This is a genomic window from Cognaticolwellia aestuarii (genome assembly GCF_002000025.1).
Classification (GTDB): domain Bacteria; phylum Pseudomonadota; class Gammaproteobacteria; order Enterobacterales; family Alteromonadaceae; genus Cognaticolwellia; species Cognaticolwellia aestuarii.
Genome location: NZ_MUZV01000003.1, coordinates 288,357 through 346,027 on the forward strand (window position 1 = coordinate 288,357; position 57,671 = coordinate 346,027).

The following is a 57,671-nucleotide window of genomic DNA, read 5'->3' on the forward strand; positions in this document are numbered from 1 at the left end:
TGAGTTTATTATCTGAACTTGGGCTATTAAATTGCCAAGCAATAAACACTAATACACACATTACAAAAGCAAAGCGCTTTACCCATGATACTTTTTTAACTTGAGTATTTTTCTTTATATCCATGACTATCCTTAAACAACATTAATCGTTACTTAATGTTGATATAGCCAATCACATGCCAAAATGTAAGTCATTAATTTAATTGAATTTAAATTTAAACTCATCTGTATTTGACAATAGACTATACCGAAATGGGGAAAGGTTTCTGCAAAAGGTGAAAGTAAATAGGTAACCTGAGGAATAAATAATCAGCGAAAATTTTTGAGTAGCGCAGCACTGCTCATTCACTTAAATGATGGGTTATAATCAAACTAAAAAGATAAGACTTAGCGCACTTTTCGATAAATAAAAGCCTGCATCAACAGGCTTTCATGACAAAAGATATGACCGTTAATACTAAATAGATGGCTTAGCACATTTAGCTGGCGTAGACTTTGTAAAAAAAGGTATTGATTTAGGCAAATGCTCAGTTAACTGCTTAATACGAGTGGTATTTGATGGATGAGTCGACATAAACTCAGGCGGTGCATCGTTAGATAATTTAGCCATGTTTTGCCAAAGTTTGATGCTTGCTGCCGGATCAAAGCCTGACTTAGCCATTAAATCTTGACCAACAATATCAGCTTCACTTTCATGGCTGCGACCATAAGGCATTAATACGCCATATTGCATCCCCAAACCTAGGCCTGCCATAACAGTATTACGGCTTTCAACATTTTGACTTTCGAGTAAAACATTCACCAAAGATAAGCCCATTTGACTAGCTTGATTTGATGACAAACGCTCGTTCGAATGGCCTTCTATCACATGACCGACTTCGTGACCAATAATAGCTCCCAGCTGGTCTTGGTCTTCAGCCACTTTTAATATACCGGTATAAACGCCTATTTTGCCACCAGGTAACGCAAAAGCATTCACTTGTTCAGAGTCAAAAACAACCACTTCCCAGGCGCCATCATGAGCAGATTTAGAAACATTTTTAGTAATGGCACTGGCAACACATTGCACGTAACGGTTAACCTCGGGAGATTGGCTGATTTTTTCTTTTGTTTTCATTTCTTCAAATGAGGCAGCACCCATTTTATTAAGCTCATCGCTAGACATCATCATTAACTGCGATCGGCCTGTTGAAGAAGTTGTACAGCCGGCTAATGTCATAACAGCAAAACAAAGCGCTAATTTAAATTTCATTTAATTTCCTAAAATAATATCCTTGTTAGCTTATTTTAAGTAATGAAAATATAAATATCTATGCTTATTAAATAAAAACCAACAGTAATTATTTTAATGACTTACCCGCCTTAAATTAAACGAAAACGAACTTCCCTCACCTAAAGTACTTTGCACTTTGATATCAGATTTCAATAATTCTAGTAGCTTCTTAGTAATAGCTAAACCTAAACCAGTATGCTTGTTTTTGTCCTGTATCGCATTACTGGCTCGGTAGCGAGTATCGAAAATGTAAGAGAGTTCTTCTGCTTTTATCCCGGTGCCATTATCTGTAATGCTCAATCGACATTGGTTGTTATCAAGCTCGTCAATCGCAAAAACAATTTTACCGTTTTCACTGGTATGGCGAATCGCATTCTCGAGTAAGTTACTGATCACACGTTCAAGTTTAGCAATATCACTATGAACTTGTGTGTACGAACATTTAGGCTCTACCGATATTTCAATATTTTTTTCACTTGCCTCTAAAGTAAACTTTGCCAGCACATCGTAAAGTAATTCGGCAAGGTTAAATGTTTCAAAATTTAGTGATACTTGCCCGCCTTCAAGGTGTGCTAACTCAAATATTTGGTCAATAAGTAACTTCAGCTGTAAGGTGTTTTTTAATACGATATGAATATATTTTTCTCGTGCAGATACTGTTAACTCATCGCCTTTATGCGCGATCATTTCAATATAGCCCTGTAAAGACGACAACGGCGTGCGTAAATCATGAGAAATATCCGCCAAAAGCTCTCTGCGTTGCACATCACTTTGCTGTAATAAATTTAACTGACCATTAATTTGATTAACCATTTCTTCAAATGCCACACCCAGTTGGTGTACTTCATTGCTACTATTAGTCATCCAAGGAGTTAAAGTTACCTTAGATTTATCAAACCCCGCCTCTTTTAGTTGTTGTATGTCACTGTTTAATCGGCGAAGTGGTCGAGTGAAGTAATAAAAAATACCGAGCATAACAATAAAAAGAAACAATAATGCTCCTACCAACATCACCATCGAAAGTTCAGCTTGACGGTCTGAGTCTAAGCGACTGTACGCTGACTCATATCGCTCACCAGCAACAATCACATAGAGGTAGCCTCTTAACTCACTACCATTAAACACCGGGGCAGCAGAGAATATTTTTTGTCTGCTTTCATGTTGAGGATCATCACCATAAATAGGTAAACTGACTTGGTTTTGTGTTAATTGAATTAACGGGGTTAAGTCAATTCGATCTCGTTTTATCAACGAGGGGGTGATTGAATGGGTAAGAATAACGCCATTTGGGTCAACAAAATAAAACTCAAATGCGGGTCCTAACACCATTAAGGTATGAAACAAATTTTTCAGCGCTTGATGATCATAGGCCCCTTCTTGTAGCAGCGGATTATCGCGCGCTAAACTGGCGGCAAGTGAAAGGTGTAAATGTTGCTCAGACTCATAGCGTGTTGTTTGCTCTAAATGCTCGGCCCAAACAAAAAATACCGTGATAATAACTAAAAATACCGCTAATAACGATAAAGATAGTCGGTGGTAAAGCGATAGCTTCACGCTAAAACCCCTTGACGACAAAGCTTGTAGCCCACGCCCCAAACAGTTTGTACAATTTCAGGCTTAGTGGCATTACGTTCAATTTTATTACGTAAACGATTAATGTGTGAGTTAACAGTATGTTCATAACCACTATGATGATATCCCCAGACTGAACTTAACAATTGTTCACGGGAAAAAACTTGTTCTGGGTGAGAGGCTAAATAGAATAACAAATCAAATTCGGTTGAAGTTAAGTCAATATGCTTGCCATTAAGCGTAGCACTGTGAGTAATGTTATCAATTTGTAAGGTCCCTAAAGTTAAGTAATGCTCAGGCGACTGCTGCGCTAACTGTTGCTGGCTTATTTTTGATAATAAATGCACACGTCTAAGCTGGCTGCGCACTCTAGCTTGTAACTCTCGCACACTAAATGGCTTAGTCATATAATCATCAGCGCCGAGTTCAAGGCCTAATACACGATCGATTTCGCTATTTCTTGAGGTTACCATTAAAATCACCTGCTCCGGCTTTTGTTCGCGTAACTGTCGACAGACATCTAAACCCGATATACCTGGCAACATGACATCAAGCATCACTAAGTCGTATTGATTAATTTTTAACTTTTCTAAGGCGACTTCACCAGATAAACAATGATCAACTGTTAAGCCAATTTCTTGTAGGTTTAAGGTCACCAAATCCGCAATGTCTTGCTCATCTTCAACCACCAGTATGGTATCCATGCTTTGCTCCATTATTATTATCTTTTATTGACAAGAACGAAGCACAGATACAAAAATAGCGGCTAAACCATCATGTAAACATCATGATTTAGCGTTAATGATCACTCTACACGAGTAACCGATATCGCTAAGGTAGGGTTATCAAAACGATGCGCTTGGGTTAATACTGACTGCATTAAGCCGTCGTCACTAGTGATCACACCCGCGTGCATACCGATAAAGTCGACATCATCACGTTCAGCATTAAAACCTTCACCGCCAGCAGCTGGACCCGGTATTGTTGCCATTGTTTCGCTATTTTTCTCTGTGCCTGAATCATAAGAACTTGTTCGCAACGAAATACTTTCGCCAACAGCCATATTTTCCAGCGACATAGCGCTGATGCCACTAAAAGCATCATTGGTATTTACTAACATGGTCGCCGCAGATAGCATCATAGGTTTTGTATCAACCAGACTGACAGATACCGTTTCGCTCATCCCTGGCATAATAACACCCGCTCCACTTGCGCCCGCTAACACCATGTCTTGTGCCAGAACTTGCGAGTTATCACCGCTTTCAGCTAAATTTTCCAATGCCACTGTCGCGCTAGCGCCGAGTTCAAATAAAGCTCCTTCATTATGTAAAACAACAGCCACAGGTGATAAAGGCTGTGCATGCGTTAAGTTAGTTACACTAACTTCATAAGTGTAGGTTACCGGTGTTGGCGGTGTAGGCGTTACTGGCTCAGGTGTTGAATTATTATCACTACCACCACAGGCTGACAGCAAAACCGTAAAACCTAATGCCGACCAGATACCTTTACGGGCAAACTGATTTTTATAAAAAATAGTCATAATAGTCCCCTATTTTACTGTAACAGTGACACGTGCAACCGGATTTAACCAACGATGAACGGTATTATCTAAATCACTTTTACCTGCTGTTAAATCGTCGTCACCTAAACTACCACGATGAATATGCACAGTTTTATTCGCTTCTTCAGTCGTTACACCTGTACCGCCTGTACCCGCATCCATACCCGGAGCCGCTGGAATACCTAAAGCACCTGGAGCACCACCACCATTAACAACTTCGTTGTTTGCTTCAGTACCGGCATCGTATGCATTAACATTAAACGTGTAACTACCAGCTTCAGTCGGTATTTTCCAACTACTTACACCAGCAAAACCATCATTGGTTGGTAGTAACATGGTTACAATCGACAAATAAGTATTACTGTCATCAGTACTTAGCATCGCAGTTGTTGATTGGCCTGGTGCAAGTAAACCGCCAGCTGGGTTGGTCGCATTATTTGCATTTGCACCGTCAAGTAAGGTAACAAGGCCAGAGATGTCTCCACCTTCAGCCATCATTTGTAATTCAGGTGTTGCGGCAGTACCAGCACTAAAAAGTGACATAGTGTCATCATGAGCTGACATTAAAATAGGCGTGTAGTAAATACCTTGAGTGAGGTTAGTAAACTTTATTTCTAATTCTTGTGCCATTAACGCTGAACTTGAAAGCGCTAATGCGATCGCTGATGCTGTTTTAAAGTATTTCATATGTTTCCCTTGATAACTAAATGATTTCGCATTCAGTATGCAAAGCAAACATGGCTAAACTTTCACAGAGTTATCACAAATCTATCACAAGTTTATCAATGAAAAGTAATGAAATTTATTTCTTGATTAGCGTGTCTCGGCCCTTACTAACACCAAAAACATCTGTTGGAGAAAAACCCAATGTTATGTGGAAGTCTTTGTTTTTTAATAAGAGTTTTTGGCGAATAAATTGTCCGTCAGCAGACGATGCAACAACAAAATAACTGCGTTTGCCTGCTTTTTCTGCAGTACCTAGGCCATGTAAGGTAACGCTAAAGTTTTGTGATAAGTTAAGTTTTTCTTTATCAATAGTTTGATATTCGTAAGGATTAATTAAAGTAACATGAAAAGATTGATGATCACGCGCCGCTTGCAGCTGCCTAAAAGTCGCATATTGCTCTTCACCTAGTTCGTTTTTCAACGCTGATAAATAATGACTCAGCTCGGCCTCTGACACTTTTCCGCCAAAATACACTAAACCACTACTATCTTTAAGCTCACTGATTGCTAATCGTAAGGTTTTATCCGTATGACTTTCATCAACCGATGATTCAATGGCTGACTGTGACATCATTCTCGCTAAAGGTGTTGCTTTATGCTCCTTGGTAACGGTTAGATTTTGTTGAATTGTATCAACTTTAGCACCTATACTCGTTGCCATTACAGCGTGTGTCATAAACGTTGTCATTGCTATGGTGACACTAAAAAAATGGCTAATTTTATTATTCATTCGGTTTCCTAATTTCGGTTTCCTAATTATGGGTACTTCAAGGTGAATATTTCACCTTAGCTGACAACAAGTGCCGGCAAGTTTGATGATAATGAATACCTTGGCGACGCTAGCTATAATTTTCGTTAACGAGTCGCCTTGATACTGGCAGATAAAAGCATTTAATGTCATGCTATTACTGACATTTACTCACATAAATCGCTATACTTGATACGTTTTAATTTAACGCTTTTAAACACAGTGTAATAGTAATAGTTGCTTTATTTTAGTTAACACCTTCGTCATTCAATCATCTATTGGAGTTATTTTTCACTTAATGAAATTCTCAATTAGCCCTGAACTTTTTAATTATATTGCTATTACTTTCGCTCGTTTTAAATGGCAACTTTTAGCCTGGTGTTTGTTCTTTTTTGTACTTTTTATTGGCTTGCAATCACAAATAAAGATGCAAACCCCCAGCGTATTAGTCTGGTTAGCTATACTTATTTTATTTATTGCCATTGAAAGTTTGGTGATTTCGGCATTTATGTTTTTCTTTCAGGTGTTACCGTCAACCCGTGAAGAAAACGCCTCTTGGTATCGCTTTTATCGCACAATTGAATGGTGCGAAACTATCCTCTTTGCCATACTACTGCCCTTACCCATAGTATTATTTTGCTATGCCTTTATTCGGCTATAAAGGGCAGATAAAAATAAATTATCTCCCCTAGCACTTAAATATGTCGACGCTTTTGTGCATAAACACCCAAAACACTAAAAATCGCCACGATCAAAGGTAGTACATAACTATTAGGTACTTGTGATAATTGCTGCGATAACAGTCGAGTTAACCAAACCGTTAACAAGCCATAGCCAAACGCACAAACCACAATAAAAGTGAAACAACGAATAATAAAATGCTGCTTAGCAACCAGCTTACGCACAGCATTGTTAATATCATTACCAAAAATCACTAATACCGTGGCCACAATCGCCATAGCCGTTTGATATTGATATCCGCGAAACCACTGGCCAATATCAATCAGTAACTCAGTCATACTACCTCAACAGTTTATTTACATGACAAAAGCCTTTTAAAGACTAAAATCAGATCCTATTTAGTTATTTAGCTATTTAGCTATTTAGCTATTTAGTAAAGCAATCATTTCATCTTCAGTTAATACGCTGATGCCTAAGTCTTGTGCTTTAACCAATTTAGACCCCGCTTTTTCGCCTGCGACTAAATAATGCGTTTTTGCTGAAACACTACCAGACACCTTTGCTCCTAAAGCTTGTAAGGCGGCTTTTGCTTCATTTCGCCCCATTTTACTCAAGGTACCTGTTAAGACAAAGGTTTGATCTTTAAGCGGTAATTCATCGTCACTTTTCACTTCAATATCAGGCCAAGACATTATCGCTTCTAACTCTTCAACCACTTCTACGTTATGGTCTTGCGCGAAAAAATTGACAATATTTTTTGCCACAATGACACCGACATCAGGCACTTGCTGTAATTGCTCTTCATTGGCCGACTTAATTGCTGAAAAAGTATGAAAATACTGCGCTAAATTCGACGCAGTCGTTTCGCCAACTTCTCGAATACCTAAAGCATAAACAAACTTTGCCAAGGTAGTATTTTTTGCCGACTCAAGGCCCTTAATTAAGTTGTCTGCAGACTTTGCTCCCATTCTCGCCATCGTACTGACATCAAGCGTGGTTAACTTAAATAAATCGGCTGGGGTTTTTATCAAGCCTTCATCAACCAATTGTTCAACTAATTTATCGCCTAAACCATCAACATCAAGTGCTTTACGCGAGGCAAAATGTTTAATCGCCTCTTTACGCTGCGCCTGACAATATAAACCGCCAGTACAACGCAGTACAGCTTCACCCTCAGCTTTCATTACCGCAGATTCACACACTGGACATACCGATGGAAAGGTAATCACTTCAGCATCTGCAGGTCTTCGTTCAACGACAACACTGACGATCTGAGGAATTACGTCACCGGCACGGCGAATAATCACCGTATCTTTAATTTTTATGCCTAGGCGGTCAATCTCGTCTTGATTGTGTAAAGTGGCATTACTCACCGTAACACCGCCAACAAATATCGGTTTAAGGCGAGCCACCGGTGTTATTGCCCCTGTTCGTCCAACTTGAAAATCAACGGCTTCTAATACCGTTAATTCTTCTTGCGCAGGGAATTTATAGGCAGTAGCCCAGCGAGGTGCTCGGGCAACAAAGCCAAGTTTTTGCTGTAAAGCAATATCATCAACTTTAAAGACCGTGCCATCTATCTCATAACTCAAGTTTTCACGCTGTTGTAAAATATCTTGATAAAATGCTTCAACTTCAGTGGCATTTTCCAGTAACTTAACTTCCGGGCACATAGGTAAACCAAGGCTTTTTATTTGGCAAAGACGCTGATAATGTGAGTCTGCTAGCCAGTTTTCATCAATACCATTGCCATCCTGGCTTGCGCCGACAAAACCAATACCATAGGCATAAAAAGCAAGATTTCGTTTAGCGGTAATTTTAGAGTCTAGTTGCCTTAGGCTACCAGCGGCGGCATTGCGTGGGTTAGCAAAGCCTTTTTCACCTTTTTTAATCGCTTGTTGGTTTAATGCTTCAAAGCTCGATTTTGGCATAAATACCTCACCACGAACCTCTAACACATCGGGAAAATTAGTGCCTTGTAAACGCAAAGGGATCGACTTTATCGTACGGACATTCTCAGTAATATTTTCACCTACTGTACCATCACCGCGTGTAGCGGCTTGAACAAAAACACCATTTTCGTAACGTAAACTTACCGCCAAACCGTCAAGCTTAGGCTCGGCACAAATGGCAAAGTCTAACGATGATTTTAAGCGGTCTTTTAATCGCTTAACAAAGGCTTGCCATTCTTGTGCAGAAAAAACATTATCTAACGACAACATAGGTAGTTGATGTACAACTTGGCTAAATGCTTTAAGCGCCTCACCACCAACCTTCTGACTAGGTGAGTCAAGCGTTTTAAATTGCGGATACTCAGTTTCTAAAGCTGTTAATTCGCGCATTAATCGATCGTATTCAACATCAGGTACAGTCGGTTCATCAAGCACATAATATTGATGATTATAATGGCTAATTAACTGACATATTTCAGCGATACGATTAATAATATTTTCTTCAGACATAGGTTTTAGTTACTTTGAAAGTGAGTGTACTAGCGTCAATAAAGTGCAACAAATACTGATTAGCTTAGTTGTTGCTGCAATTTATTGACAGAGGTTCATGATTACTGGAGGTGTAGGTTTAAAGCGAGCCGATGCGACTCTTACGCTCAAACTCTCGAATAATACCCATATAATGTTGTTCAGTTTGCTTGGTCATGACGCTGCGTTTGTCGTCTAACAATTGCCCTTTAAATTCAACTGCAAGCTGTTTAGCTGCATTAAGCATTTGTTCAAATACTTCAAAGGCATCTCCGGCATTAGGTAAGGTCATAAATAGCGTAATGCCTTGGGTAGTAAAGTTCTCGATATCATCCAAATTAAAGGTTCCTGGGTTTAGCATATTGGCCAAGCTAAACGTGACTTTACCGTTACCTGCATTGTCTTGATGACGGTGGAATATATTCATTTCACCGTATTTCATGCCTAAAGTAAGCAATATAGGTAAAAGCGCTGCACCAGACATCGTTTGCCCTTCAGGCATGACAACAGAAAGCACAATAACTTGCGGTTCAATGTCATTCGCAGGTTTTTTAGAGGATTCAGTCGCCGACATGCTTGGCATATCTTTTACGGCTTCATCACCAAAATTGATCTCCATTTGGTTTCGTTTCGCTTTAGGCTCACGCACATTTTTTTTACGTGCAAGTGGCTTATTTCGAATAACCTCTGGTTTTGCTTGAGTAACAGGCTGTTGGTAAACCGGTTGATATTGAACAGTTTCTTTCTCAATAATGTCGTTCTCAACTGACGCATTAACCGTAGTTTCAGCATAGCCATTGTCTTGATAGTTTTGTCTATCAGCATAACGCTCAACATCTGATAACGCTTGTTGCTTTAAATGCGCAGGAACTTCTTCTGTATCATTAAGTAAAGCACCAAAATTCAAACTTTGATCTAACGGCTTATCTTCAAAGTCAGCATGAGGAACGTCATTTGGCATTGGCACATCACTATGAAATTCGTCATTATCTTCAAGTGTATGCGACTTTACTGCGACATCATCTAATATTGGGTTGGCACCAACAACTTTCGGCTTACTAACACCGTCTTGGTCAAAACCCGAACCATCAAAGCCACGCGGTTGTGGCGCTATAGGCTCTTCTTTGGTTTTTAATTTGTACGGATTTTTTTGTTTCCTGATGGTCCAATAACCATGAATGAAAATAGCTGCTATTACGAGAGCACTGATAATAATTAATGTATTTCTGAAATTATCTTCCATTACCTAGCCTATTCTTATACTTCTGCCATAGCGATTGCTTCGTCAATATCAACCGCTACCATACGTGAAACACCTGGTTCAAACATAGTAACACCGGTTAAATGTGACGCCATCTCCATAGCGATTTTATTATGACTTATATATATAAATTGCACTGTTTGCGACATTTCTCGCACTAGATTACAAAAACGACTGACATTTGCATCATCCAAAGGTGCATCCACTTCATCAAGTAAACAAAATGGTGCTGGGTTCAATCGAAAAATAGCGAATACCAATGATAATGCGGTCAGCGCTTTTTCTCCACCAGATAATAGATGAATTGTGCTATTTTTTTTACCTGGGGGTCTTGCCATGATAGTAACCCCTGTTTCTAAAAGATCTTCACCTGTTAGTGACAAGTATGCTTGCCCACCACCAAAAACCTTAGGAAATAGCCGTTGCAAATCTTTATTTACTTGATCAAAAGTTAACTTAAACTTATGTCGACTTTCTTTATCTATTTTTGCAATGGCTGCTTCTAAAGTTGTTATGGCATTATTAAGGTCTTGATCTTGTTGGTCAAGATAACTTTTACGCTCAAACTGAGTTTCATATTCTTCAATCGCGGCTAGGTTGATCGCCCCTAACAGCTGAATATCTTTAGCCAGCTTAACTAAATGGGCTTGCCAAAACGCTTCTTTGGCATTGTCTGGCATAGCCGCAATAACATCATTAATACTTTGCTTTAACTCAGCTAACACTTCTAATGCACTTTCAGCTCTTAATTTAAAACCTTCACTGTCTAACTGCAAACGCGCTAACTGTTCATTCAGTACAGCTATTTTATTTTGACTGGTTTTCTGGCTTAATTCTACCTCTGCCAAACGTGTTTGGCTGTCATTCAAGGTTTTTTGATTAACATGTAGCTTTTCATTAATCGCGGATAGGTTATCAAGCCACTGTGGCAATTGCTGTTCAAACGCTTGCAACGGTTTACTGTTATCACTAAAAACTTGGCTGTTATTACTTAGCCTTTGCGTCAATAAATTAATATTTTCTTGATTCGCTCGAATACTTTGCTCGTGCTGTAATCGTTGGCTTTTTAGCTGCTCAACAACCAAACTCAACTGATGACGCTGTTGATGTAAGTCTTGACTGCGACTTTGTATTTCTTCTATTGACTGTTGTAATAGCGTTTGTTGTTTAGAAAACCCATCAAGATCATATTCACTATCGTCAAGCAATGGCGTTAATTGACTTTCAAACGCCGTTAATTTTTCTTTGGCAAGCTGCTCGCTTTCAAGCAACTCTGCAATCTCTGCGGTTAATTTTTTGTGCTGAGCTTGTTGATAAAGTTTGTCTTGCTCACCCGAGGAAATCGTTTTCTCCAGTGTATTGAGTTTATCTTGCTGTAATGCTAAACGTTCACTTTGAGCTTTTTTCTCTATGGCAATAGACTTAAGTTGTTGATTATAAATATCTTGCTGCTGCTCGAGCTTTTGTTGTTGCTGTTGTAACTGCAGTAGTGCAGCTTGTTCGTTTTCAAGCTCTCGCTGTAAACTTATATAATCATAGCCTTGCTCAAGTTTTCCTTTGATAAGCCTATGATGACTCAACCAAGTACCATCTGGGCAAATAATACTTTCACCGTCAGCTAATGTTGCTAACTGACGTTTTGCTTGCTGATATGTTTCAGCGATCAATATACGATTAAAATAGCTATTTAACGTGGCAATCCCTGTGACTTTGCTCGCTAATGTCTTTGCTTTAGTGGCTACTATATTATCGTGAGCAGCTGTAGACTCTGCCGTTTGATATACAAAGCATAAGTTATCTGCACTTAAACTACCGTCGGTATCAGCTTCAGGTAACGTTGACAAAACATGACCCGCAAGCCAATGTGATAAAGCAACTTCAACGGCCAGTTCCCAACCATTAGCCACCGTTAATTGGCTTTGCAGCGAAACGATATCATTGATACCTAGAGTGCTCAGCCATTTCGCTTGTTTTTCACTCCAAGGAGATTTATCAGCTAGCTTTTTTTGTCGCTCTTCAATCACTTGTATTTTCACGGTTGACTGCCCCGTAACTACCGCTAATTGTTGGTGAAGCTCTTGGCTCTGCAGCTGTAAATGACTTTCTTGACTGGCCAGTAAAGTCAACTGCGCTTGTATTTGTTTTAACGCACTTAACTCAGTAGCTTTTTGTTGTTGCAGTTGCTGCTCAACGAGCACATCCGTTAAAGGTAACAGGCTAACTTGTTCACGTAGTTTTATGACTTGCTGCTTAACCTGTTCAATAATGGTTTGTTGCTGCGTGATATTTGCCTGCACGGTCTGTTTTTTCTGCTGCAGATCTGTACGCTGTTGCTGTTGTTGCTGCCAATGGCTCTGCAATTGCTTTTGCGCAATTTGCTGCTGTTTCAGCTCAGCTTGGCAACGTGCTAATTCTGCTTCTACTTTTTGCAGTTGTGGTTGTTGCTCATTTAATTGCTGATCACCCAATTGCAACTGCTCTTGCTCAGCTAAAATTAACTGCTGGGCATTAAGCAATTGTTGTTGAGTTAATTCATTATCACTCTGTGTTTTTTCGGTCTGCTCTTTTAAATGTTTTACTTGTTGCTCAGCACGGGCAATATCTTGCGTTAAATTGAGTTTTTCTTGTTGCCAAGTTTGGTTATTATCATTGCAACGCAGCAACGTCTCTTTTAATTCGATAATCACCAAATCATTTTGACTGAGCTGAGTATTTTGACTCTCAATTTTATTTTCTAGCGCTAAGATACGCGTTTGATGCTGCTGGCGTTGCTGATCAAATTTTTGCCAACGTAATACCGCTAATTCAGCCTTATACTTTCGTTCTTGCTGTTTTAAAGCACGAAAGCGCTTGGCGGCTTCAGCCTGTTGATGAAGCTTATCAATTTGCACATCAAGTTCGAGACGAATATCACTTAATCGCGCTAAGTTTTCTCTGGTATGGCGTATTCTGTTTTCAGTTTCTTTGCGACGCTCTTTATACTTTGAAATACCTGCAGCTTCTTCAATAAAAACGCGTAGCTCTTGCGGTTTTGATTCAATTAATCGTGAAATGGTGCCTTGTTCAATAATGGCATAACTGCGAGGCCCTAAACCGGTACCAAGAAAAATGTCAGTAATATCTCTACGTCGGCATTTTGTGCCATTTAAAAAGTAGCTGTTTATGCCTTCGCGGTTCACCACTCGACGCACAGACACTTGGCTTCTGTCCGCCATATTCCCTTGAATACGCCCCTGAGTGTTATCAAACACTAATTCAACGCTGGCTTGGCCAATTGGTTTGCGCGTTGCTGCACCATTAAAAATGACATCGGTCATGGCATCGCCACGTAAATTTTTAGCCGAGCTTTCACCTAACACCCAGCGAACAGCGTCAATTATGTTTGATTTTCCACAGCCGTTAGGACCAACAATAGCGGTCATCTGCTGTTCGAATGGCACAGTTGTTGGATCGACAAATGATTTAAAACCTGCCAATTTTATATGCTTGAGTCGCATTAAATCGAATAACCTAATCGTTGCTATCTATTGCCAAAATTTTAGTAAATGTTTTACAAACTTCGTACAATGAGAAAAAATATATTAAAACCCGTGTAATTGCCGCCACTGTACCAGAGATTGATGTATTTTGTAACATCACAATACTGTTCATATCACGCGAAGGATCCTATAATCGAGCCATGAATATCAATTAGTTAGGTTAATAAATCAGCAATGAACAATAACAGACCCCAGCCTTTAGCAAACGGCGGTGCCGGATATTTTATCAAAGGCTTTGAGTTAATTCGCACACCGGGAATTCGCCGCTTTGTATTTATCCCACTAACGGTAAATTTAGTGCTTTTTAGCTGCGCTTTTTATTATATGTTTTTACAACTAGAGAGCTATATGTTGACGCTAGAAGATTGGCTTGGTGAGTCTTTTGCTTGGTTAAGTAACTTTATTTGGCCATTAGCGGTGTTGTTTATTTTAATTATTTTTTCATTTATTTTCAGCTCAGTTGCCAATTGGCTAGCAGCTCCGTTTAATGGCTTATTATCAGAAAAAATAGAAGCCTTGTTAACTAATCAGCCATTAGATAGTGGTGGCGCTCTTGATGTGGTCAAAGATATCCCAAGAACACTTTCACGTGAACTCAGTAAGCTGGGTTACTATCTGCCAAGAGCAATAGGCTTCTTTTTACTTTATTGGCTACTGCCAGTAATTGGCCAAGTGCTCTGGTTCTTATTTCTTGCTTGGATGATGGCCGTACAATATAAAGACTATCCATTTGATAATCATAAGATCAGTTTCGATCGTATGCGACAAGCACTAAAACAACGCCAAGGTTTAAGCTACAGTTTTGGTATAACCACGGCAATATTCTCAATGATCCCTATCGTCAACCTAGTCGTTATGCCAGTCGCTATTTGTGGTGCCACTGCACTATGGGTCGACCATTATCGTGATGATTTTGTTGACCGTTCATAAAAATCAATTAATAATCAACATATTATCAAGATTTAAACAAACCGAACAAGCATCAAACACAATTTGATGCTTGTTTACACAACCAACCAAATTACCCTCTTCGCAGCGCTTGCAACTTTTTGCCGACATTTGACAGAAAAATGATCAACGTGCACACTGATACCAATCTGTTTATATCAAAAAAAAGCACGCCCTTGAGCAAATTTAAAGGCGTAGCAACACAGATTTATAATGGCAAACCTCAATACCTACATGCATCTAGCAAGCTAAAGTTTCATTATCAATAAGGATCTATTCATGCGAGTTCGGTTTTTTATCACTAAGAGCCAATTTTTGCGCTGTACATTATTAGTCGCTTTAGCAGTCAGTGCCAACCTTAATGCCGCAACGACTGAGTTAGAAAGTCATAAAAGTGACAATAGAAAAGTGCATATTCCGGTGCTTGATAATGCACGTATATTTGCTCAATTTGATGATACTACGCCAGCAGTAATAAACTACTTCACCTCAAAAACCGAGACAGCAATAATAGCGTTTTACAATGATAATTATGGTCAAGCAAGTCATAGCGAACGTAAACGAGGTCGATTAACGTTACATTATCAACAAGGGTCTCAACAGATCCGCGTGGTTATTTCACCACAAGATAAATTACGACAAGTCGATGTCATCGTAAATTCAAACTAACTGGTATTAGCGATTTAAAGTCATAAACGACAACCAGATTTCAATATTTATAAACAAAAAAACATCGCTAATTGCGATGTTTTTTTATTATGACGAGCAAGTCTACATTAGTTTAACAAAATAGCATCTACTGTACCTTGCGCTAATGGGTGGTAGCCAGGTCGCGCTTTTTTATAAACCGCTTGTGCCCACTCTTTACCTTTAGCTGATGTAGCCAATTCTTTATACAATGGCACAATTAATTTGCGACGACCAATCGACTCTAAATAAGTTGCCATCGCCGGATACACAACGTCGTAACCTGAGCGTAATGCTAATAAATACCATGCATGTGCTACTTCAGCATTAGTGCTGTTCGTTAGATTAAACATTTCATCTAAATTGCTCATACGCTCGTTAGCAATGTTTAATGGCAAGTTATTAATAAAGTGCAACCATTCATGTAATGTCCAATTTTTAGTTGGAATTTGCGCTAGCTCAAGCTGTCCGCTAGTCCACTTAGCAATATAGTTATCAATTTTAACGAAAGCATCAGAACGTGGTTTAGGGGTATAGCTAGGTAAGCCTTGCTCATAAATCCATTCGTTAAGTTCTTTATCGCTAACAATATTAGGGTATTTGTGCGTTAAATTAGCTTTTAAATATTTAACAAAGTTTTTCGTACCTAAACTTTCAAAAGCATGATCGTCAAAGTATTGCATGATGAAAGTATCAAACTTTTCACGACCAAATTTTTGCTCTAAGTACAGTAAAAATAACTGCCCTTTTGTGTAAGGCACACCTGAAAACGCATCATCTGGATCACGGCCATTCAAATCGATATATAGCTGTGTATCACCTGGTGGTAACTCAGCAATTTCATAACTTAAGTTCTGTGCATCTAACGCACGTTCCATTAACGCTCTATCGGCACCAAATACCGCTTCCATAATGCGGTTTTCAACATAACTGGTAAAACCTTCGTTTAACCATAAATCTTGCCAGCTTTCATTAGTCACTAAATTACCAGACCAAGAATGCGCTAATTCATGAGCAATTAAATTTACTAAACTTTTATCACCAGCAACTACAGTTGGGGTGATAAATGATAATCTTGGGTTCTCCATACCGCCAAAAGGAAAGCTTGGTGGTAAAATCAGTAAATCGTAACGGCCCCAACGGTAAGCTCCAAATAGCTTTTCTGTTTCGTCGATCATCAACTGCGTGTCATCGAACTCAGCAACCGCTCGGTCTAAAATATACGCTTCAGCATAAATGCCCGTCTGTTTACTCATGGCTTTAAACTGTAAATCACCCACGCCTATGGCAATAAGGTAAGCAGGAATAGCTTGCGGCATTGAAAATGAATAATCGCCATCGCGTTCTGTGTTCGGCACGTTATTGGCGCTCATCACAGCAAGTAAATCATCAGCAGTAGTAATACGAGCATTGTATGTCATACGCACACTTGGCGTATCTTGAATTGGGATCCAAGAGCGTGCATGAATAGCCTGGCTTTGGCTAAACATAAACGGCTTGTCTTTACCGGCTGTTTGCTCAGGAGTTAGCCACTGTAGCCCTGACGCTTGCGGTAATGAGTTGTAATAAACTCGAATGGTTGGCGTTTGAAAAGGCGTTTTAATAGTCAGTTTTGACCCCATAACATCATCACGCTTAGCCAACTTATAATTTAATTTTACCCATTGGTTATTAGCATTTTTTGCCATCACACGATGAATTTCTAAATCACGTGTATCTAAATAAACATCGGCAACATCATCGTTAAGCCAATTAAGTGTTAATTCAGCAAAACCTTTTAATGATTTTTTATCAAAATCAACATCAAGATCTAAGTAAAGGTGACTCACTTTAACTTGATCATAATTGGCATAAGTTAATGCATCAGCAACTTGCGCTGAGGCTAATTGAGCCCAACTGAGCTGCACAGCACAGCACAATATGGCGACAAGGCGAATAAAAATTTTCATAAATGGTACCCCAAACTAAAAAGGCCTGTAGATTACAGTGAATCTACAGGCCTCTTCAAGTGCTATTTATAATATGCTGTTAAACGATGTCAAATATCACCTTGAAATCGTTTAATTAAAAGCCTTAAGGTTGCTCCATGCGGATAACAACGCGACGGTTTTTACTACGACCGATAATGGTGGCGTTAGAAGCAACATGGCGTTTTTCTCCGTAACCATTTGCTTCGATTCTACTCGCGTCAATACCGCGACTAACAATTAACTCTCTCACTTTATTCGCACGACGTTCTGACATTTTTAAGTTAGTATTTCGGCCACCATAACTATCTGAATAACCGTCAATTAATACCAGCTCAAGCTCAGAATCAAGTGACAAATACTCGACAATCATATCCATGCGTTTCTGTGATGATTTAGTTAATTTATCAGAGCCAAATTGATAATTTAATACCGTATAAGAAATATCATCGAAACTAAAATCAAGTAAGTTACCTACACAACTAACAAAGGCTTGATAAGCTTTCTGAAAACGCGCTGTCGACAAGCCCACAGTAATTTTATCATTATCACTGTACCAGTCATTGTAATAAAACGTTGGACTCATACCTTGATCCAATTCGTTGAGCATATTCCAAGCTATTTTTTTCGGTAAACTCGGTGAAAACTGTTTATGCAATTTCATATCAGCAAGTACGCGGCCAGCAACACCTGGTCGCCAGTTAGGCGCTTCTGAACGAACTTCAGCTAACGAGTAACTATCAGGCAGTCGCATCATCTGTAGTTCAAACTCCATATTCATCTTGCGGTTTGCTGAACTATAAAATTTAGCTTCGCCGTAACGAGGAATTTGATGTGACAATGTACATTGCAGCCGAGAATCATCAGTTAATTGCCAAGTTGAGTTTTCAATATCGGCACGATACTGTCGAATTCCAGCATGAGAATGCAAAGTAAATAATGATAAAATAGCTAAGGTAATAATTTTTTTCATAACAATAATTTTCATGTCAATTAATCTAAGTTTAATAGCGACATCTTTTACTATCGACAAAATCACTAATAACTTTAACAGTTAAATAAAATTTACCCAAAATTAATTTCACGGCATTTAATTTCGGTGATGTCTTATAGCCTGATTTCTGCGATAATCTCGAACATTATTTTTGTTAACTCATGCTCATCGCCTTTATGTCTGATAATTCCAAAGCTCTGCAGAACACTGCTGAAAAAAATTTACTCTCTCAACGCTTTCGAGGTTACTTCCCTGTTGTCATTGATGTTGAAACTGCCGGCTTTAATGCCCAAACCGATGCATTGTTAGAAATAGCAGCAACTACTTTAACCTTAGACGAACATACCGGACAATTTAGTTTAGACGAAACTATACATTTCAATGTTGAGCCATTTGAAGGCGCCAACCTTGAGCCAGCAGCTTTAGAATTTACCGGCATCGACCCAACAAACCCATTACGCGGCGCGGTTGATGAAAAAAAAGCGCTCACTGAAACATTTAAGCTTATTCGTAAAAAAATGAAAGCGGCAGGTTGCCAACGCGCGATTATGGTGGCGCATAATGCCGCTTTTGATTTAGGTTTTGTTAATGCGGCAACCGAGCGATGCTCAATTAAGCGTTCACCTTTTCACCCTTTTGTTAGTTTTGATACCACTACCTTGTCTGGCTTGGCGCTAGGTCAAACCGTTCTAGCGAAAGCCTGTGTCACCGCGCAAATAGACTTTAATAATAGCGAAGCCCATTCAGCATTATATGACACGGAAAAAACGGCTGAATTATTTTGTTATATTGTTAATAAATGGCAGCAATTAGGTGGTTGGCCTTTAGCTGATATTGCTGACGATAACGAAGCATGCAATAACGACATAAATTAAGCACACGTGAATAGCCTGTAAAATCTAATCAACAAAGCTAAGCGTCTAAAATAACGACTTAGCTTTGCGTCGGTTATTACGCCTAAAAAGTAAATTTCGTAAAGCAACAATCATCAAGCATAAAGCTAAAAACTGTAATATTGCCTGTTCAGTTTTCAGTAGTAAGATCATAGCAGTTGCAGCATACACGTAAGGTAAGTATTCATAAATCAGTACAGGAAGCGCTTGCTGAGAGTTTAGCGTACCTTTATAGCGATCAATTCGACGGTAGTTTGAGCGTTGAACTAACATAAAACACCCGACAAAATAAAATATCCCCACCGACGCATATACCATCCAAGTATCATAAAACGCCAATAGGTACGCACTGATCAAAAAACACAAATACGGAGAATTTTCATAGATACTCTTTGGATAAAACACCCTCGCTCCTTGTGGTATTTTTTCACTTTGTATTATCAGCATAGCTATAAAACACGAGTTTTCAACGCGAATTTCAACACAACAATTAACAGTGCAGTAAATTCAACAAACAAAAAAAGCCGCTTAAAGCGGCTTTTTTAAACAAACAATTTTACTTAATGATTAAAGCTTGTCTGCATTATCTGTAAGGTAAGCTGCAACACCTTCGGTAGTTGCTGTCATGCCTTTATCGCCTTTATTCCAACCCGCTGGACAAACTTCACCGTGCTCTTCGTGGAATTGTAAAGCGTCAACCATACGGATCATTTCATCAACGTTACGGCCTAATGGTAAGTCGTTAACGACTTGATGACGTACATTACCTTCTTCATCAATTAAGAATGAAGCACGAAAAGCAACACCAGCTTCTGGATGCTCAACATCATATGCTTGACAAATTTCATGTTTAACATCAGCAACTAAAGTGTATTGAACTGGGCCAATACCACCGTCGTTTACTGCTGTGTTACGCCATGCGTTATGAGAGAATTGTGAATCGATTGAAACACCAATAACTTCAACACCACGGCTTTTGAATTCTTCCATGCGGTGATCGAATGCTAACAACTCTGAAGGACAAACAAAAGTAAAGTCAAGTGGGTAGAAAAAAACTACGGCTTTTTTACCTTTAATTGCTTGTGCTAGGTTGAAGCTATCAACGATTTCGCCTGAACCTAAAACTGCTGCTGCTGTAAAATCTGGTGCTGCGCGACCGACTAATACACTCATTATATTCTCCAATTTTTAAAATAATTATTTAGGTTTATTGAACATCTAAGCTTATCAAAAACAAGCCTTAGATAATTCTAATAACCTGGGTTATTTAACGTTAACAACACCTAGTATGGTGATGTTAAGTGATAATTCAATAGTTATTCAGAACTTTCTTCTGAACTATGCTTAGCGGCAGTTTCAGTGATCAAGGTTTGTAATTCACCTTGCTGATACATTTCCATAATAATGTCACAACCGCCAACAAGCTCACCATCAACCCATAGTTGTGGGAATGTTGGCCAATCTGCGTATTTTGGTAATTCAGCACGAATATCTGGGTTTTGTAAGATATCAACATAAGCGAATTTTTCACCACACGCCATTAACGCTTGAGATGCTTGAGAAGAAAAACCACAACTTGGTAATTTTGGCGAACCTTTCATATAAAGGAGAATTGTGTTTTCACTGATTTGTTCTTTAATGCGTTCAATTGTGTCCATAATAACCTCGAAAATTAATACTTACTGTGCTCAATACTTAGAGTAAAACTGACAAAATAAACAGAACAATAAATACTAAAGCAAAAAATTTATATATTAAAACATAATAGCCTTGATAAAACCTATGGTAATACCTATATATTTGAGTAAACTATGTAAGCTTTAAATACCCGAGTAGTTTACTAGGTTTTAGAAAAAAACAAACTACTTCTTTAAATTTTGCATAAGAATAAATTTTTATAATCACTTCCTGGAGAATATAATGGCTATCGAGTTACCAGCACTACCATATGCAATGGATGCACTAGCACCACACATTTCACAAGAAACATTAGAGTTTCACTATGGTAAGCACCACAACACGTATGTTGTAAAACTAAACGGTCTTATTGAAGGCACTGATTTTGAAGGTAAATCTTTAGAAGATATCGTTAAGTCATCTACTGCTGGTGTTTTCAATAACGCAGCACAAATTTGGAACCACACTTTTTACTGGAATAGCTTAAGTCCTAACGGCGGCGGCGAACCAACTGGCGCATTAGCAGACGCTATTGTTGCAAGCTTCGGTTCATTTGCAGAATTTAAAGCAAAATTCACTGATAGTGCTATCAACAACTTTGGTTCAAGCTGGACTTGGTTAGTGAAAAATGCTGATGGTAGCCTAGCTATCGTTAATACTTCAAATGCAGCTACACCATTGACTGACGAAGGTGTTACACCACTTATCACAGTTGATTTATGGGAACATGCTTACTACATTGATTACCGTAACCTTCGTCCAAGCTACATGGAAGGTTTCTGGGCACTAGCTAACTGGGATTTTGCGGCAGCAAACTTCGCATAATCTATCGTTAGTAAATTAGTTTATATGTTAAAAGGTCAGAATCATTCTCTGGCCTTTTTATTTGCCTGAAATATCCCTGCCATAACAAGTAAACACCAGCCCTTAAAAGTCTTCAATCAATAAATAAAAACTATAAAAAAAGCAACTGTATTGCTTTATCAGCACAGTTGCTTTTTTTATATAATCGGTTGGCTTGCTTTGAATGCTATTCAGCGAGCTCTTTTAACACTTCATCTTTTAATTCAAGCCAAAGTTTACCTGACTCTACACCATATTTTCTTACCGCGAAAACTGATTCATCGAACTGTTCAGCCTTGGCTAATTCAATAAGGTTTTTATAATAAATACGGGTAATTTCACGACCTCTAGGATGGGCAAAATACAAACTACCTAAACGCGAATACAAGCCTCTAAAACCATTTAAAATCAATAAGTAAATCGAGTTTCCTGACGCTACAACTAACTCTTTATTAAGTTTATAGTCAAACTCAGCAAAAGCTTCGCCATTATCTTCAACATCTTCAATTGCTGATAGTAACTCAATGGTTTTTTCAGGATTATTTTTAATCGCACCACGTACGTAAATAGCACTAATATTGGTACGCGCTGACATCAAGTTATCAACTAAATCAGGAATACCTTCTTGGTCAAGTTGCGCCAAGGTTTCAAGTATATTAAGACTAGATGTTTCCCAAAAGTTATTCACTTTGGTCGGCTTGCCGTGTTTAATTGTCAGCCAACCATCACGTGCTAATCGCTGTAATACTTCTCTTAATGTCGTTCTTGTGACGCCAATAAGTTCTGATAATTCACGTTCAGCGGGTAATATAGTACCCGGTGGAAATCCACCATTCCAGATAGATTCAACAATATACTGCTCGGCAAATCCTGCTGGACTGTGCGCTTTTATGACCATGTGGCTCCACATCGCTTGGGTTAACTGTAATTGAAACTGATTGTACCAGAACAAACAGTTGACACAAGCGTAAGCGAAATATTGCTATTCGACGAGTGCCACTTAAGGTTAAAATAGGCGACGAAGGAGCAAAAACCAACTGTTATTTGTCCTGATTAATTTGCTTGATAGCTTTTGTATTTAACCCTAACTCTTTACATGAGTGCAGTACACCCAAAAAGAACAATGCTATTAAATCAATTCCTACACCAAATTGTCCTATATTTTCACCAGTAATTAACCTGAAATCGGTGCTTAATAAATTAGCCCTAAAAAATAAACTATCCTCAATACCTACGAGGAAACTACCTAATCCAGTGTAAGTAAAAAACAATGTACCTGTATTTATGGTTAAAATTTGAAGAATTTGATTAATGTAAGATAGTTCATAACCATAACTTGCACGGTTTAATAGTCTATAACCAGCGAAACCATTAAAAATAGCAATGATTCCATAGACAGTTAAATCTATTGCTTCTTTTGAACCTAAGAGTACATTTATGAATGCAATAGAAAAACCAATAGCTGTTGCTATCTGGAGCCAACTTAAAACCTTAATTCTATTTTCAGTAGAAAAAGTAAACTCTTCATGTTCCTGTTTTAGTTGTGTTTCTATTTCCGGTTTTCTTTTTTCCATCTCAAGAATTAGTTTTTTATAATTTTCAGGGTGCGTATTTTTATCTATATTATTAAGACAATCCATGAGTTCATCGATTGAATACGTTGAGTAATCCATACTTCTCCGAAAAAGCTAAACGCTTAACATATGGGGATTCTAGGAACGCTTTTCAGCGAGTAAAATTCCCACCATTATGTTTTTGTTAACTGCCATTGCCAATTACTACCACTGGCTTTTGACTATAAACATATTGATAACCAAAAGCGCTGATAATGACAATTACACCAAAGATATTAAGATACCGAGAAAAGGTTTTGTATTGTGTTTCATTGTTACTCTTATCGTAGTGGTCTACAACTACCAAAAGAGCATTTATGGCTGCGGTGATTAAAGCGCAAATGAATAAAATCAAACCTAAATTGGTGAACGTAACACCATTACTACCAACCCGGCCCGGAAAATAAAAGCTGCCAGACAACCAACCATATATAGCCAAAAATATAAGGATGCAGGCCCATATCACATTGAAAATGCGCGTCTTCTTCGGAATGTGATTATGCTTAAATTTTTCCATGACTCTCGTTGGCAGTTAACGAGCCTGTAGAATTACTCGTTTTTTATTTAATTTTTAATCAAAATACTCTAACTGGATTATTTTCTTTTAACAATCAAAAACGTTTACGTTTTTGGACGATTTTTATTTTTGCATCGCTAAAGGTTTATTAACATTTGAGATGGATGTCCTTTAAATTTATTACAGGTTCCAAAATAATACCTGTATGAAAAGAGTGTGATGCATTCCAAGAGTAAATAATTTCAGGAATTGATGATCGTTCTTTAACACAATCTGATGGTGAAGCAATGAGGATTCTATAAATTATTCCATTTTGAGGCATAGCCTAACTCCTTGAGAACACATAACGCTTACTTAAGCGGAAAAATATTGTTGGGTAAAATGTTGAACGGAGTGAAAACAGCCAACTGTATTTTTTCCGTTTGAAGTTGTTAGCTCACTTTAAGCTGTCCAAATCATCCATGTTCAATGAAGACCAGAAACCTGAACCATATCGAAAATCATTCCAAGAGTTCCTAGCGTTATCGTACCCGAGTTTTGTTTTTGCTCGTAACTCTTCAGCTGACTGAATACCAGTAACTTTAGCAAGCTTAAGAAAATTCTTATGTTGAGCAGCCCTGATAAAAAAAGGATAGTCACCTCCGCCATAAGAAGAGTAATGTAAAGTTCCAGGATACCAGTTTGCTTCAGGTGTTATTAGAGACATTAATAATGTAAGGAGTTCAGCCTGTTGAATATCTGAAAAAGGAATATCCTCTCGATCTGATTGACTTTTAATAAGTTCAGCAGCAGGAGCGTAAAGGCGTTGGTTTTTAGGAGCTAAAACTGATTGTAAAGTATTTGAACTACCATAGAAACAGTCGAATTTTTCAAAGTGTTTTTGTCCATATTGATCTGTTGATGGCATTAAATAGTGAGAATAATAGATTTCATTTAATACACTATATGCACCTGATTTTAATAAAGCCGCAACAATATAAAGAAATGTTTCATAAACAAAAACAGAATGGGCTTCAAACCACGAATCATTCCAACTTGATATTTCTGCTGGCTTAGATTTTAATTCTCTTAATTTTTCGAGTACATCAATTAACGACTCAGCGAAAATTGTTTCATCGCTAATTTCACTTTCTAACAAAACCCAATCACAAAGATAATTTCTAACAGCTTTTAGCTTATTACAGTCTTCTAGGACTTTTTCGCCGATTGAGTCTACTTCAGGACGTTCTCTAACTCTTAAGTCATCCGCATATGAAATACATGAATCAATGAAATCTCGTCGATAGTGATTAAGTCCTTTTTTATCTTGTAGTATTGCTTGTTTTAAAGAGTTAAATTTGGCGAACGATTCACTAGCAGGAATAGGAGTATCACTTGTGATAAACGTCGGAACCTTTCCCTTTTTAGGTTTTACGTGCTGAGGTTTTCCATAAAGCAACCTAATAAGTTGCTCCCAATTTTCATTTTCAGCCTCGGAGCTAGAAAAGTTAATCCACATTCTCGATTGCATAAAAGCAGGCAGGATTGGATCTCCCTCAGGAGAAAACTCACAGACTATTGGTATGAATTTTGACTGCTTTACCTTTTGATAGACTTCTCCTGAGATAATTTGAGACTCAGTGCCTACCCCCGCTTTGCGAGCATTCGCTTTTTCAGCATATACGTTGTCACAGATAACTAACACATGAGTAACTTCAGGATCTGTAACCATGCTTTCCATAAATACATACTTATCATCACCTTCTTTCAGATCATAAATATCTAAAATTACATCAACACCATCTGAAACAAGCCGGTCTGCCCAATGCTTCACTAACTCTTGGTGATTTTGATCCGACCAACTATACGAAATAAATACTTTGGGGCTTTTCATAAATGCCTCCTTAATACGGGAAAATAATGTAGTGAGCTAACGCCTCAATCAGAGGCAAAAAACAGTTGGTTAAAATTAGCGACGCAGGAGCAAAACCAACTGTTTTTTGTCCTGCTGAATTGACTTGTTATGTGTAAGAAAGCACATTGGGTTGAAGGTGGACCGCGCCGTATGACCCCAGTGAAACAGTGATAACAGTCGCTTTTACCCAACGCAGAAGTTTGTTTACTAATCTAGTTTTCATAGGCTTTCTCCCTTTATCTGGTGTTTCTAAGACAGTCGTTTTTTTATTCATAGTTTCAGGAAGATTTGAACTTCCAAAATAACAGGTTTCTACTTTTACGTTTTCATTGCTGTACGTTAGGCAAAGACCGTTATCACCTTCATGCCAATATACTCTCCTTACACATAACAATTTAATAGGAGGCAACTTTCCTCTTTTACAGAAAAAAAGTTTCCACCTTATTTATTTTACATATTAATAACAAATCTTTTTAGCTGATACCACTCCTGACCTAAAGATCAAAACAAAAGTTTTGCTTATACACGAAATGAGGCAACTTGCCTTATTTCTTGACTTGGGTGGAAACACTTTAGAGCTGTACATAAAAGAAGCAACAAAGATAATTAAAATAAGAGCAAAATTGTCTTTATAAATAATGTGCCAAATTGATTAACGATTAATTACTGGTAATCGTCGTTCTAGCCTGTTTAGTTGCGCTAAAAGCTCTATAATCACTGATATATTTAAAAAATCATAGGGTAAAAATGAATACCAAGATATACAAGCACGTACACACCTTGGCTAAAGACCTACTACAAGCTTCTGTTAGAAAAAATCAAGCTGTCTTCGATGAATACTACGATGAATTAAAACAAGTTTGCGAAGATAATGAAGACACTGACAAAGACCACCCTGTGCAGTGGGAAACCCTCGCTGACTTTACTGATGATTTGCACTTAGCCATTACGCTTTACGAAAAAGCCTTAGTAAAAGCACAAGCTATTAACTCGAAAGATTTTCTTTCATCGATTGCGTTTGCCATTGCATCGTTACAAGTTGAATTAGGTAATAAAGAAAGTGCTATTAACCACTTAGAGAATGCTAAAGTCAGCAGCAATAAAATTGCAGATAAAGACTTAAAGGCTGAAATAGATGACTTATTAACCGCGTTAAAAAGCACTTAATTAAAATTTAGTAAACAAATAATTATATGATGCAAATAATAACGTGATGCAAATTTTATCAATATCGCGATAAAATCATGGCTATTTGCAGCTTAGTTGTTTTATTTAACGTAATAGTAATGGCTGTTATAAATTAGCTTAGCGCTTAACACATTCCAAAAAAAAGCACTTAAAGGTAATGTTATTACTTTTAAGTGCTTTAACTGTAGCGGCGAATTTTTACTTTATATAAAACTATATAAGACTATGTAAAAATAAGGCTATGTAAAAATTCTCTGCTAACTCGACAGTTATTAACCTAACAACTTACCTAAACCAGCCGTTAATACTTGCTTTGCTTGTTGGCCTTGCTCGGTATCTAGGTATGTTTGTGCGGTAGAAATAAAGCTCGTGATCATTTCAGGTTTTAAACCTAAAGCTTCAAATTGTTTTTTTACTTCATTTATAGATTTTAATGAATCACTGTATTGTGATGCTTGATCAAGTAAACCACCTAAACCACCGGCGCTAGAATCTGAACCTGAATCAAGTTTGCTCGTATCTGGCATTTGTCCGATGAGACCTTGAACGCCAGGTACCGCACTTGCTAACTGGCTAAATTGCTCAGCTGACACATTGTTTTTCACGTAATTAAAAATAGCACCCATGCCACCTGTGGCTTGATCTGAGTTAACATCTAAAGAGCTTGTAAGCATATTAATTAAGCCATCGCTGTTTGGCGTAGCTGCTGCTTTTGCTTCAACCGTTTGCTCTGTTTTATCACCCAAACCAACGAGATTTTTTAAACTATCGAACCAGCTTGTTTCCTCTGCAATAGCAGATGTACTCAAGGTTGAAATGGTCAATAGTACAATTAGTTTTTTCATAATGATTTCCGTAGATTTTTATTAAGTATTATATTGTTAACGTTAGTGTACAACATTTAACATAATTGTACGCATTGCTTTATAAGCTTTATTTCACAACTGTTTAACAGAGAAGTTAAATCAAGACTTATAACCCTATCATTTAGGTGTATAATATCAACCAAGCAAGTCTGTTAAACTAAGTCATAAACGAGTTAATAATGAGTCAAGAAAACGAGCAATTAAACAACCCTTTACACGGATTAAAGTTAGACATATTACTAAACGAATTAGTCACACATTATGGCTTTGATATTTTGGCAGAGTACACGCGAATTAAGTGTTTCAAAAACAACCCGAGTATGGCGTCAAGTTTAAAGTTTTTACGAAAAACTGACTGGGCAAGAGAAACCCTTGAGCGTTTCTACCTTTATAGTTTTAAAAACTTACCTGAGCCGAGTGACGATGAGTTTGAAATTCCGCCGCGCCAGCGCATTATTCCATTGCATATCAAACCCAAAGAACCAAAAGTATTGGTAAAAGGTGAAGCGATTGTGCCGTTAAGCAAAGACAGCTTTAAAGAAACACACCGCGCTAAACCTGATCATAAGAAAACATACAAAAAAGATTTTAGTCGCGAAAACAACAGTGCGAGAACAAATAATAAGTCAAGCAATAAAGGTACACCTTCAAGTGACGAGCATAAGCCATTTGACCCTTATGCTGACGCGCCGCGTTAATCGCAACACTTCCTTTTAGCTAAAAACAACCACAAAAAAGCCTAAGTAACTCACGTTATTTAGGCTTTTTTGTAGCTATATAGCTTACCATTTAAAACAATATCGAGCGCTACATATACTCTTAATTCGACCCCTTTTTCTCTTGTTGCTCTTGTTGCCAAGCCCACGTAGGAGATTTAACAAATAACTTAAAGCGGTGTGACCACGACGGAGCATGCCATAACCTTAAGAAAAACGTACCATAACCAGAGAAAAATACCGTTAACGGATTAACACTATTAACTCTAGGGAATACGCCATAATTAACCGTTTCTTTTTCTTGTGCAAAACTACCAAACATTTTGTCCCAAATAATCAAGATACCGGCATAATTTTTATCTAAGTACTGTTTATTTGTCGCATGATGTACTCGGTGATGCGATGGAGTATTAAAAATAGCTTCAATCGGTCTAGGTAACTTTTTTACCGACTCGGTGTGTAAAAGGGTTTGATAAATCTGCACAATAACTTCCGCTAAAAAGATAATGAAAGGGTTAAAGCCAAGTACTGCTAACGGTAAATGAAAGAACAATGGGAAAAACCAATCCATAGGGCCGTGACGATAGGCAACCGAAATATTGAAATGCGGGGAACTATGATGAACGGTATGTGTTGCCCAACCAAAACCATTCATATGTAAAAAACGATGTTCCCAGTAGTATGCCAAATCTGCAAGTATGATACAGGCCAAAATTGTCCAACCCGTAACGGGAAGATCAATGATACGGAAATTTTCATAAACATAAAAAAACACTCCCGCATATACGCCAGCAACAAGCGCTACAATAACAATAAACATCGCTAACGTGGCAAAATTAGCTACGCTATCTCCCATCAAATCCCAAGATAACTTTTTCTTGAACGCATAACGTATTAACTCAAAAACAAATAATGCTAAAGCGAAAACAAGAAACCAATCATCTAACCAGGTTTCTAGACCATAAATAAAGTCAGTTGATACTACTTCAGATAATGTTTCCATACTTTTCCCCTTATTTGTAGATAACTTGCATGCGAACACTAGTCACATCAGCTGATTTATTTAACTGGTGGCGCTCTATAACAGCAGTCACCTCGCGGCTAAAATCAAGCTTTTGCCAAGCTTTTAATAACTGTATTGAGGTTATGTCATTACCGGTGAGCACTGTTTGATAATACCCTACAGGCAATAAGACGCCTGTAGGTTTATTGCTTAACTCATCACTATGGTAACCAATAGTAATATCTGCATTTTTAAAATCTTTTGATATGTTTCGATATAGTACATAAGCCGCTGTTGGGTAATCATTAAGTTTGCTCTGCAATGCCTGATCGCGATAAAACTTGCTCCACAACTGCTCAATATCATTTATTTTCATATGTTGTTCAACACCGAAAACACTTCGTACTGGCGTATTATAAACCGCGTACTTAACATCATTTTTATCGGTGTTCGTTTTTATTTTTTTAGCAATAAAAGGAGATGTTCCAGCTGTAATTTCCTTTGCTATTTCATGTGCTTGATCAGAAGTAATAATGTCGATATCTGTCGAGCTTGGCTGATAAATAACCCCGAACCAAACAATAACAACAATGATGATACTGGTTAAAATTGAAACAAATAAATTCATAACTAACACTTGAGTTGTAATAGGTAGGTGCAAGATACAGTACCAACTATAAATTGTCAACATGACAATTTATAGTTGGTGAAACTAAACGAGTGTTGAAATCAGCAATAACGTAGATTTTTTCAGCTTTACCACTTCGTCCATCATGCCCAAAGGTAATAAAGATTCACTCATTAAATAATTAGCATAGACGCCTATGGCAACTAATTCTATTTTTTCACTTTCGGAATCTGGGTATTGACTGAGTAGCTCTTCAACAACATGATGAATAAACTCTGCCATTATTTTTTCTTGGTCACGCTTAATATCAGGTAACCTCTTTGCTTCAGAAAACAGCGCTTCTCCAATAATCGTATTATTGATATGCTCAGTTGACCGTGAAGAAAAGAGTATATCTATCAAGGCCTCTGCCCTATTTGATGACGGTAACCATACTTGCATATCTTGCCATTGTTGGGCGTAAGCAGCTGTCCATCGTGCACTTAATGCACAAATAATTTCATCTCTGTTACCTATGTAATGACGTAAAATAGTGCGCTTCATTTTAGCTGTTTCCGCTAAAAGCTCTAATGATACCGCTTGAATGCCTTTATCTAGAATACAAATTTCTAATGCATCTAGTATTTCTTCCCGACGCTGACCAGCCATACTTGGGCGTGCCATAACTCTCCCCTTAAGCAATAAATTTATTTAATAGTAAGTACTGTTTAGCATATCCTACCTCTTGAAAATTGTCACCTTGACAATATACCCATTTCCATCATAAGCTATAAATTGTCAACATGAAAATTTACACTAAAATGGAACATTTGAATGAAAAAACTTATCTTACTTGCCACAATTAGCTTGGTAACGGCTTGTGGTGGAGGTGGTGCAGATACAGCAAAACCTGTTGTGCCGCCTGTGACTGTGTTGCCGCCAGTAATACCTGCTCCACCAATGGTAATGCCGCCACCACAATTAAGTGACTTTGTAGGTTTTGAGTCAGCTCCCGTGCGCCCAATTGCCATGTCAGCTGACAGTAAAACCTTATTTGTTACCAATACCGCGAATAATAGTTTAGAAATATTTTCTATTAATCTCGAGGGGGATCTCACCCTAAAACAAAGCCTCCCTGTTGGTTTAGAACCTGTCGCTGTGGCGATATATAACCAAACAGCGTGGGTGGTTAACCATCTTTCAGATTCAATCAGCTTGGTTGATATATCAACAACCCCAGCAAAAGTTTCACGCACATTATTAGTTGGCGACGAGCCAAAAGATATTGTTTTTGCAGATAAAAAAGCCTTTATAACCACGGCACACCGAGGGCAGCAACGTATGAATCCTGCGCTTGCTGATGTTAAGGGCAGTGGCGATCCAAAATTACATCATGCTAGTCAAGGGCGCGCTGATATTTGGATATTTGATGCCATAGAGCAAGGTCGCACACTTGGCGGCAAACCGCTAAAAATAATGTCATTATTTGGTGATAACTTAAGAGGATTAGCAGTAACACCAGATCAGTCAACAGTATATGCAGGGGTTTTAAACTCAGGTAATCAAACAACAGCAGTTCATGAGTCTGTGATGTGTTACGGCTATGAAGACGATGAGTACGGGGCTTACCCATGCAAAGTACTTGATGAAATAACCAGCCCAAATGGTTTAAGCGATGGTTACTTGCCAGGAGGAAGAACTGCGCCGGGGAAAAACGCTGAAGGTAAGCCACAACCCTGGACAAGCATGATAGTAAAGTTTGATAACGACACAGGACGCTGGCTTGACACGAAAGGGAGAAACTTTTCCAACGGTATCCGCTTTAATTTACCTGATTTAGATGTTTTTGCTATTGATACAAATAGCTTACAGCAGAAGTCGGCGTTTAAACATGTCGGCACCACCCTATTCAACTTGGTGGTTAACCCTATAAATAATAACCTTTATGTTAGTAATCTCGAGGCCAACAATAGTACTCGTTTTGAAGGTAACGGTAACTTTGCTAAATCTACTGTACAAGGCAATATTGCACAAAGTAGGATCACCGTTATCGAGCCAAATGCGAATAACGTTAAGCCTCGCCACCTAAATCGGCATATTAATTATGCTGATTTAAAAGGTAATAGTAAGGTTAAGCAGCACAGTTTGTCGACGCCATTGCAGCTTGCTATCACTGAAGACGGCTCTACGCTCTATAGCGCGGTGATCGGCTCAAATAAAGTGGCTAAATTACCCACAGCGCAACTGGAAAACGATAGCTTTTGGGACAATGAAGCCGAAGAGTTTAATCCTAAAAACTTGAGTAAGCACTATATTAATATAGCTGGCGGTCCGGCTGGATTATTACTCAACGAAAGCAAAAAACGTTTATATGTTTACACCCGTTTCGATAACGCGATAGTTACTGTCAATTCACTTCATGATAGTGAGCTCCAACGCATTGCACTTTCAACACCCGAACCTGAAGATTTCATCGCTGGTCGCCAACTGCTTTACGATGCCAATCGCTCATCTTCAAACGGTGAAGCCGCTTGTGCTAGCTGCCATATTTTTGGTGATACCGATCATTTAAGTTGGAACTTGGGAAACCCTGATGCTAATAACGGTGAAAACCCATTGCCATTTCCCACCGAGAACCTGTCTGAATTGGGCTGTACTCTGGTTGGTCCTCAAGATGAAAGTTGCCAATTATTAGATATTATAAATGGTGATGGAAATAAACGAACATTTGCCGCGATGAAAGGCCCAATGGGAACTCAAACCATGCGTGGCATGCATAATCATGGACATATGCACTGGCGTGGTGATCGCTCTACCGGTTATTTCGGTGATGATATTGCCCAAACACTCGATGAGCGTACTTCATTCAAAAACTTTATTGTCGCTTTTGAAGGCTTACTTGGACTTGATATTGATTTACCTGCATCGGTGGCGTCAGCCAATAAAACCGCTGATGTTATAGCACTCGAACGTGATATTGATCAGTTTGCTGATTTCATGCTAAAGGTGGCGTTACCTCCAAACCCCATTAGAAACCTTGATAATAGCTTGTCGAGTTCAGCTCAAAAAGGCGCTGACTTTTTTCATGGATCAAGGCGCTCTGACGGCGTTGTAAATGACACGCCTATTAATGGTGACTCAGCTGATGGTGTAAATTGTCAGGGTTGTCATGGTGTTGATCACAATAAAGGTTTTTATGGTAGCCGCGGTGAAATAGCTCATGGCGGTGAAATTCAGATTTTAAAAGTACCTCAACTTAGAAACTTATATACTCGAGTTGGCATGTTTGGCTTGCCTGATAGGGAAGGTTTTTTACCATCTGATACCAAACAACATCAAGGTGATCAAATTCGAGGCTTTGGTTTTTTACATGACGGTGCAACTGACAAGCTATTAAACTTTCTCAGAGGCGCCGTATTTGATAACGGCCAAATAGGCTGTCCTCCTGGCGCTGATGCTCGTTATGGTTGTCATTTTAATGACGGCGCTATCGGTATTCCCGATGAAGCAACACGACAAGGTTTAGTCGATTATATGATGGAGTTTGACAATGACTTAGCACCAATAGTAGGTCAACAGATCACCTTAAATAGTCGCTCTGCTTTGCAAGTAGTACAACGTATATCACTGTTTGAAGAACGTGCAAAAACAGTATTTACATCAAAAATACTTGGCGGTGAAGTTACTGAGTGCGATTTAATAGCACTGGGTAGCATTGATGGTAAGCAACGCGGATATTTATTTGATAATAAAGAAAATAAATATCGTAGTGATGCAGCTCGTGAGCCGATGCTAACGTCGAGCCAATTACAAACATTGGCCAATACTGTCACTAATAGCTTAACTTTCACGTGTACTGTACCAGGTAAAGGCTGGCAAAGTGCTTTAGATAGCAATTTGAATGGTGTACTAAATTTTGATGAGGGCGCTTAACATGGCGGCATCTTTTCCATGGCCATATTTTCTAGGTAGTGCATTATTTATTTGGCTACTTTTCGATTTAATAAGAGGTGAAGTTTACCTTTGGCAACCCTATGAGCGCACAACGCAACCAAACATGTATTGGTTTTGTATCATGCTTTGGGCACTAGTAGCGCTAAGTTGCTTTATTTACCCTCACTGGCCATTTTCATAATTAAATCGCCAAAATAAAACTTAAAAAGTGCCAAATATCGGCACTTTTCTCATCTATCGGAGCATAAGATGCTTAAAAATGACTATTTACCGGCCAAATCCTATACCGATCCCGCCTATTTCACGTTAGAGCAGGAACACATTTTTTCAAAAACATGGGCCTTTGCTGGCCTCAGAGAAGACATTACGAAGCCCGGCCAATTTATCAGTGTGCAAGCAGGTTTAAATAATATTATTGTGATTATGGATGAAAATCATACACTACGCGCATATCATAATATTTGTCCACATAGAGGCACACAACTACTAGCACCAAAAGGCAAGGTTGATAAACATATTACCTGCCCTTACCATGACTGGCGGTTCGATTTAAATGGCCAGTTACGTTCTTTACCGAAAAAGAATATTGAATTTAAAGATCTCGACAAAAAATGTTTTGCTTTAAAAGCGGCGAGTGTTGAACTTTGGCGAGGCATGTTATGGGTACATCCAGAAGAAAACCCGATCAAGTTATCACAATGGTTAGGTGAAATTGTCGATCATATTGGTCCTCATGATGTTGAAAAACTTGTCGAAGCCACTAACGATGTCGTTGTCAAAGATGTAGCAGCAAATTGGAAAATTGTCATTGAAAACTACATTGACCACTATCACTTAGCACAATTACACGCTGGCACACTCAATATGTATGATCATGCTAAAGCTAACTTTCAATTCTTTGGCCCTCACTTTGCATTTCATGAGCCATTAACTAAGAGTTATCATGATAATATTGAGCGTAATTCACCACTACCTCTTATTAAGCATATTGAAAAAGCTGACTTAGCCGCATGGGTCCCTATGTTATTTCCTGGTATAGGGCTGACAGCAAGCGAGTCTTCATGGTCAGTATTTCAAGTTATCCCTTTAGCTGTAGATAAAACCCGTATTGTCATCAGAACGAAAATACAGCCTTCTTCTGATTTAACTTATCTTAGCCAAAGCATGCGCAGCGCATTTTATTGGCGAAACTTAATATTCGCCAAAGATGCAACAGCTAGTGATGATCATCCGCTTGCCTCAGAAGATTTTTTAGCAGAAGACATATATGTTTGTGAGCAACTACAACGCTCGCTCACTAGCCCTATGTATCAGCAAGGCCCGTCAGCCCTATTTGGCGAAGCGCCTGTACGCGAGTACCAAAGAATTGTTTGGCAATACATCAAAGCTTACAGCCCTGAACAATAAGTTGATAGTCATTGTTTTTGTTTTTGTTTTTGTTTTTAGTTACTTAAGCGAATAACTTTGGCGGCAGACTTTCGCAAGCCCCTTTAACGAGGGATTTTAGATAGAACTTTACATCGAAACTTATATCGAAATTTTATCTCGATAACTTTATCTTGAAATTTTAGGTAGATGAAAATGGCGCTATTGACTAATAGCGCCATTATTCACTTTTTGCTTGGCTTATTTTGTAATTTCTTATTGAGAGATTAATAGCCTATGATGCTAAGTATATGGCAGCTCAACCACTGAGGTTTACCACCAAGTCCACTAATATATTCCCCACTAACATATTACCAAATATAATTATTTTATCTGATATTTTAAAGCTTAAAGCGGGCAACTGAAGCCGTTAACGAGTCAGCTAATTTATTGACCTCATCACTTCGGTTAGATAAGTCTTGTGACTCTGCCGCGTTATGCGTTGCGGCCTCTGCTGCTTCGCTCATTGTTGCTTCAATATCTTGGCTAAAGCCTAACTGCTCATTAGAAGCAACGCTGATACTTTTACTCATTTCATCTATGGTGTGCAATGCACTTTCAATTTGTTTAATCGCATTGCTCAATTCTTGACTTTGCGATACACACTCCGCAGCTTGGTTTTGTCCTTGTGTAATTGCCGAGCCAGCGATTTGTGTTTCTTTTTGTAGTGCATCAATCATATGCTGAATTTCAGCGGTTGAAGCTTGGGTGCGTGAGGCAAGCGATCTCACTTCATCAGCCACTACAGCAAAACCTCGGCCGTGCTCGCCTGCTCGTGCCGCTTCAATAGCTGCATTTAACGCTAACAAGTTGGTCTGATCGGCAATACTACCAATCGTATCTAAAATGCCGCCAATACTGTCGCTGTGTTTACTTAATCGTGACATGACTTCAACTGAGTCACTCAAACTCGTTGATAAAGAGACAATACGATTACTGTTATCATCAGCAATCGAACGTACTTCAAAACTGTGCTTTGAAGCTTCTGAAACATTATTAGCGGTTAAGTTTGCTTCATCGGTCACACTTGATGAACTAAGAAATATTTTTTCAGCAATTTGTTTCGCATTTGTCACACGAGCAATTTGTGCTGATGTAGATTGCGCAATACGGTGACTTTGCTCACTTGTTACTTTGGCTGACTCATCAAGTGAATAGGCGTTTTGACTGATATTTTTTAGTAATGAAGTTAAATCATCACTTAGCTTATTGATGTTCTTAAATAAATCACCAAATTCATCTTGGTTTTTAATGGTTAACCTTTGCGTTAAGTCACCTTGTGCAATCAAGGCTAATGACTTATTGGCATTTCTTAAAGGTCCTAACATAGCGCGCGTTGTTACCACGGCGATAAAAGTTGCTAAAACAAGGAAAATAACGGCCATATACATTGCCAAATTTTCGCCTGTCGCTACCTTAGCTTTCGTGGTCAATTGCAGTGCATCAAAGCGTGCCTCAGCAAGCGATAACAATAAAGTTAGTTGTTGATATGTTGCATTAAAGCTGGTTACTGAGCTTTTATAAGCCGCATTGGCATTCGTTGCTTCATTAAGTGCCTGTTGCTTTTGCTGATATAACTTACCTGGCTCAACTAATAAGTCATTTAATATCGCAAAATGAATAGAAAAGTCTTCAAGTAACGCTTTATCTTCAATGCCAGCAAAAAGCTGGTGCATAAAATCAAAGTTATTTTTTGCATTTGTCACTAAAAAGCCAACGTCCTCTTTATGCTGAGCTAACACGGTAAGGTCAGCCACTTGCTTTAATCCTGACATGGTGTTTCTTAGTGTAAATAGCATATCGTCTATGCGTGTGCCGTTACCAATAATGTCTTCTAATAGTTTCGCCTGCCCTGGTAATTCCAGAAGTTCAAGGTCAAGCATATCATTACTCGCTTGATCTAGGCTTGCATTAAATAACTGATAATTCGCATCAAATTTATCATTAGCTGTGGCAACATTTTTTTTCGCTAAGTAAAAACGTTCACTTTGAGAAACATAGTTTTGATAGTGTGTTTGCGCCTGTTTTAAGGCTTGTAACATTTTCGGCTGATCCATTACTTTACTACGTAAAACATTTACCGCTGACAGGAACTGCTGATTTAACTGTGCATATTCCTGCTCACTTTGTAGCAAGTCGTCAGTATTTTCCTGCGTAAAGCCTAACGCGCCTACTTTCATCATATTAAGTAGTTTTATTTGCAAAGCGTTACTTTGTTTTTGCACCGGAACAGCGAGCAGTTCAACATTACTGTTCGCCTGACTTATTTGGGTTAATGAGTTATAAAAAAAGATGCTCCCCGCAACTAATAAAACTCCGATTGTCGTGAACCCCATTATTATTTTTTGTTTTATTGTTAATGGTAGGTTGTACATAGACACCTCTGAAATAATTAAGTTTTTATGCTCTCGCATATATCTTTCAATCACTTAGATTGATACCCGATTATAAATAGCTAAAGCTAAATGTAAAGAGTGGTCTTACCAGAGTGATCATAGTCAGCAACACTCTGACATATCCACCACTTATCATTATGGTTGCTAATTATAAATTTTGGTTGTTATTTCATTACCCATAATACAAACAGCCAGCTCTTATTGAATATCACATTTAAGTCACTAAGGCATGCGCATAAACTGTTCTCCCTGTAATACCATTAGGTTTAAAGAAACACTATTATTTCTTAGCAACGCTCAATGACATGCACCAAAACAATGCAAAAATTCAATAGTAACTAAAGCTTTATTGATATTAATAAGCTAGCGCAACGCAAATATAGTTTTTAAGTTTATAACCTCAGTTATTAACATGAGCGATCGGTGTTACCTGTAGTTTAAGGCGGCTAAATAAGGCGTTCACCCCAACTACGCTACGGATAAGGAGTTCGATACTGTTATTCAATTTGATGCATTATTTATTGAATTCGTGCAGCTGAGTTATGCGCTGGTGCTGGGCTAATGGCTTGCAAAAATGCTATCAGCGCAGCAATTTCTTCGTTATTTAAAGATAATGGTTTAAGTAAGTTGGATGTTTTAGGAGAAAGTGCATCTAAATTATTTTTCTTTATTTGCACGCCGCCGGCATTATAAAAGTTTAATAGCCCGGTTAAATCACCAAAAAAACCATTATGCATCCAAGGCTTAGTATTTAATACTCCCCTAAGCCCAGGGGTTTTAAACTTGCCAACATCTTCTGGTTGCTTGGTATATTGATAACGTCCTAAATCTTGATATTTTCTTTTGTAGTAAGTTAACCCTAAGTTATGAAATTTTTTATCAGAAAATGTTGCTCCATAGTGGCAATTCATACACCCTGCTTTTGTTCTAAATAAATGCATCCCCCAAATAGCTTTATCAGACATTGCCGAGTTATAAATTTTTTGCATTTTATTGTTTTTTTGCTCTGGTGCTAACAAAAACCGATCAAAATCACTTCGTCGAGAAACTAACGTTCGTTGATACGTAGCCAGTGCCATTGCAATTTTTTTTGCTGTAATTTCATCACTACCATAAGCAGCTTTAAATAAGGTAAGATATTGTCTATCTTGCTTAAGTCGAGCTTCAAGTTCTGGTAGTGTAAAGTTCATTTCAAGCGGATCTTGAATAGGCATTAAGGCTTGTTGCTCTAATGTTTGAGCACGACCATCCCAAAAAAATTCTTTGCCAAAAGCAACATTTTCAATTGTTGGGGCATTTCTTTTTCCTTTCTGTCGGTTGTGACCAAATGATGTTTTTCTCCCATCAGCCCAACCTAGGTCATGATCATGACAAGTTGCACAGGCAATTTGCTTTGAACGCGATAGCTTACCGTCATGAAATAAATGTTCCCCCAGTTTATGTTTATTTGCTTGATAAGGGTTTTCTTTAGGAAAAGTAACCGCAGGTAAAAGCCCTATTTCTGTTGCGTTAATACTTTCATCTACTTCAGCTTTGGGCCACAAGTGGCTTGCTTGACTGTATATTTTTCTCAGCGCTTCAAAGTCTACCGAGTAAGAAGCGCAGCTAGTGAAAATAGCGATAACTGCGCATATTTTCACTAAACGATTAAATATCACAAAAGTCGTTTTTTTGTACATCATGATTACTTTAACGCTAATGTGCCCTCAGTGGCATCCATACTGACCAATAATGTCGCTTCTTGTCGTTGCTTTTCGCTACTTATTATCCAGCACTGAGACTTCTTTTGCTCCATAGCCTTAGCTAGTACCTGCTGATAATGACTCGCAGCACGCATAAACTCTGCAGAGTTAATATCATGATCTGCGTTATAACAAAGTTGCCCTAAACTCACCGTTGTTGCTAATAATATACTCATGCTATCTCCTAATGATCATAACTTATGCCCAACCAAAACCGTCGTCCAAGTTCTAACCCGGTATTGAAAGGACTAACTTGATAAGTGCGCTTATTTAATAAATTTTCACCATCAAAACTTAAGGTGATACTACTATCATCAGACAAGGTCCAATTGTATCGAACACTGCCACTTAATAACCAAAACGCTGGTCGCTCTGATAAACGATAAACTGGATACTCTCTTTTATTTGGCGCGCAACCATTACAAATAGTAGTAGCCTCTTTGATTGAGCTTAATTCGCTGGTTGGGTAAATAGCATCTTGCTTGCCATTAAAGCGAGCATAAGCAGACAACCGCCAACTCTGCCAATTGGCTGCCCAGCTTAAGTTAGCAACAATCGGTCGATTCGCATCTTGTTGTTCTAAATTAATATCATGACGGGTAACAAGCTCATAGCGCGTGCGTAAATCACCTGTAGCTGTGCTTTCATCTGTGCGCAAGAAAACCAACTCTCGATCATCATAGCTATAGTTCAAAGTATCAGTGAGTTGATTATCTTCAGGGTCTTCAATTGTAGTATCACCATCGAAACTTTTACGACTGACTTTATTACTGGCACGTGAAACATTAAACTCGATATGTTGATTTTGGTATTGCGCCATCCACGATAACGACCAACGCTGGTAGTCACTTGCGCCATTGTTGCCAGCATACAAAATCGCTTCGCCTTGATCGTTGTAACCTTTAATACGGTTAATCGCACTTTTATTGGCTCGATTAATCCATTTCAATTCAACCGTACCGCCCAATATAGGTTGCCGATACGCTGTAGTTAACTCATCACTATAAGGCGTTTTGGTATCCTGATAATCGTATTTATAGCCACTCGTTAGTAATGCAGCTTGCCATTGCTGCGGACGATTATTTACGATTGAGCGCACTTCGTTGTGTACTGGCTGCATTGCTTGGTTTAGCTTGTAGTTAGCTAGGTCGCTTTGATAGTAACGGTTAGCACCTAAAATAATTTGATGACTATCAATAAATTCATAGCTTAAGCGTAGTCTAGGTGCAATATTATGATTTTTGAAAAAGTCATTAAAATCATATCGAACACCTAATGATAACTGCATGTTTTCAAAACTAATATCATCTTCCAAGTACATTGAAAGATAAGAGATATTGGCTTCTGCTACAGACTTTGGTGACACTTGTCGTGATTGAAAATACTGACCGGTTGTTTGTAAGTTATTTTGATAAATTAAAAAATCAGTTGAATTGCTTAAATCTAAAGCACGCCCTAATTCTTCTTCAATATCTTCAATGGGTCTGATAAAGCTTGTTTCAATGCAATCATCAAGGTAGCCATTACAGTTAATTTTTGGCGAAATAACAGCGCCGTTATAAACTACAGAGCTTTCGAGGCGATCAAAAATAGTTTTTTGATGTTCAAGTTGATAGCCAAAAGAGAGTTCATGCTCACCAATTCTTTGCCAAATATTAGGTAAGGTAAAGTCTTGTTTAAAGCTATAGCTATTTTGCACTTTGTCGATATCGCCATAGCCACCTTCTAAACTAGAAGTAGCGCCATCATAATTACCCCAAGCCTTGCCTGGAGCATTTAACCAAACATAACGAGCTGATGTTGTATCTTTACTATTTGTACTTTGTCGCCAATCAAGCTGGGTATCCATATACCCCCATTGACGATCTGCCTGCCATTGTGCAAGAAAAGATTGACCGCCGCCATTAACATCATAGTCACTATTAATGGCACCTACATCAAAGTACTCTCCTTTATAAGGCGCATTGAGATAACGTAAGGTCAATTCATCTTCATCTGTCAGGCTATAGTGATATTTTAACAGTGCATTATAATTTGTTTGTTTTTGTACCCGCAGCTCGCCTAATTGATTGAGCGTTTCTTCAGATTTTAATATCTGAATTTGCGCCACGACACCACTGTTATCATTCAATGGCATAAGCAAATAGGCATTAAAGTCTTTTTTGTTAAATGTGGCGGTATCAAACACTTTATCACCGTCAAAATCCGGGGCATAAAACTTATGATATTCAACAAACTGATCGGCAGTTTGGCGATAACTAAAGCCAAAACGGGTTTTATTGCCAGCATTTTGGGTTTTCGCTAGTACTAATCCTCCAGAAAACTGACCATATTTTGCAGGTATATTGCTATCGTATACTTCAAGCTGCTCTAAAATATTTACATTAACAAAGGCTTCTTGACTGTGACCTGAAACATCTTGAGCTAAGTTTTTATCCCCTTGCCCATTACCGGTACTCAAGCGCGAATTATTACTCACGCCATCAATTTGGTACCCTGATTGATATCCCTGCGCACCTGAAATAGACACTTCACTAGGTTTTATATTTGTCACTTGATCAGCCGCATAAGCGGACTCACTAAACTGTACTCCCGGCAAAATACCTAAAACATCATTGAGATTACCGTTTCCAAATAGGTAAGCTTTCAGCATTTGCTTATCTAAGGTATAAACACCTTCAGCAGAAGTAGAAATGGGCGTAATATTTCGTCCAATAATCTCTATATGCTCAATGTCATCATCACAGCCTATGTCATCTGGATTACACGCTTGGTATTCACTGGCGACAATGAGTTTATCGTGATCGGGAACAGTCGCCTCTGATTGATTAGAAGCGACCTCCTTAGAACCGGTTGTTTGCGATAATGCTATTGGTGCAGCCACTACAATGCTGGCTGCCAATAACGCTAATAAGCTCTTCATTTAGTGCTTATCTTTATCTAATGGATAAGCATCTAGCTCATCATTAATACCGTCATTATCACTATCTTCATCGAGTACAATACCCGAATTAACAATGGCTTCATCACTCGCTATATTGAGGAAAAAGTTAGCTTTACCGTCTCCATCGGTGTCAACACTCGCCACTAAGGTTTGCTTAAAGTCATTTTTGACGCTCAAACTAGCGGCAACCTCTGTGATGATAGACTCTTTCTCTACGACACCTAAAGCTTCGTTATCTGCAATGGCTAAGGCTTTATCATGTAACCCTAGACGCATATATTGTTCAGCGTACTTAGGTAAGTATCTTAACTTTTGTTGATCCGCGGCAGTCAATAGTGCTGATAAACGATTTTCGATAACCTTATGCCATACGTTATAGGCTGTTTCTTTAATCGCTGTGTACTCATCAATAACCCCAGCATTATTTTCTATTTCGCTAAGATAACTTCTATAGCCTGAACCACTTGTGCCAATAAAAAACTGCTCTGTAGCCGCACCAACTTCTTCTTCTACCTTGCTCTGTTCTAGCAAAGTTAGCTGTACAAGGGCACGATCATAATAACCTTGTGCTTTAGCGAAATCACCACCGACAGCTAGTGCCATACCAACCCCCTGTAAACGTGTGATTAGTTCACTGTAGTCTTGAGGGTTAATTTGGGCGATGTTCTGCTCAATGTTGCTCAGTAGCGTCGGCACTTCTGCACTAAGCGTTAAACGCTCAGTAAAAGCAAGAAAACGAGAATGTGCTCTCACTGCATCAGAGATTTCAACATCACTACCATCAATACCGTCAGCATAATATTTCTTAGCAATAGCGATACAGGTTTCTAGGGTTGTTTGCGCTTGATTTTTGTATGCCGAGTTTTGCGATAAACGATAAATCTCTAGCAACTCATTTAATACCATTTCGCAACCCGTTTGCCCAGTAACAAAAGCTTCGCTAACAAGGTTCTGCGCTATATATTCATCCGAATTTAATACCAGCATACCTTCCTGTAAGAAGTTAGCAGCGGCAGCATATTCCCCCTGTTCACGCAAATAAATTGCCCCGCCGGGGTTTGAACTATTAAAAGCAACTAAATTAGTGAAGTGATTACGTAACTTTAATGGATCTTTTTCTGCTATTACCAGCGCTAATGCCGCATCTTTATCTGTCATATTGCGCACGCGTGCCATCAATAAAATGTCTGCTGCATCCCCTGCTGCACGATTTATATAATTGCTGTCTGCAGGAAACCCTGTCAAAAAGGTGTCGAGTGGAGTATCAGGGTAAAGCATTACAAAACTTTCTATTGCGCCATATAAACCATATTGATACTCAACTTTTGTTACTTGATAATATTCATCAGGTGTACGAGGATAATTCGGATCAATGCCCACTACGCCATGTAACGCTAAAATGTCATGTAATGCTTCCTTAGCATTGTCAAAGTCATTCAACGTCATAAATGAGTCAACAACATCAAATAATGCGACTTGTCTCACACTATAATAAGGCTTGCCTTCATTACCATTGCGATCATTACGAACAAAGCTATGGCTGATAAGTTTTGCATAACGATAAAGTCTTTCGGTCATGCTATGCGCTAAAGAAAAATCACTTTCACTACGGCTGACTTGCCAAATTTCAACCGCTTCATCAACTAAATTACGGTATGCAAAAAATGTCCTTAAGGCACTAGTGGTACTATTCCCTTCAAGTGCAGTACTAAACAGTGAATCTAAAATGTTTAACGCTTGCTGTGCTTGCTCTGTTTCACCTACATATTGATAACTTAGCGATAAATCGTTAAAAAAAGCAGCGTCGTCATTATTAAAAGTACTAATACCTTTGGTCGCAACATACTCTGTATAAAGGGTATTTGCTAAAGATCGATACTCATTACCTTGCTCAATCAAGCCTAAATCATTATATCTAAATGAAACGGCGAGCAAAGTGCGAGCACGCATTTCATCTCGAACAATTTGCTCCTCACTTACCAGTCGAGCAACTTGTTCTATTAGACCTGCTTGCGCATAACCAATGGCCAAGTCATTAAATACCAAGCCTTGATTAATATCGTTATTTAACGATGTAATATGCTGCTCTGCTTGCTTTAAGTGCGATAGCTCATTGGCATAGTAATAATATGCTCGATCTACGTTAGTCGCCAAACTGGTTTTTATCGATAGTTCAGTGCTAAGTTCTCCACCATTACCATCACTTATTTGTAATGTGAAACTATCGTTAACATCAACCAACGCAACCGGCTTGTAGGTCACCTCTCCGGTTGTTGCATCAACAGAAAGTTCACCATTTTTTGTTGTTTCTGTCACTTGAAAAGTAAGTGTGTCACCATCAACGTCTATCGCTTCAAGCATACCTTTTTTGGTTTCACCTCCTGAAACCAAAACTTCTGTAGTACTCAGCATTGGCGTGTCATTTACCGCTTCTACAGTAACATTGACCGTTACTGTAGCCGTTTCTTCACCATCTGTTGCGCTGACTTGAAAACTATCTTGACCATTAAAATTAAGCTGGGGTTGATAGTTGATTTCGCCAGTTGAGTTATTGATATCGATTGTCGCATTTGCTGAAGCATTGGCTAGTCCGTAAGTTACAGAGGTTTTATCCGTTGCTTTAACCATTAAACTTGCGGCCTGATCTTCTATTGCCGTTAATTGATAGTTCACCTGTTCGAAAACAGGTGCTTTATTACTACTTGATCCACCACCGCATGCACTAAGTGCTGTTGCAGCTAATAAAATTAGAGCTCTATTTTGTTTCATGATGTCTTCCTTTAAAAAAGCGAGACGATCTTAATGCTAATCATTCTCATTTGCAAGTTGAATAATAAAAGATTACTATGAGGCCTTAAAGTTAACTAATTCAATTGCTTTGGTATGTTTTATAGCCAACAATACTTCAACTAAGAAATAATAAAATTGAGATACAGTTAATTATCCTTAACATTTAGATTAAAAAGGTAAGAAGAATGTCAGCGCTAAAATTAATGATCATCGTGATGCTTAGCGGCATCTTTTCAGTTTTCAACTTCGCATCAGCAGATCAAGATTTTGGTAATGGTGCAGATATGGCACACCTATCTGCAATCTCAGAAATTTTAACGTCACCAAATGATTTTATGAGCTCACCGGTGACGGTTGAGGGAACCATTGTCAAAGTCTGTAAAAAACGAGGCTGTTGGATGGAGTTAGCATCAGACAAAAAATTTCAAACATTGCGAATCAAAGTGCGTGACGGAGAAATGGTATTTCCTATGACTGCGATGGGCAAAGTCGCATACGCAACAGGAAAGTTAACAGCAATACCACTTAATTTGATGCAAACTAAGAATTATTTAGCGCATATTGCACAGGAGCAGCAAGAGAGTTTTGATGCCAATAAGGTGACAAAAGCTATCACTGTCTACCAACTATCGCCGACCGGCGTAACCATTGAAGATTAGGGGCGTTGGCTGTTTTCATTGATTACTTAGTTATATTTGCAAAAGCTGATAATCATGGCACTTGTTACAACGTTTAGTTATGTCAAATACCCAAGGCACAACAATGTTAAGCGCTTTGATAAAATAACTCAAAAAACAGAGACTAGATAAAAGAGCTATTCAAAAAATGAATAAAGATATTAATTGGTTCAAACTAAACCGGAGTTTACACCGTGACATTGGTTATTTTTGTATTGGCTTAACCCTTATATTTGCCGTATCGGGCATTGCACTTAATCATCTAGATGATTGGAACCCAAATTATCAAGTTACACAAGAAACACATTTAATCCCTGATATTAACAGTGTTATTAACCAAGAAAATTTTGAGTCTTGGTTATTAAAAAAATTAAATATCAAGACAAAAGTTAAAGCACGGTTTTGGCAAACACCTACCGAATATAAACTATTCACTACCGATAACCATAGCCTATTGATCAATGCCCAAAACAATAGCGTTGTTGTAGAGCAAGTCAAAGCTCGTTTTCTCTTAAAAAGTCTTAATACTTTACATTTAAACGAAATAAAAAGTGCTTGGACATATTTTTCAGATTTATATGCGATATTGCTTATCTACTTGGCTTTATCAGCCTTATTTATGGTGAGAGGTAAGAAAGGTGTTAAAAGTTTACGTGGTTTATTAGTTGCTGCCGGCTTTATTATTCCCGCGATCTTTATGATGAATTATAGCCTTTAACGTAATTCGTAACTGTTTATACCGGCATTAGCTTAAATAACTAAATAACTTAAATGCATCTTAGGGTGAAATCCCCCCTAACACCATGCGAGTAGCTAACTTGCTTGCTGTTAAATCAAGGTTAGAGCAGATCCTGTTATTTATTCTCACAATCATCTGGCTATAATGCTTGGTAATAAAAGTACGCTTTTTCGAATCAATCGGTTACGATAAATTATCTATTGTAATAACAACGATATATCTCTCTCGATAACGAAGGCAATTATTGTGGCTAGCATTCATTTTAATACTCTTATTTTTTGCTTGATAGTTTTACTCATGTCGCTATATTCTCCAGCGACTTTTGCAGCGTTCCCAACACAAATTATTGAAAATGAAGACGTGCAGCTTGAACAATTTGAAATGGGATATTTTATCGACAAAAGCCAGACCATGTCTTTTGAAAGTATAAAGCAACAAGAATTTAAGCTCACACCAAATGCACTATCATTGGGCACTGAGGCAAAAACTACTTGGTCAAAAATAGCACTTCACAATACCACTAAATCAGCTTTGAAAATTTACCTCCATCACCCCTATGCTTATCATAATCGTGCAGTGGAACTCTATGAGGTTGTCGATGATCAGCTTTTAAATCATCGTGTGCTTAACATGGACGACAAAGATACTCAGCAGTGGATGTATCGTGGCAGTGCCGTATTCGAAATCACACTATCTCCAGATAAACAAACCACCTTGTTCGTGAAAGGTGTGGCTTTTTCACATCAATGGTTTGCGCTTAACTTATATAGTGAAGAAAACTCAAAAAGAGCGTTATTAGGACAATATACTAACATTGCCTTAGCTGTTGGTATGATACTCGCCCTGATTATTTATAACTTTTTATTATTCTTTTCATCGCGCTTAAGAGAGCATTTTTATTATGCCTGCTACCTCGTTGCGGGTGGATTTTGGATAGCACTTTCTTATGGCCTACTCGCTGATCTGTTTAATGTTTATGGTTCAATTACATTAAAGTGGCATCTTTCATTAGTTGCAATGCCTATTTTCTTATTGTTATTTATGATTAATATTTTTGAGACCCAAAAAAAATATCCCATTGAACATTGGGCACTATTGTCTATTTTAACGTTATTGATTGTAGATTTTATCTATGGGTTATTTGATATTGTAACCGCGCTGCAATATTCAAGCACTTTAGCTGCAATCATGATGGCTGTTAGTCTTTGCGTTACTTTTTCAATGCTAATTCGCAAGCAACCTATTGCTCCTTTCTTTTTGTTAGGTCACGGATTATTTGTATTTTTTAGTGCCTTAGCTGTTTTCTTTTACAAAGGCAAAGCAGAGTTTAGCTATATTAATAGCCATGGCGTAGGCATTGGAATATTGCTTGAAGCCTTAGTTTTATCGCTGATTGTCGCATATCGAATTCGAATATTAGAAAACTTAAAAGCAACGCAAGCTGATCTTCAAGTATTAGCCTCAACAGACCCGCTAACACAGTTGTTTAACCGTCGTCATTTTAGTCATGCGGCAAATCAACTATTAAAACAAGCAAGAATAGCTCAGCAGCCCTCTTCTGTGGCAATTATCGATATAGATCTCTTCAAAAAGATCAATGATACTTATGGGCATGCCTCAGGAGATGAGTCTATTAAACACGCAGCTAACATGATTAAGGGGTTGTCTCGACACCAAGATCTAGTCGCCCGTTATGGCGGTGAAGAGTTTATTATTTTAATGCCAAACACAGTTGCAAATGACGCTTATAAACTTACTGAACGCATAAGAATAGCACTTGAAAGTGCCACTCTTGCAAACAATAAAAATCATCTAAACTTCACTATTAGCGCAGGTGTAGCCGAAATTGATAGCCAAACATTTAACTTGAAGGAAGCGATGGACAGCGCAGATAAAGCGCTCTACAAGGCAAAAAACAATGGTAGAAATCAATCTCAATTAGCCGGTGAATAACGCTTACAACGCAGAAGCAGTCAATTATAGACAATGACAATAAAGAACGCTATAAGCCACTGTTTTACATTGCTTTTATTGACTTCGCTTAGCCAAGCTTAACCGCAATTGATATAATGCATTTATATCAATAAAATTGTGCCATTTAACCTGAACTTTGGATAATGAGTGCTTGATATTTAAGTGAATCAAAAGCTTAGGTGGCAAAGTAAATGCTATAGCAAGGTGAACATCACTAATAGGCATCATCAATGCTTCATTTTATGCCATTGCAAAGGCTAAACGTTGATAAATAACGCGCTATTTATCGATGTTTTAACGCAGGTAATGGCTTAAAAGGGAGGATTGAGCAAGTGGTGCTTATCCAGAGTTCAGGTTACTTAATGTCTGCCATCATAATGTCGCCCTGAAACACACCATTGTGTACAAAAATCAAATAATGGTTATCAGCTTCTTTTCTCATGCTAAATCCCCCTGCTGCGTATTGTGCAACACTATTCTTGGGTAGAGATGAAACTAACTCGGTGCGCTTTGTAATAAGGTTAAACCGCATCACATTATCTTTTTGATTTTTGTTATCTAAATAATAAATATATTGTTCATAGGGCAGCCAATTAGATTGATTTTGAGGTTTCAAATCTGGAATAACTAAAACATCTTTTGCTGTTTGTGTATCGAAGCGCCATAAACCGTCTTGATTTTCTTTATTATAATATAACACACCTGATTTTTTATCCGTTTTGGCAATGTATGCTCCTTCACCAGAAACAGCCTTGACACTATTGTCATCTAAAGATATTTCCCAAATATAACGCTGATTGTCTTTACTGCCACTCACTAAAATAGCATCTTGGTTATAATTGAATTGCGGTCCCCATAACTCGGTTAACTCGGTATCAATAACATTAACTAACTCGGTTTTGGTATCTAACCATTGAATAACTCCATGCTCTTTAGTGTCATATAGCACGTAGACAAGTTTGCTGCCATCATCTGACCAAGAAGGTGATAAAGCGCCAACCTTTGATTGTGTTATTTGTTGATACTCTGAACCATCAAGTTTAGAAAGCCAAACTTCAGAATGGCCTGATATATCTGAGGTATAAGCCACGCGATTAGAGTGCATATCAAATGATGGATCAAAGTTTGATGAATATGACTGAACCAAAGGATAAATTATTGGTGTGGGCAAACTAATATTCGTTTGTCCTATATAAAATATACGTTCCTGTTTGCTAAATACTAGCTTGTTAGCTCCGCGCCATACCGATGGATAAATAGCAATAACACCACTTGATGTTAACTGTGCATGTGTTTTCATTTCCACATCATATTGCCAAATTTCAGGGCTGCTATTTTTTAATGTTGAATAAAAAAGCGTTTTACCATCATCCGAAAAACTGTGACCTAAAATTTGAACTTCATCAAATGAGATCCGAGTTTCAGGTACAGTGAGATCGGCTGAATATAAAAACAAGTCTTGTCCTGTTAAGCTAATTTGTCGTGTTACAACAAAATGCTCACCAGATGGCGCCCAACTAATATCCATATCTTCATAATGACAAATAAACCGACAAGGCAGCAAAGTATTGCTAGTTCCTTGTTTATATATACCAATAGAGCTCGTGGTATTTTTCTCAGCACTTTTAAAATAAATACTACCATCAGGCGCCCAAGCTAAGGTATCACCGGCAAACTGACTATCCCCACAACGCACCAAAAAAGACTCCTTTCGCGTTGCTATATTTAGCTTGATCACGGCACATTCATTTTCGCCCGTAATACGAACAAAAGCGATATTTTTACTATCAGGTGACCAAACGGGCCTCATCTCTTTAACATTACTGTTAGTTAATTGAATTGGTTTTACTGACTTGTCATCTAACGATGATAAAAAAATATTACTCGGCTTTTGGTGGTTTTCCCAAGAAAATATTAACCATTTTCCATCAGGAGAGACTGCCGGAAAACGTTCTACCCCTGGAAAATTTGTTAGTGAGCTAACATCTATTTTATCAACGGTTGTACGAACCTTGCTTTCAGGCATTATCGCACTATAAGCAAAGAGCATAGTTGCTATGAGTATGACCAGAGTAAAAAGTGCAATAGACTTTGTTTTTTTGCTAGTGGTTGTTAGCTTTAGAAAGTTTTCAGGACTTTTATCGATATCGTTATCAACGCCTGGAGCGGAAATGACTACTGTTTTGCCAATAAAGCGATAACCCTTTTTCGGAATTGTTTCAATGTATTTAGGTTTTTTTGAGCTATCACCCAGCACTTTGCGAAGGTTGCCAAGGAGTTGCGTTAAGGAGTGATCTGATACCGTCACTTTTTCTTGCCAAACGGCATCAATGAGCTGGTCTCGACTAACAACAATATTCACATTCGCTAAGAAGTAACATAGCGCCGTCATAATCCTTGGTTCTATTTTATAAATGGCGCCATCTTTATCTTCAAGTTCACATGATGAGGGATATACTTTCCAATCATTAAACACATGAACATCATCATTTCCATCTGCCTGTTCGACATCATTGTTATTATTAATCAAAACACATCCCGTGTAATCCATTGTTTTTATTTATCTTTATATTTTATTGATATTAAAATTAGTTGTTGTTTAGGTTTTATATTCTCTATTTTGTACCTTAGTTCTGTCAAGGTGAATTCCTTGGTGACAATAAAAATAAAATTAGAGAGAAGGATTGAAAAGTGATTAAAAAAATCAGTATTGCTGTTTCAACAGCCTTATATGTTTCAGGTGCCGCACAGGCAGGTGGACTTTATAAGACGAGTGAAGCAAGTCCAATCATAAGTTCCACTGAACCGACAATAAAAGCCGCGCAAAAAAGTTTTACTAAAAAACATTTACCTCATGCATTGCTGAAAAATCATGTTGCTCATACAAATGATGCCGTTAGCGACAATGAGCATACCTACATTATTACTTTTGTTGATGCCCCCGTTGCCACTTATAAAGGTGGTATTACAGGTTTAGCAGCAACCAAGAAAACATTACTTGATGGTGGTAATGACCGAGAAGCACAATATCAAACGTTAACAGGTCAAGTACCAACGAAAACAAAAGCTAAGAAGAAAAGATATTCTCAACATCCTGATGTTATTGCTTATAAACAATATCTAGATCACTCTCAAAAGCAATTTATTGTTGGTGCAGAAGGTAAATTAAAGCGAAAAATTGATTTACTGCACAGCTATCAATTGGCCCTTAACGGTATTGCGATAAAAATTACTGCGCAAGAGGCTAAAAAGTTACAAAGTATGCCGGGTATTGCACGTGTTGAAAGAGAGGTCATGAGACAGCTTAATACCGATACTGGGCCTACTCATATTGGTGCTGCTGATCTTTGGTCTGGCATGGTTAATGGTTTAGCCGTAAAAGGTGAAGGGGTTACCGTTGGTATTATCGATACCGGGATTAATACTGATCATATATCCTTTGAAAAAACAGGTGACGATGACTACGAACATACCAAGCCAAATAGTAATTATGTTGGTGACTGTGTTGATAGCCCAGAGCTTTGTAATGATAAGCTCATTGGGGTATTTAGTTATTCAGACGTAACCAGCGAATATGCGGGTATACGCCCTGAAAACGGTGAAGATTACAACGGTCATGGTAGCCACACCGCATCAACAGTTGCAGGCAATGTACTCAAAAGTGTACCGCTACTTTCTCCATCAAGCCAACAAACTAATGATGGCTATACAACAAGTGATTTTTCATTTCCTGAAATATCAGGTGTTGCTCCGCATGCAAATATTATCTCTTTTCAAGTTTGTTTTCCTGGTGATCCTGGCGATACATTAGTCGGTTGTTTTCCTTCATTAACAGTACAAGCCGTGGAAGACGCAATTGCAAATGACGTTGATGTTATTAACTATTCTATCGGTGGTGGCTCATCTAACCCATGGGATGACGCTGACGCACAAGCATTTCTTTCTGCACGTGAAGCCGGCATTGTGGTTGTATCTTCAGCAGGTAACTCAGGGCCAAACCCTGAAACAGTCGGTTCGCCTGCAGACTCGCCTTGGTTAACTTCGGTAGGTGCTTTTACACATGGTCGTACATTTGAGCGAGAATTAAGTGAATTTACCGGTGGCAGTAATCTCCCAACAGAAAATATAATCGGCTTAGGCCAACCCGGAAGAAACACAACCGCTGAAGTTGTTTACGCTGGTCATGAACCGTATAACGACCCTATGTGTTTGTCGCCACTAACAGCAGTAAGGGTTAGCCAAAAAATTGTCGTTTGTGATCGTGGTGAAATTCCTTTAGTAGAAAAAGCTGAAAATGTTTTTCAAGGTGGTGGTAGAGCTATTATCATCGCTAATACCGATCCTGAAAACGACAGTTTACACGACACACCATACAGGATAGACGGTATTCATGTAGATTATGCTTCTGGTGAGCTATTACGCAATTGGTTAAGCCCTGACACGGTACAGCAAATCTCTCTCAGTGCGGGAAACGTAACTAATGATGTCACTAAAGCAGATCAGGCTGCTGAATTTTCATCAAGAGGTCCGAACCTATCAGTTGCTGATGTTATTGTGCCAAGTATTGCCGCTCCCGGTGTATCAATTTATGCCGCTTACGCTGATGACCAGCCGTTTAAAAGCGCTCCAGGCACAACTGACTTTGCTTTTTTAAGTGGTACATCAATGGCAAGTCCACATGTTGCAGGTGCTGCAGCACTATTAACACAATTACATCCTGACTGGACCGCAAGTGACATTCACTCAACTTTGCAATTAACAGCAAATAACACTGCCGCTTATAAAGAAGATGGCACAACACTAGCTGATCCTTTTGATAATGGCTCAGGTATGGTGCGTGTTGATTTAGCTGCAAAAGCAGGTTTATCATTGCGTGAAAGCATTGATAACTTTACTTCAGCTAACCCTGATGAAGGCGGAGATCCAAGCCAATTAAATATTGCTTCTTTGGGTAAAAGTCAGTGTGTTGGTACGTGTAGCTGGACTCGTACTTTTACTGCGCTAAAGTCAGGAAGCTATAGTGTCAGCGTTGAAGATGCAAGTACGGGCTTGGTTATTGAAGTTTCGCCTGCTGAGTTCACTGTAAACGCCGGAGAAACACAAGTTATTGAAGTTTCTGCCGATGTTTTTTCTGCTGAGAATAACAGCTGGAGTTTTGCAAATATTAACTTAACTCCAACAGAAGCTGATCTTTCTTCATTACACCTTCCTTTAGCAGCCTACGCTTCTTTAGGCAACTTACCAGAGAAAATCACCATTCGAGCAAGCAGAAATACTGATAGCTACACGATAAAAGATCGTCAAGCTGTAGCTATTGAAGAGTTTACCGCTCGCTCATACGGCTTAATCGCACCAGAAACAATTGATGCACAGGTAGCCCAAGATACAACACCTGATGACGATTTATTTGAAGATTTGAGCGATGGTGCCAATATTCATTATTTCGATATTCCAGAGGGAGCTGTTCGATTTATTGCTGAGATATCTAAAACAACATCTACCGATTTAGATATGGTTTTAGGTATGGATAATGATGGTAACTCAGAGGTTGACTTAGATATCGACTCGGTAATTTGTGTCAGTGCTGAGTTTCATGCCTTTGAAAATTGTGAACTAATGTCACCTCCAGCTGGACGTTATTGGGTAGTTGTTAATAACTACAAAGGTACAGCAGCTGGCGCGATTGATAGTTATACACTTTCTCACGCACTGATCACACGAGATACTGATTCTAACGTTGAAATTATTACCACAGAATCAAGTATTGATCAGTTAACGCCATTTGACATCAGCGTTACTTATAACCACGAATCTTCAATTGGTACAAAATTGTACGGTGCTTTTGATTTAGGTCCCGATGCATCAACACCTGGAAAAATTGGACTGGTCGCCATTGACTTAGTGAGAGAGAAAAATGATATTTCACTAAATGTTGTCAATGCAAATGAAAGCGATGAAGTTAAAGTAGGCGACACATTGAATGTCGAGCTTGCTATCAATAAAAACTTTAACCTAGTCGACCGTGAATATAATATCGACCTTGCAATACCAGATGGCCTAACACTGATAAAATCGAGCTTACCTGATTCAGTTTCAGCCTCAGATACGGGCTTTTCATTAAGTTACTTAATGCCTTCTCAAAGCGGTGACACACCTGGTTATACTCGTGTAACGAATGCAGAAAACCCAAGCTGTAAGGTTCCCGACTTAGGTCAGGGTGAAGGTTATATCAACCTAGTCGACTTTGATGTTTATCCAGATGAAGTTCTAGGCAGTAATGGCTTTCAAACAGAAGTACTAACTTATTTCCCGAATGAAAAATTTCACTTCTTCGGTGAAGACCGCAACCGCGGTATGGGGGTTAGTGAAGACGGTTTTGTATTTTTTGACTCTGAAACTGACTTGTTTTCATTTTCGAACCAAGCATTACCAGACCCTGCATTACCAAATGATGCGATTGCATTGCTGTGGCGTGATTTAAAGTTTGATCACAACATTGATCCTAATAGTGGTGATTTAGCGGGGATTTCTGTGGCAAAAGCCACCGATGCAAGAAACCAAAATTATGCGGTTGTTGAATGGCAAAACGGCTATGGATTTTTTGATAATGGTGGCTACAGCAACTTTGAACTCATCATGAAAATGGAGCGAGACTTAGCTGAAAACGCTTTCGAAATTATTCTTGCTTATGATGATATGGTTTATAATCCGTCAGCATTTTTTACAGGCACAACCGTAGGCTTGGAAAATAAAGATGCTACGTGGGGTGATACTTTTGTATACAAAGGTTTTACTTTCTTTGGTCCCCCAGAAGTTGGTGATGTTGCAAACTTAACAAAAGGTTTAGTTATTTGTTATGACGTAAATGCTGAGTTTTTCTTACCAGCAACTATTAACTTTCAAGTACAAGTCGATGAAAAGTTTGCCGGTGCATCAATTGAATTAGCCGCGAAACACAGTGTAAACCTAAATCATACTGATGAAGAAAGTGCTACTGCCACGCTAAAAGTAAAAAGTAACTTAAGCCTAAGTGACATTGAAGATGTTGTTCTTACTGAAGATACAGCAAGTAAGATTATTAATATTTTTGCTGCTGATGCAGACAATATTGACAACACAATTAGCATAGCGTCTGCTAGCGGACAGCTAACTATTGTTGATTTTGAACAACAAGGTAATAACGCTGCATTTATCATTGTGCCAAATCCAGATTTTTATGGTTTTGATCAGGTTATCGTGACAGTTTCTGATAACAATGTTGCAACAGATAGTGTATCAACAACCTTTAACGTGACAGTTGAAGGCGTTAATGATGCACCAAGCGTTTCACTCAGTTCAACGTCATCAAATGTCAAGAAAGATGAAAATTTTACCTTAATAGCAAATGCGTTTGATATTGATGATACCGAACTAAGTTATATGTGGCAGCAAACTGCCGGCACTAGCGTCAATATTTCTTCGCCAGAAAGTACGAGTATCCAATTAACTGCACCTAAAGTTAAGAGCGATGAAAAGTTAACATTTGCAGTTACCGTTACTGATGTAAACGGAGAGGCAACCACATCAAGCATTGATGTTAATGTTAAAGCCTCAAAGAGTAGTGGTAGCTTTGGTTGGTTAAGTATTTTCTCTCTGGTATTTTTAATACGACGTAAACGTAAATAGCATAGCTTACCGCTAAGTTTTTAGTGTGATGGTAGGTTAGAAGGACCTAACTACTGTCGCACTACTTTCTCTTAATTGCCCTTAGCTTGCCTCCCTAAGCTTTGGGCTTTTTTAGTTTTATCAAGCGTTTCCATCACGATTAACTTGTGCATACTTCCAGCTAGAAAACCACACTAAAACTCCCCAAATAAGCTAAAAAATAATGGCCACAGCAATGATATTTTGACGGTTAATGTTATTGGAAACAGTTAGCTAGATTTTTTAATTTTTACCAATAAGTTTGATCTAGCTTATTGAAGTACAATTTAAGCTAATAGAGCCGTTTTTGAATGGGTCTGATATTAAATGTGACATATTTACAATAGCTACATTTGAGCTTAAACTGCTGAGCAGTCATAAATTTATATAAAAAATAATTACACTAAAATAAACACTAGAGGCTATTGATCTTTGCTGATTAAAATTAATTCAATTAATTTCAAAAGATCAACACCCCCAAATCCTAGCTCTTAATATTTTTAAAAGGTTCATTATGCAGCAATCATTTATGAGTGCGTTTTATAAAAACTTTCTCGGCAACTCGCCTGAGTGGTACAAACTCGCAATAATTTCATTTTTAGTTCTCAACCCAGTACTATTTTTCCTTGTTGATCCGTATGTAGCTGGTTGGGCATTGGTCATTGAGTTTATCTTCACTTTAGCTATGGCGCTTAAGTGTTATCCGCTGCAACCAGGTGGTTTATTAGCGATTGAAGCTGTTGCCATTGGTATGACAAGTCCAAACCAAGTCATGCATGAAATGATACTCAACTTTGAAGTTATTCTGCTATTAATCTTCATGGTTGCTGGTATTTACTTTATGAAGAACTTATTACTATTTTTATTCACTAAAATAGTCACTAAAGTTCGCTCCAAGATCATGGTTTCTCTATTGTTCTGCTTCTCAGGTGCTTTTTTATCAGCATTTTTAGATGCATTAACGGTTATTGCCGTTATTATCAGTGTTGCCGTTGGTTTCTACTCGGTTTACCACAAAGTAGCTTCAGGCAAAGAAGTGCATGTTGACCATGATCATGACCATACCACTGACAATGAATTAGCCGAATATTCA

Annotated in this window: 44 protein-coding genes (2 of these 44 cut by a window edge); 14 read left to right on the top strand and 30 right to left on the bottom strand. The window is 38.3% G+C overall.

The window, feature by feature from the left end; translation table 11 throughout:
- From B0169_RS06440 to B0169_RS06470, 7 genes are all read right to left on the bottom strand, one after another.
- On the bottom strand, window positions 1-124 hold the start of the coding sequence (locus B0169_RS06440) for an efflux RND transporter periplasmic adaptor subunit (protein ID WP_077285139.1). Its footprint begins 1,124 nt before the window's first position; 124 of the gene's 1,248 nt are visible here — the first part of the coding sequence; it begins with the start codon at window positions 122-124; the stop codon falls past the left edge of the window.
- A gap of 333 nt (window positions 125-457) precedes the next feature.
- Window positions 458-1,252 carry a M48 family metallopeptidase gene (locus B0169_RS06445; protein WP_077285140.1) on the bottom strand — a complete coding sequence of 265 codons (795 nt, stop codon included), beginning with the start codon at window positions 1,250-1,252 and terminating at the stop codon, window positions 458-460.
- Window positions 1,253-1,345: 93 nt separating this feature from the next.
- On the bottom strand, window positions 1,346-2,827 hold the full coding sequence (locus B0169_RS06450; RefSeq protein ID WP_077285141.1) for a sensor histidine kinase: 1,482 nt from the start codon (window positions 2,825-2,827) through the stop codon (window positions 1,346-1,348).
- Window positions 2,824-3,549 (bottom strand): response regulator transcription factor, encoded by a 726-nt coding sequence (locus B0169_RS06455; RefSeq protein ID WP_235838491.1) that lies wholly within the window; start codon window positions 3,547-3,549, stop codon window positions 2,824-2,826. Before B0169_RS06455 ends, B0169_RS06450 begins: the two co-directional genes overlap by 4 nt.
- Window positions 3,550-3,650: 101 nt before the next feature.
- Complete coding sequence (locus tag B0169_RS06460; protein WP_077285143.1) at window positions 3,651-4,385, bottom strand: spondin domain-containing protein; 735 nt, start codon at window positions 4,383-4,385, stop codon at window positions 3,651-3,653.
- Window positions 4,386-4,394: 9 nt separating this feature from the next.
- Entirely contained in the window at window positions 4,395-5,093 is a 699-nt protein-coding gene (locus tag B0169_RS06465; RefSeq protein ID WP_077285144.1) for a spondin domain-containing protein, read from the bottom strand.
- A 115-nt stretch (window positions 5,094-5,208) separates the two neighbouring features.
- Window positions 5,209-5,862: a hypothetical protein gene (locus B0169_RS06470; RefSeq protein WP_077285145.1), complete on the bottom strand. Its 654-nt coding sequence runs from the start codon at window positions 5,860-5,862 to the stop codon at window positions 5,209-5,211.
- A 316-nt stretch (window positions 5,863-6,178) separates the two neighbouring features.
- Here B0169_RS06470 and B0169_RS06475 point away from each other — a divergent pair, with 316 nt between their 5' ends.
- Window positions 6,179-6,541, top strand: coding sequence for a hypothetical protein (locus B0169_RS06475; protein WP_077285146.1), 363 nt, complete (start codon window positions 6,179-6,181; stop codon window positions 6,539-6,541).
- Between the two features lie 34 nt (window positions 6,542-6,575).
- Here B0169_RS06475 and B0169_RS06480 read toward each other — a convergent pair whose 3' ends face one another.
- From B0169_RS06480 to smc, 4 genes are all read right to left on the bottom strand, one after another.
- A complete protein-coding gene (locus tag B0169_RS06480; RefSeq protein WP_077285147.1) occupies window positions 6,576-6,899 on the bottom strand; it encodes a DUF3392 domain-containing protein in 324 nt (107 codons plus the stop codon).
- 84 nt (window positions 6,900-6,983) lie between these two features.
- Window positions 6,984-9,023 (bottom strand): NAD-dependent DNA ligase LigA, encoded by a 2,040-nt coding sequence (gene ligA, locus B0169_RS06485; RefSeq protein ID WP_077285148.1) that lies wholly within the window; start codon window positions 9,021-9,023, stop codon window positions 6,984-6,986.
- A 118-nt stretch (window positions 9,024-9,141) separates the two neighbouring features.
- A complete protein-coding gene (gene zipA / locus B0169_RS06490) occupies window positions 9,142-10,284 on the bottom strand; it encodes a cell division protein ZipA (protein WP_077285149.1) in 1,143 nt (380 codons plus the stop codon).
- Window positions 10,285-10,298: 14 nt separating this feature from the next.
- Window positions 10,299-13,799 (bottom strand): chromosome segregation protein SMC, encoded by a 3,501-nt coding sequence (smc, locus tag B0169_RS06495; protein WP_077285150.1) that lies wholly within the window; start codon window positions 13,797-13,799, stop codon window positions 10,299-10,301.
- A 216-nt stretch (window positions 13,800-14,015) separates the two neighbouring features.
- On the opposite strand from smc, the gene cysZ reads away from it, so the two are divergent.
- Window positions 14,016-14,771 (top strand): sulfate transporter CysZ, encoded by a 756-nt coding sequence (gene cysZ, locus B0169_RS06500; protein ID WP_077285151.1) that lies wholly within the window; start codon window positions 14,016-14,018, stop codon window positions 14,769-14,771.
- A 297-nt stretch (window positions 14,772-15,068) separates the two neighbouring features.
- Complete coding sequence (locus B0169_RS06505; RefSeq protein WP_077285152.1) at window positions 15,069-15,458, top strand: hypothetical protein; 390 nt, start codon at window positions 15,069-15,071, stop codon at window positions 15,456-15,458.
- Between the two features lie 107 nt (window positions 15,459-15,565).
- On the opposite strand, the gene B0169_RS06510 is transcribed toward B0169_RS06505, so the two are convergent.
- Window positions 15,566-17,425, bottom strand: a complete 1,860-nt coding sequence (locus B0169_RS06510) for a M1 family metallopeptidase (protein WP_077285153.1) — start codon at window positions 17,423-17,425, stop codon at window positions 15,566-15,568.
- 124 nt (window positions 17,426-17,549) lie between these two features.
- Complete coding sequence (locus tag B0169_RS06515) at window positions 17,550-18,431, bottom strand: OmpA family protein (protein WP_235838493.1); 882 nt, start codon at window positions 18,429-18,431, stop codon at window positions 17,550-17,552.
- A 203-nt stretch (window positions 18,432-18,634) separates the two neighbouring features.
- On the opposite strand from B0169_RS06515, the gene rnt reads away from it, so the two are divergent.
- Window positions 18,635-19,312 carry a ribonuclease T gene (gene rnt / locus B0169_RS06520; protein ID WP_202971812.1) on the top strand — a complete coding sequence of 226 codons (678 nt, stop codon included), beginning with the start codon at window positions 18,635-18,637 and terminating at the stop codon, window positions 19,310-19,312.
- A gap of 45 nt (window positions 19,313-19,357) precedes the next feature.
- On the opposite strand, the gene B0169_RS06525 is transcribed toward rnt, so the two are convergent.
- From B0169_RS06525 to B0169_RS06535, 3 genes are all read right to left on the bottom strand, one after another.
- The gene (locus B0169_RS06525) at window positions 19,358-19,735 is read right to left on the bottom strand and encodes a hypothetical protein (RefSeq protein ID WP_143323485.1); all 378 of its coding nucleotides are present in this window, start codon (window positions 19,733-19,735) and stop codon (window positions 19,358-19,360) included.
- A 162-nt stretch (window positions 19,736-19,897) separates the two neighbouring features.
- Window positions 19,898-20,503 (bottom strand): peroxiredoxin, encoded by a 606-nt coding sequence (locus tag B0169_RS06530; protein WP_077285155.1) that lies wholly within the window; start codon window positions 20,501-20,503, stop codon window positions 19,898-19,900.
- 143 nt (window positions 20,504-20,646) lie between these two features.
- Entirely contained in the window at window positions 20,647-20,988 is a 342-nt protein-coding gene (locus tag B0169_RS06535) for a Grx4 family monothiol glutaredoxin (RefSeq protein WP_077285156.1), read from the bottom strand.
- A gap of 262 nt (window positions 20,989-21,250) precedes the next feature.
- On the opposite strand from B0169_RS06535, the gene sodB reads away from it, so the two are divergent.
- Window positions 21,251-21,832 carry a superoxide dismutase [Fe] gene (gene sodB / locus B0169_RS06540; RefSeq protein ID WP_077285157.1) on the top strand — a complete coding sequence of 194 codons (582 nt, stop codon included), beginning with the start codon at window positions 21,251-21,253 and terminating at the stop codon, window positions 21,830-21,832.
- Window positions 21,833-22,037: 205 nt separating this feature from the next.
- On the opposite strand, the gene fadR is transcribed toward sodB, so the two are convergent.
- The 4 genes from fadR to B0169_RS06560 all read right to left on the bottom strand — a co-directional run bounded on the left by fadR (window position 22,038) and on the right by B0169_RS06560 (window position 25,853).
- Complete coding sequence (gene fadR, locus B0169_RS06545) at window positions 22,038-22,748, bottom strand: fatty acid metabolism transcriptional regulator FadR (protein WP_077285158.1); 711 nt, start codon at window positions 22,746-22,748, stop codon at window positions 22,038-22,040.
- A gap of 142 nt (window positions 22,749-22,890) precedes the next feature.
- Entirely contained in the window at window positions 22,891-23,523 is a 633-nt protein-coding gene (locus tag B0169_RS06550) for a hypothetical protein (protein ID WP_077285159.1), read from the bottom strand.
- Window positions 23,524-23,608: 85 nt separating this feature from the next.
- Window positions 23,609-23,980 (bottom strand): hypothetical protein, encoded by a 372-nt coding sequence (locus B0169_RS06555; protein WP_143323486.1) that lies wholly within the window; start codon window positions 23,978-23,980, stop codon window positions 23,609-23,611.
- Between the two features lie 436 nt (window positions 23,981-24,416).
- Window positions 24,417-25,853 (bottom strand): SEFIR domain-containing protein, encoded by a 1,437-nt coding sequence (locus B0169_RS06560; RefSeq protein ID WP_077285161.1) that lies wholly within the window; start codon window positions 25,851-25,853, stop codon window positions 24,417-24,419.
- Window positions 25,854-26,621: 768 nt separating this feature from the next.
- On the opposite strand from B0169_RS06560, the gene B0169_RS06570 reads away from it, so the two are divergent.
- Entirely contained in the window at window positions 26,622-27,041 is a 420-nt protein-coding gene (locus tag B0169_RS06570; protein ID WP_077285163.1) for a Replicative DNA helicase, read from the top strand.
- 293 nt (window positions 27,042-27,334) lie between these two features.
- Here B0169_RS06570 and B0169_RS06575 read toward each other — a convergent pair whose 3' ends face one another.
- Window positions 27,335-27,907 carry a DUF2780 domain-containing protein gene (locus B0169_RS06575; protein ID WP_077285164.1) on the bottom strand — a complete coding sequence of 191 codons (573 nt, stop codon included), beginning with the start codon at window positions 27,905-27,907 and terminating at the stop codon, window positions 27,335-27,337.
- A 200-nt stretch (window positions 27,908-28,107) separates the two neighbouring features.
- Between B0169_RS06575 and B0169_RS06580 the strand changes: the two genes are divergently transcribed.
- A complete protein-coding gene (locus tag B0169_RS06580; protein WP_077285165.1) occupies window positions 28,108-28,626 on the top strand; it encodes a VF530 family protein in 519 nt (172 codons plus the stop codon).
- Between the two features lie 121 nt (window positions 28,627-28,747).
- Here B0169_RS06580 and B0169_RS06585 read toward each other — a convergent pair whose 3' ends face one another.
- The 3 genes from B0169_RS06585 to B0169_RS06595 form a co-directional block, all read right to left on the bottom strand.
- Window positions 28,748-29,647, bottom strand: a complete 900-nt coding sequence (locus B0169_RS06585; RefSeq protein WP_077285166.1) for a sterol desaturase family protein — start codon at window positions 29,645-29,647, stop codon at window positions 28,748-28,750.
- Between the two features lie 10 nt (window positions 29,648-29,657).
- Window positions 29,658-30,275, bottom strand: coding sequence for a hypothetical protein (locus B0169_RS06590; protein ID WP_077285167.1), 618 nt, complete (start codon window positions 30,273-30,275; stop codon window positions 29,658-29,660).
- A gap of 84 nt (window positions 30,276-30,359) precedes the next feature.
- On the bottom strand, window positions 30,360-30,938 hold the full coding sequence (locus B0169_RS06595) for a TetR/AcrR family transcriptional regulator (protein ID WP_077285168.1): 579 nt from the start codon (window positions 30,936-30,938) through the stop codon (window positions 30,360-30,362).
- A 150-nt stretch (window positions 30,939-31,088) separates the two neighbouring features.
- Between B0169_RS06595 and B0169_RS06600 the strand changes: the two genes are divergently transcribed.
- Together B0169_RS06600 and B0169_RS06610 are read left to right on the top strand one after the other, a co-directional pair.
- Entirely contained in the window at window positions 31,089-34,187 is a 3,099-nt protein-coding gene (locus B0169_RS06600; RefSeq protein ID WP_202971810.1) for a YncE family protein, read from the top strand.
- A 270-nt stretch (window positions 34,188-34,457) separates the two neighbouring features.
- Window positions 34,458-35,615: an aromatic ring-hydroxylating oxygenase subunit alpha gene (locus tag B0169_RS06610; RefSeq protein ID WP_077285170.1), complete on the top strand. Its 1,158-nt coding sequence runs from the start codon at window positions 34,458-34,460 to the stop codon at window positions 35,613-35,615.
- A gap of 359 nt (window positions 35,616-35,974) precedes the next feature.
- On the opposite strand, the gene B0169_RS06615 is transcribed toward B0169_RS06610, so the two are convergent.
- From B0169_RS06615 to B0169_RS06635, 5 genes are all read right to left on the bottom strand, one after another.
- Window positions 35,975-38,047 (bottom strand): methyl-accepting chemotaxis protein, encoded by a 2,073-nt coding sequence (locus B0169_RS06615; protein ID WP_235838494.1) that lies wholly within the window; start codon window positions 38,045-38,047, stop codon window positions 35,975-35,977.
- Window positions 38,048-38,547: 500 nt separating this feature from the next.
- Window positions 38,548-39,711: a cytochrome-c peroxidase gene (locus tag B0169_RS06620; RefSeq protein ID WP_235838495.1), complete on the bottom strand. Its 1,164-nt coding sequence runs from the start codon at window positions 39,709-39,711 to the stop codon at window positions 38,548-38,550.
- A 2-nt stretch (window positions 39,712-39,713) separates the two neighbouring features.
- Window positions 39,714-39,947 carry a hypothetical protein gene (locus tag B0169_RS06625; RefSeq protein WP_077285172.1) on the bottom strand — a complete coding sequence of 78 codons (234 nt, stop codon included), beginning with the start codon at window positions 39,945-39,947 and terminating at the stop codon, window positions 39,714-39,716.
- An 8-nt stretch (window positions 39,948-39,955) separates the two neighbouring features.
- Window positions 39,956-42,694 (bottom strand): TonB-dependent receptor plug domain-containing protein, encoded by a 2,739-nt coding sequence (locus B0169_RS06630; protein WP_077285173.1) that lies wholly within the window; start codon window positions 42,692-42,694, stop codon window positions 39,956-39,958.
- A complete protein-coding gene (locus tag B0169_RS06635; protein WP_077285174.1) occupies window positions 42,695-45,484 on the bottom strand; it encodes an Ig-like domain-containing protein in 2,790 nt (929 codons plus the stop codon).
- Between the two features lie 206 nt (window positions 45,485-45,690).
- Between B0169_RS06635 and B0169_RS06640 the strand changes: the two genes are divergently transcribed.
- The 3 genes from B0169_RS06640 (at window position 45,691) to B0169_RS06650 (ending at window position 48,874) form a co-directional block, all read left to right on the top strand.
- Window positions 45,691-46,164 (top strand): DUF4920 domain-containing protein, encoded by a 474-nt coding sequence (locus tag B0169_RS06640; protein WP_077285175.1) that lies wholly within the window; start codon window positions 45,691-45,693, stop codon window positions 46,162-46,164.
- A gap of 166 nt (window positions 46,165-46,330) precedes the next feature.
- Window positions 46,331-46,900 (top strand): PepSY-associated TM helix domain-containing protein, encoded by a 570-nt coding sequence (locus tag B0169_RS06645; protein WP_077285176.1) that lies wholly within the window; start codon window positions 46,331-46,333, stop codon window positions 46,898-46,900.
- A gap of 318 nt (window positions 46,901-47,218) precedes the next feature.
- The gene (locus B0169_RS06650) at window positions 47,219-48,874 is read left to right on the top strand and encodes a sensor domain-containing diguanylate cyclase (protein ID WP_143323487.1); all 1,656 of its coding nucleotides are present in this window, start codon (window positions 47,219-47,221) and stop codon (window positions 48,872-48,874) included.
- A gap of 376 nt (window positions 48,875-49,250) precedes the next feature.
- Here the strand turns inward: B0169_RS06650 and B0169_RS06655 are convergent, their stop codons facing one another.
- Complete coding sequence (locus B0169_RS06655; RefSeq protein ID WP_158077061.1) at window positions 49,251-51,425, bottom strand: winged helix-turn-helix domain-containing protein; 2,175 nt, start codon at window positions 51,423-51,425, stop codon at window positions 49,251-49,253.
- A gap of 161 nt (window positions 51,426-51,586) precedes the next feature.
- Between B0169_RS06655 and B0169_RS19610 the strand changes: the two genes are divergently transcribed.
- Window positions 51,587-56,560: a S8 family serine peptidase gene (locus B0169_RS19610; protein ID WP_077285178.1), complete on the top strand. Its 4,974-nt coding sequence runs from the start codon at window positions 51,587-51,589 to the stop codon at window positions 56,558-56,560.
- Between the two features lie 532 nt (window positions 56,561-57,092).
- Window positions 57,093-57,671, top strand: the start of a protein-coding gene (gene nhaB / locus B0169_RS06665) for a sodium/proton antiporter NhaB (protein ID WP_077285179.1). 1,017 nt of this gene lie beyond the right edge of the window; 579 of the gene's 1,596 nt are visible here — the first part of the coding sequence; it begins with the start codon at window positions 57,093-57,095; its stop codon lies beyond the right edge, outside the window.

Coding starts and splice junctions, on each gene's coding strand:
- B0169_RS06615 (WP_235838494.1), bottom strand. CDS start 38,047: ATGCGAGAGCATAAAAACTTAATTATTTCAGAGGTGTCTATGTACAAC.
- B0169_RS06560 (WP_077285161.1), bottom strand. CDS start 25,853: ATGAAAAGCCCCAAAGTATTTATTTCGTATAGTTGGTCGGATCAAAAT.
- zipA (WP_077285149.1), bottom strand. CDS start 10,284: ATGGAAGATAATTTCAGAAATACATTAATTATTATCAGTGCTCTCGTA.
- B0169_RS06550 (WP_077285159.1), bottom strand. CDS start 23,523: ATGGATTACTCAACGTATTCAATCGATGAACTCATGGATTGTCTTAAT.
- B0169_RS06595 (WP_077285168.1), bottom strand. CDS start 30,938: ATGGCACGCCCAAGTATGGCTGGTCAGCGTCGGGAAGAAATACTAGAT.
- B0169_RS06620 (WP_235838495.1), bottom strand. CDS start 39,711: ATGATGTACAAAAAAACGACTTTTGTGATATTTAATCGTTTAGTGAAA.
- B0169_RS06510 (WP_077285153.1), bottom strand. CDS start 17,425: ATGAAAATTTTTATTCGCCTTGTCGCCATATTGTGCTGTGCTGTGCAG.
- B0169_RS06640 (WP_077285175.1), top strand. CDS start 45,691: ATGTCAGCGCTAAAATTAATGATCATCGTGATGCTTAGCGGCATCTTT.
- B0169_RS06650 (WP_143323487.1), top strand. CDS start 47,219: ATGTCGCTATATTCTCCAGCGACTTTTGCAGCGTTCCCAACACAAATT.
- B0169_RS06460 (WP_077285143.1), bottom strand. CDS start 4,385: ATGACTATTTTTTATAAAAATCAGTTTGCCCGTAAAGGTATCTGGTCG.
- B0169_RS06475 (WP_077285146.1), top strand. CDS start 6,179: ATGAAATTCTCAATTAGCCCTGAACTTTTTAATTATATTGCTATTACT.
- B0169_RS06580 (WP_077285165.1), top strand. CDS start 28,108: ATGAGTCAAGAAAACGAGCAATTAAACAACCCTTTACACGGATTAAAG.
- B0169_RS06530 (WP_077285155.1), bottom strand. CDS start 20,503: ATGAGTGTATTAGTCGGTCGCGCAGCACCAGATTTTACAGCAGCAGCA.
- B0169_RS06505 (WP_077285152.1), top strand. CDS start 15,069: ATGCGAGTTCGGTTTTTTATCACTAAGAGCCAATTTTTGCGCTGTACA.
- B0169_RS06470 (WP_077285145.1), bottom strand. CDS start 5,862: ATGAATAATAAAATTAGCCATTTTTTTAGTGTCACCATAGCAATGACA.
- B0169_RS06555 (WP_143323486.1), bottom strand. CDS start 23,980: ATGGAAAAATTTAAGCATAATCACATTCCGAAGAAGACGCGCATTTTC.
- fadR (WP_077285158.1), bottom strand. CDS start 22,748: ATGGTCATAAAAGCGCACAGTCCAGCAGGATTTGCCGAGCAGTATATT.
- B0169_RS06445 (WP_077285140.1), bottom strand. CDS start 1,252: ATGAAATTTAAATTAGCGCTTTGTTTTGCTGTTATGACATTAGCCGGC.
- B0169_RS06535 (WP_077285156.1), bottom strand. CDS start 20,988: ATGGACACAATTGAACGCATTAAAGAACAAATCAGTGAAAACACAATT.
- B0169_RS06630 (WP_077285173.1), bottom strand. CDS start 42,694: ATGAAGAGCTTATTAGCGTTATTGGCAGCCAGCATTGTAGTGGCTGCA.
- B0169_RS06590 (WP_077285167.1), bottom strand. CDS start 30,275: ATGAATTTATTTGTTTCAATTTTAACCAGTATCATCATTGTTGTTATT.
- ligA (WP_077285148.1), bottom strand. CDS start 9,023: ATGTCTGAAGAAAATATTATTAATCGTATCGCTGAAATATGTCAGTTA.
- B0169_RS06465 (WP_077285144.1), bottom strand. CDS start 5,093: ATGAAATACTTTAAAACAGCATCAGCGATCGCATTAGCGCTTTCAAGT.
- B0169_RS06585 (WP_077285166.1), bottom strand. CDS start 29,647: ATGGAAACATTATCTGAAGTAGTATCAACTGACTTTATTTATGGTCTA.
- B0169_RS06635 (WP_077285174.1), bottom strand. CDS start 45,484: ATGAAACAAAATAGAGCTCTAATTTTATTAGCTGCAACAGCACTTAGT.
- B0169_RS06645 (WP_077285176.1), top strand. CDS start 46,331: ATGAATAAAGATATTAATTGGTTCAAACTAAACCGGAGTTTACACCGT.
- B0169_RS06610 (WP_077285170.1), top strand. CDS start 34,458: ATGCTTAAAAATGACTATTTACCGGCCAAATCCTATACCGATCCCGCC.
- sodB (WP_077285157.1), top strand. CDS start 21,251: ATGGCTATCGAGTTACCAGCACTACCATATGCAATGGATGCACTAGCA.
- B0169_RS06575 (WP_077285164.1), bottom strand. CDS start 27,907: ATGAAAAAACTAATTGTACTATTGACCATTTCAACCTTGAGTACATCT.
- B0169_RS06600 (WP_202971810.1), top strand. CDS start 31,089: ATGAAAAAACTTATCTTACTTGCCACAATTAGCTTGGTAACGGCTTGT.
- B0169_RS06455 (WP_235838491.1), bottom strand. CDS start 3,549: ATGGATACCATACTGGTGGTTGAAGATGAGCAAGACATTGCGGATTTG.
- cysZ (WP_077285151.1), top strand. CDS start 14,016: ATGAACAATAACAGACCCCAGCCTTTAGCAAACGGCGGTGCCGGATAT.
- B0169_RS06625 (WP_077285172.1), bottom strand. CDS start 39,947: ATGAGTATATTATTAGCAACAACGGTGAGTTTAGGGCAACTTTGTTAT.
- B0169_RS06570 (WP_077285163.1), top strand. CDS start 26,622: ATGAATACCAAGATATACAAGCACGTACACACCTTGGCTAAAGACCTA.
- B0169_RS06480 (WP_077285147.1), bottom strand. CDS start 6,899: ATGACTGAGTTACTGATTGATATTGGCCAGTGGTTTCGCGGATATCAA.
- B0169_RS06515 (WP_235838493.1), bottom strand. CDS start 18,431: ATGAAAATTATTGTTATGAAAAAAATTATTACCTTAGCTATTTTATCA.
- smc (WP_077285150.1), bottom strand. CDS start 13,799: ATGCGACTCAAGCATATAAAATTGGCAGGTTTTAAATCATTTGTCGAT.